At 34.3% G+C, this 57671-nt stretch carries 47 protein-coding genes (2 of these 47 running past the window's edge); 27 read left to right on the top strand and 20 right to left on the bottom strand.

Features of this window, described 5'->3' with window-relative positions; genetic code table 11:
* The 12 genes from sprA to OLM53_RS08150 form a co-directional block, all read left to right on the top strand.
* Positions 1-3843: the 3' portion of a cell surface protein SprA gene (gene sprA / locus OLM53_RS08205; protein ID WP_264519752.1), read on the top strand. Its footprint begins 3495 nt before the window's first position; 3843 of the gene's 7338 nt are visible here — the last part of the coding sequence; its start codon lies off the left edge, out of view; its stop codon occupies positions 3841-3843.
* A gap of 63 nt (positions 3844-3906) precedes the next feature.
* Positions 3907-4287, top strand: coding sequence for a glycine cleavage system protein GcvH (gene gcvH, locus OLM53_RS08200; protein WP_264519751.1), 381 nt, complete (start codon positions 3907-3909; stop codon positions 4285-4287).
* Positions 4259-4660 (top strand): VanZ family protein, encoded by a 402-nt coding sequence (locus tag OLM53_RS08195; protein ID WP_264519750.1) that lies wholly within the window; start codon positions 4259-4261, stop codon positions 4658-4660. Before gcvH ends, OLM53_RS08195 begins: the two co-directional genes overlap by 29 nt.
* A gap of 96 nt (positions 4661-4756) precedes the next feature.
* Positions 4757-6877 carry a capsule assembly Wzi family protein gene (locus OLM53_RS08190; RefSeq protein ID WP_264519749.1) on the top strand — a complete coding sequence of 707 codons (2121 nt, stop codon included), beginning with the start codon at positions 4757-4759 and terminating at the stop codon, positions 6875-6877.
* Between the two features lie 295 nt (positions 6878-7172).
* The gene (gene cyoE, locus OLM53_RS08185; protein ID WP_264519748.1) at positions 7173-8075 is read left to right on the top strand and encodes a heme o synthase; all 903 of its coding nucleotides are present in this window, start codon (positions 7173-7175) and stop codon (positions 8073-8075) included.
* Complete coding sequence (locus OLM53_RS08180) at positions 8076-8663, top strand: heme-copper oxidase subunit III (RefSeq protein WP_264519747.1); 588 nt, start codon at positions 8076-8078, stop codon at positions 8661-8663.
* A gap of 43 nt (positions 8664-8706) precedes the next feature.
* Positions 8707-9738 carry a cytochrome c oxidase subunit 3 gene (locus OLM53_RS08175; RefSeq protein WP_264519746.1) on the top strand — a complete coding sequence of 344 codons (1032 nt, stop codon included), beginning with the start codon at positions 8707-8709 and terminating at the stop codon, positions 9736-9738.
* Positions 9739-9759: 21 nt separating this feature from the next.
* A complete protein-coding gene (locus tag OLM53_RS08170) occupies positions 9760-10122 on the top strand; it encodes a cytochrome C oxidase subunit IV family protein (protein ID WP_264519745.1) in 363 nt (120 codons plus the stop codon).
* Between the two features lie 83 nt (positions 10123-10205).
* Entirely contained in the window at positions 10206-10871 is a 666-nt protein-coding gene (locus OLM53_RS08165; RefSeq protein WP_319799848.1) for a hypothetical protein, read from the top strand.
* A 9-nt stretch (positions 10872-10880) separates the two neighbouring features.
* On the top strand, positions 10881-11564 hold the full coding sequence (locus tag OLM53_RS08160) for an SCO family protein (protein WP_264519744.1): 684 nt from the start codon (positions 10881-10883) through the stop codon (positions 11562-11564).
* Positions 11557-12150: a DUF420 domain-containing protein gene (locus tag OLM53_RS08155; protein WP_264519743.1), complete on the top strand. Its 594-nt coding sequence runs from the start codon at positions 11557-11559 to the stop codon at positions 12148-12150. The genes OLM53_RS08160 and OLM53_RS08155 overlap by 8 nt, the downstream gene beginning before the upstream one ends.
* Entirely contained in the window at positions 12140-12406 is a 267-nt protein-coding gene (locus tag OLM53_RS08150; RefSeq protein ID WP_264519742.1) for a hypothetical protein, read from the top strand. The genes OLM53_RS08155 and OLM53_RS08150 overlap by 11 nt, the downstream gene beginning before the upstream one ends.
* Before the next feature lie 28 nt (positions 12407-12434).
* Here OLM53_RS08150 and OLM53_RS08145 read toward each other — a convergent pair whose 3' ends face one another.
* A complete protein-coding gene (locus tag OLM53_RS08145; protein ID WP_264519741.1) occupies positions 12435-13829 on the bottom strand; it encodes a DUF4403 family protein in 1395 nt (464 codons plus the stop codon).
* Between the two features lie 161 nt (positions 13830-13990).
* On the opposite strand from OLM53_RS08145, the gene OLM53_RS08140 reads away from it, so the two are divergent.
* Genes OLM53_RS08140 through tsaB form a run of 3 tightly spaced genes read left to right on the top strand, consistent with a single transcriptional unit; the run spans position 13991 to position 17412 of the window.
* Positions 13991-15433 (top strand): TolC family protein, encoded by a 1443-nt coding sequence (locus OLM53_RS08140; RefSeq protein WP_264519740.1) that lies wholly within the window; start codon positions 13991-13993, stop codon positions 15431-15433.
* A gap of 3 nt (positions 15434-15436) precedes the next feature.
* Positions 15437-16729, top strand: coding sequence for an efflux RND transporter periplasmic adaptor subunit (locus OLM53_RS08135; protein ID WP_264519739.1), 1293 nt, complete (start codon positions 15437-15439; stop codon positions 16727-16729).
* Between the two features lie 11 nt (positions 16730-16740).
* The gene (gene tsaB, locus OLM53_RS08130; RefSeq protein ID WP_264519738.1) at positions 16741-17412 is read left to right on the top strand and encodes a tRNA (adenosine(37)-N6)-threonylcarbamoyltransferase complex dimerization subunit type 1 TsaB; all 672 of its coding nucleotides are present in this window, start codon (positions 16741-16743) and stop codon (positions 17410-17412) included.
* On the opposite strand, the gene OLM53_RS08125 is transcribed toward tsaB, so the two are convergent.
* The 4 genes from OLM53_RS08125 to OLM53_RS08110 form a co-directional block, all read right to left on the bottom strand.
* Positions 17402-18235 (bottom strand): mechanosensitive ion channel family protein, encoded by an 834-nt coding sequence (locus tag OLM53_RS08125; protein ID WP_264519737.1) that lies wholly within the window; start codon positions 18233-18235, stop codon positions 17402-17404. The two genes, tsaB and OLM53_RS08125, sit on opposite strands and share 11 nt — an antisense overlap.
* A gap of 63 nt (positions 18236-18298) precedes the next feature.
* On the bottom strand, positions 18299-18688 hold the full coding sequence (locus OLM53_RS08120) for a hypothetical protein (RefSeq protein WP_264519736.1): 390 nt from the start codon (positions 18686-18688) through the stop codon (positions 18299-18301).
* Positions 18689-18739: 51 nt separating this feature from the next.
* Positions 18740-20758 carry a thioredoxin domain-containing protein gene (locus tag OLM53_RS08115; protein ID WP_264519735.1) on the bottom strand — a complete coding sequence of 673 codons (2019 nt, stop codon included), beginning with the start codon at positions 20756-20758 and terminating at the stop codon, positions 18740-18742.
* A gap of 64 nt (positions 20759-20822) precedes the next feature.
* Positions 20823-21722: a NifU family protein gene (locus tag OLM53_RS08110; RefSeq protein WP_264522435.1), complete on the bottom strand. Its 900-nt coding sequence runs from the start codon at positions 21720-21722 to the stop codon at positions 20823-20825.
* Between the two features lie 126 nt (positions 21723-21848).
* Between OLM53_RS08110 and OLM53_RS08105 the strand changes: the two genes are divergently transcribed.
* From OLM53_RS08105 to OLM53_RS08095, 3 genes are read left to right on the top strand one after another with little or no spacing between them, the layout of a single operon-like run.
* Positions 21849-28805 carry a choice-of-anchor L domain-containing protein gene (locus OLM53_RS08105; protein ID WP_264519734.1) on the top strand — a complete coding sequence of 2319 codons (6957 nt, stop codon included), beginning with the start codon at positions 21849-21851 and terminating at the stop codon, positions 28803-28805.
* Positions 28806-28810: 5 nt separating this feature from the next.
* On the top strand, positions 28811-29809 hold the full coding sequence (locus tag OLM53_RS08100; protein WP_264519733.1) for a type IX secretion system membrane protein PorP/SprF: 999 nt from the start codon (positions 28811-28813) through the stop codon (positions 29807-29809).
* Positions 29810-29851: 42 nt separating this feature from the next.
* Positions 29852-30367, top strand: coding sequence for a gamma carbonic anhydrase family protein (locus OLM53_RS08095; RefSeq protein ID WP_264519732.1), 516 nt, complete (start codon positions 29852-29854; stop codon positions 30365-30367).
* Positions 30368-30461: 94 nt separating this feature from the next.
* On the opposite strand, the gene murI is transcribed toward OLM53_RS08095, so the two are convergent.
* From murI to OLM53_RS08055, 8 genes are all read right to left on the bottom strand, one after another.
* Positions 30462-31241: a glutamate racemase gene (gene murI, locus OLM53_RS08090; RefSeq protein WP_264519731.1), complete on the bottom strand. Its 780-nt coding sequence runs from the start codon at positions 31239-31241 to the stop codon at positions 30462-30464.
* An 82-nt stretch (positions 31242-31323) separates the two neighbouring features.
* A complete protein-coding gene (locus tag OLM53_RS08085) occupies positions 31324-31824 on the bottom strand; it encodes an OmpH family outer membrane protein (protein WP_264519730.1) in 501 nt (166 codons plus the stop codon).
* Between the two features lie 33 nt (positions 31825-31857).
* Positions 31858-32847 carry an OmpH family outer membrane protein gene (locus OLM53_RS08080; protein ID WP_264519729.1) on the bottom strand — a complete coding sequence of 330 codons (990 nt, stop codon included), beginning with the start codon at positions 32845-32847 and terminating at the stop codon, positions 31858-31860.
* Positions 32848-32883: 36 nt separating this feature from the next.
* Positions 32884-35619, bottom strand: coding sequence for an outer membrane protein assembly factor (locus OLM53_RS08075; protein ID WP_264519728.1), 2736 nt, complete (start codon positions 35617-35619; stop codon positions 32884-32886).
* Entirely contained in the window at positions 35552-36292 is a 741-nt protein-coding gene (locus OLM53_RS08070) for an isoprenyl transferase (protein ID WP_264519727.1), read from the bottom strand. Before OLM53_RS08070 ends, OLM53_RS08075 begins: the two co-directional genes overlap by 68 nt.
* Before the next feature lie 3 nt (positions 36293-36295).
* On the bottom strand, positions 36296-36982 hold the full coding sequence (locus OLM53_RS08065) for a DUF6089 family protein (RefSeq protein WP_264519726.1): 687 nt from the start codon (positions 36980-36982) through the stop codon (positions 36296-36298).
* 162 nt (positions 36983-37144) lie between these two features.
* Complete coding sequence (locus OLM53_RS08060; RefSeq protein WP_264519725.1) at positions 37145-38026, bottom strand: NAD kinase; 882 nt, start codon at positions 38024-38026, stop codon at positions 37145-37147.
* Positions 38027-38029: 3 nt separating this feature from the next.
* Entirely contained in the window at positions 38030-38689 is a 660-nt protein-coding gene (locus tag OLM53_RS08055) for a CBS domain-containing protein (RefSeq protein ID WP_264522434.1), read from the bottom strand.
* Between the two features lie 115 nt (positions 38690-38804).
* Here OLM53_RS08055 and OLM53_RS08050 point away from each other — a divergent pair, with 115 nt between their 5' ends.
* The 6 genes from OLM53_RS08050 (at position 38805) to clpX (ending at position 44315) form a co-directional block, all read left to right on the top strand.
* Positions 38805-39518 (top strand): pyridoxine 5'-phosphate synthase, encoded by a 714-nt coding sequence (locus tag OLM53_RS08050; RefSeq protein ID WP_264519724.1) that lies wholly within the window; start codon positions 38805-38807, stop codon positions 39516-39518.
* Entirely contained in the window at positions 39518-40285 is a 768-nt protein-coding gene (locus tag OLM53_RS08045; RefSeq protein WP_264519723.1) for an alpha/beta fold hydrolase, read from the top strand. Before OLM53_RS08050 ends, OLM53_RS08045 begins: the two co-directional genes overlap by 1 nt.
* 25 nt (positions 40286-40310) lie before the next feature.
* The gene (locus OLM53_RS08040; protein WP_264519722.1) at positions 40311-40655 is read left to right on the top strand and encodes a phage holin family protein; all 345 of its coding nucleotides are present in this window, start codon (positions 40311-40313) and stop codon (positions 40653-40655) included.
* Between the two features lie 91 nt (positions 40656-40746).
* Entirely contained in the window at positions 40747-42081 is a 1335-nt protein-coding gene (tig, locus tag OLM53_RS08035; RefSeq protein WP_264519721.1) for a trigger factor, read from the top strand.
* 263 nt (positions 42082-42344) lie between these two features.
* Complete coding sequence (clpP, locus tag OLM53_RS08030; RefSeq protein WP_264519720.1) at positions 42345-43001, top strand: ATP-dependent Clp endopeptidase proteolytic subunit ClpP; 657 nt, start codon at positions 42345-42347, stop codon at positions 42999-43001.
* 75 nt (positions 43002-43076) lie between these two features.
* A complete protein-coding gene (gene clpX / locus OLM53_RS08025) occupies positions 43077-44315 on the top strand; it encodes an ATP-dependent Clp protease ATP-binding subunit ClpX (RefSeq protein ID WP_264519719.1) in 1239 nt (412 codons plus the stop codon).
* A gap of 40 nt (positions 44316-44355) precedes the next feature.
* Here clpX and OLM53_RS08020 read toward each other — a convergent pair whose 3' ends face one another.
* From OLM53_RS08020 to OLM53_RS08005, 4 genes are all read right to left on the bottom strand, one after another.
* Positions 44356-46572 (bottom strand): TonB-dependent receptor domain-containing protein, encoded by a 2217-nt coding sequence (locus tag OLM53_RS08020; RefSeq protein ID WP_264519718.1) that lies wholly within the window; start codon positions 46570-46572, stop codon positions 44356-44358.
* Positions 46573-46645: 73 nt separating this feature from the next.
* Positions 46646-47527 carry a DMT family transporter gene (locus tag OLM53_RS08015; protein WP_264519717.1) on the bottom strand — a complete coding sequence of 294 codons (882 nt, stop codon included), beginning with the start codon at positions 47525-47527 and terminating at the stop codon, positions 46646-46648.
* Positions 47524-47664 (bottom strand): hypothetical protein, encoded by a 141-nt coding sequence (locus OLM53_RS08010; RefSeq protein WP_264519716.1) that lies wholly within the window; start codon positions 47662-47664, stop codon positions 47524-47526. Before OLM53_RS08010 ends, OLM53_RS08015 begins: the two co-directional genes overlap by 4 nt.
* Positions 47665-47668: 4 nt before the next feature.
* Positions 47669-49195, bottom strand: a complete 1527-nt coding sequence (locus OLM53_RS08005; protein ID WP_264519715.1) for a GH3 auxin-responsive promoter family protein — start codon at positions 49193-49195, stop codon at positions 47669-47671.
* A gap of 80 nt (positions 49196-49275) precedes the next feature.
* Here OLM53_RS08005 and OLM53_RS08000 point away from each other — a divergent pair, with 80 nt between their 5' ends.
* Positions 49276-50070 carry a DUF2797 domain-containing protein gene (locus OLM53_RS08000; protein WP_264519714.1) on the top strand — a complete coding sequence of 265 codons (795 nt, stop codon included), beginning with the start codon at positions 49276-49278 and terminating at the stop codon, positions 50068-50070.
* A 33-nt stretch (positions 50071-50103) separates the two neighbouring features.
* Here the strand turns inward: OLM53_RS08000 and OLM53_RS07995 are convergent, their stop codons facing one another.
* The gene (locus OLM53_RS07995) at positions 50104-52701 is read right to left on the bottom strand and encodes an AsmA family protein (protein ID WP_264519713.1); all 2598 of its coding nucleotides are present in this window, start codon (positions 52699-52701) and stop codon (positions 50104-50106) included.
* 178 nt (positions 52702-52879) lie between these two features.
* Between OLM53_RS07995 and folK the strand changes: the two genes are divergently transcribed.
* A complete protein-coding gene (folK, locus tag OLM53_RS07990; RefSeq protein ID WP_264519712.1) occupies positions 52880-54016 on the top strand; it encodes a 2-amino-4-hydroxy-6-hydroxymethyldihydropteridine diphosphokinase in 1137 nt (378 codons plus the stop codon).
* Here the strand turns inward: folK and OLM53_RS07985 are convergent.
* Both OLM53_RS07985 and OLM53_RS07980 read right to left on the bottom strand, forming a co-directional pair.
* The gene (locus tag OLM53_RS07985) at positions 54013-54543 is read right to left on the bottom strand and encodes an RNA methyltransferase (protein ID WP_264519711.1); all 531 of its coding nucleotides are present in this window, start codon (positions 54541-54543) and stop codon (positions 54013-54015) included. The two genes, folK and OLM53_RS07985, sit on opposite strands and share 4 nt — an antisense overlap.
* A 104-nt stretch (positions 54544-54647) precedes the next feature.
* A complete protein-coding gene (locus tag OLM53_RS07980; RefSeq protein ID WP_264519710.1) occupies positions 54648-55121 on the bottom strand; it encodes a DUF1573 domain-containing protein in 474 nt (157 codons plus the stop codon).
* 153 nt (positions 55122-55274) lie between these two features.
* On the opposite strand from OLM53_RS07980, the gene mutS reads away from it, so the two are divergent.
* On the top strand, positions 55275-57671 hold the 5' portion of the coding sequence (mutS, locus tag OLM53_RS07975; protein ID WP_264519709.1) for a DNA mismatch repair protein MutS. 210 nt of this gene lie beyond the right edge of the window; only the first 2397 of its 2607 coding nucleotides appear in the window; its start codon is at positions 55275-55277; its stop codon lies beyond the right edge, outside the window.

Raw genomic sequence — 57671 nt, 5'->3', positions numbered from 1 at the left:
ATCAATAACGATAACAGAGGCTCTACCACACTACCTGATGTAGAAGATATCAATAGAGATAATACCATGAACGAGGCTAATGCCTATTATGAGTATAAAATAGAAATGGCTCCATATAATTCAACTATTGCTACACCAAATGGACCAGTCACAATGCAAGTTGGAAGTAATTTTATTACGGATATGGTAGAAACAGAAGTTCCTAGTACCAATATTCCAAATCAAAATGCTACTCGTGCTAGATGGATTCAATTTAAAATTCCTGTAACACAACCCACCAATGTTGTTGGTAGTATTTCCGATTTTCGTTCCATTCGTTTTATGAGAATGTTTATGACAGGATTTACAAAACCAATTACGGTTCGTTTTGGTACTTTAGATTTAGTTCGTGGCGAATGGAGAAGATATGACAAACCTTTTGATGCTCTAACCGATACAGATACAAGTGATTTGACCACTACTTTTGATGTGCTTACGGTGAATCTTCAACAAAATGGAGCCCGTTTTCCTATACATTATGTGACCCCGCCAGGAGTTGTTCAAGAACAAGTAGGTACCAATAATCAAATTATAGCTCAAAATGAGCAATCACTTTCTTTACGAGTTTCAGGGGCAGCAGCAGGCGATGGCTTAGAAGTTGGAGATGCAAGAGCCGTGTTTAAAAATGTGGATGTTGATATGCGTCAATACAGCAAGTTAAAAATGTTTTTACACGCTGAAGCTTTGCCTACAGATACTACGCCATTACAAGACAATCAAATGACTGCTTTTATTCGTTTTGGAAATGACTTTACAGATAACTATTATGAAGTAGAGATACCGCTAAAAGTTACAGCGCAAAATGCCACAACAGCGGCAGAAATTTGGCCTGAAATCAATGAAATGGATATACCGTTGGCTCTTTTGACTCAATTAAAAGTGTTGTCATTTAGCGCCACTCCATCTCAATTAGTGAATGGTGTTTTATATAAAAACGATGTTGAATTAGATCCTTCATTGGCTTCTATTGCAAATCGAGGTCCACTACGACTGGGTATAAAAGGAACGCCAAATTTCGGATTGGTTCGAACCTTAATGGTTGGTATTAGAAATAATCATACTCAAAAAGTTAGAGGAGAAGTTTGGTTCAATGAGTTACGTTTGGCAGGATTAGACAATAAAGGAGGTATGGCCGCCATTCTTAATATGGATACTAACTTGGCTGACTTTGCAACATTATCAGCAACCGGTAGAATGAGTACCATTGGTTTTGGAACTTTAGAACAAGGACCACAGGAAAGAAGTAGAGAAGACACGCAGCAATTTAACATCATTACTAATCTTAGTTTGGGTAAATTATTACCTAAGAAATGGGGGGTTAATTTGCCATTCAATTATGCAGTTGGAGAAGAATTAATTACTCCGGAGTATGATCCTTTTAATCAAGATATTCGATTAAAACAATTATTGGACAATACTACTGATGCTACCGAAAGAGACAACGTTAGAAATAGAGCCATTGATTTCACCAAAAGAAAGAGCATTAACTTTATTGGAGTTAAAAAAGAAAGAGCACCAGAGCAAAAACCACATATTTATGACCCTGAGAATTTAACGCTTTCTTATTCTTTTAATCAAGTTGAAAAACACAATTACGAAATAGAAAATTATCTAGATCAGCAAGTAAGTACAACAGTTGATTATACTTTCTCTTTCCAAAACAAACCAGTAGAGCCGTTTAAGAAAACTAAAATGTTTAAGAAAAGCTCGTATTGGAAATTGCTAAGTGATTTTAACTTTAATTATCTTCCGGCAAGTATCTCATTCAGTAGTAATATTATCAGACAATACAACAAACAACAATTCAGACAAGTTGATGTGGCTGGAATTGGTATAGATCCGTTGTTCAGAAGAAATTATATGTTTAATTATCAATACGGATTTAATTATAACATTACTAAAGCCCTAAAAGTAAACTTTACGGCAGCTTCCCATAATATCGTTCGTACTTATATGGACATTAATAATGTTCCAGATAATACTAATACTATTTGGACAGATTTTTGGAATATTGGAACCCCAAATCAACACAACCAACAGATTGTTGTGAATTACGATTTACCAATTAATAAAATTCCATTCTTGTCTTTTGTGAAATCAACCTATACGTATACAGGAGATTATAGTTGGCAAAAGCCATCTTTAGCATTAGCATCAGTTGATGGACAAGATTTAGGGAACACCATTCAAAATGCAGGATCACATCGTTTGAATACAGCATTAAACATGGAGTCTTTTTACAAATATATCGGATTAGGTAAAAAACCAGTTGCTCCAGCACAAAAGCCAGCCGCATTGCCAAAACCTGGTGAAAAAATAACGGCAATTAAAGCACAGCCTGCTAAAAACAGTAACGTTTTTGTAGACGGATTACTTGGTGTTTTGACTAGTATAAAAAATGTACAAATTAATTATACTAAAAATGAAGGAACATTGCTTCCAGGTTACTTACCAGGATTAGGATTCTTTGGTTCCTCAAGACCAACATTAGGTTTCGTTTTTGGTTCCCAAGATGATGTGAGATATGAAGCGGCGAAAAGAGGTTGGTTAACAACCTATCAAGATTTTAATCAAAGTTTTACTCAAGTTTCCACAAAAACGTTAGAAGCTACTGCCAATATTGATTTATTCCCAGATTTTAAAATTGATTTAACAGCCAACAGAACCTATTCTGAAAACTTTTCAGAACAATATGATGTGACGCCAGGGACAGGACAATATAATCCTCGTTCTCCTTATAGTTTTGGTAACTTCTCTATCTCTACGGTCATGCTAAAAACATCCTTTAAGGCAAGTGATGAAAACGGCTCTTCAGCTTTTGATGATTTTAGAGAAAATAGAATTCTTATAGCTGATAGATTAGCTGCTCAATATTATGGTGGTGGTTCAATACCAAGATATGGTGATGCCGCAAACCCAATTCCAACGGATGTAAATGACCCAAAATATAATTTCTACAATTCGAATGCTGGTTTTCCTATTGGTTTTGGAAAAAATAATCAGGCCGTTTTGATTCCAGCTTTCTTGTCAGCCTACACGGGTTTTGGAGTTTTAGACCATAAAGCAGGTGAGGCAGGTCAAGGCGTTTCCTTAGACGCGTTTCGTAATTTCCCAATTCCTAACTGGAATATTAAGTACACTGGTTTGATGCGTTATGCCTTTTTCAAAGAGCATTTTAAACGATTCTCAATTCAACATGCTTACCGAGCGTCATATACTATCAATACTTTCCGTTCTAATCTTGATTATAGTGCAACTTCACCAACTCAAGATAACGGAGGATTTGGAAACTTTTATAATAAAACAATCATTGGAAACATCAATTTAGTGGAACAATTTAATCCGCTAATTCGAATTGATTTTGAAATGAAAAATGCCTTCAAAATTTTAGCCGAAATTAAAAAGGACAGAAGTTTATCTATGAGTTTTGACAATAATTTATTGACCGAAGTTCAAGGAAAAGAATATATCATTGGTATAGGATATCGTTTTAAAGATGTTATTTTCTCATCACAATTGGCTGACAATCCAACTGGAATTATTAAAAGTGATATTAATCTAAAAATCGATTTCTCTTACAGAAACAATAAAACGATAGTTCGTTACTTAGATTATGATAATAACCAAATTGGAGGAGGACAAAATATCTGGTCAGCCAAATTAACAGCAGACTATTCCTTTAGTAAAAACCTAACGGCTATTTTCTTCTATGATCATTCGTTCTCAAAACCAGTGATTTCAACATCATTCCCTTTAACAAATATTAAAGCTGGTTTTACATTGCGATATAATTTTGGAAACTAACCTTTGTTTTAAATAAAATTACAATTTCAAATCTTATCTTTACCGTCTTAAAATTAATATCAAATGAATATACCTAGCAATTTAAAATATACAAAAGACCACGAATGGGTTTTAATTGATGGCGATGTTGCCACTGTTGGCATCACTGATTTTGCTCAAAAAGAATTGGGCGACATTGTTTATGTTGAAGTGGAAACTTTGGACCAAACCCTTGATAAAGACGAAGTATTTGGTACCGTTGAAGCCGTAAAAACAGTTTCAGATTTATTCTTACCACTTTCTGGAGAAATCTTTGAATTTAATGAAGATTTAGAATCAAATCCTGAAGATGTAAATAGCGATCCTTACGGAAAAGGCTGGATGATTAAATTAAAAATAGCCAACGCTTCTGAAATTAACGAATTGCTTTCGAGTGATGCTTACAAAGAGCTTATTGGGGCTTAAAAAAGTCAGTTTGGTTTTTGCCATAGGCTGGACCTTAATAATAGCTTTTTTGTGTTTAGTAAAAGTAAATGATTTTCCATCGATTGGTATTTCTATAACTAGCGTAGATAAATACGTTCATATTACATTTCATTTTGTTTTTACAATGCTTTGGGGATTTTACTCCTGGGAAAAACAAGGTGTAATTGAAATCAAAAATATACGAAACATCTTTTTAATATCTGTCGGGTACGGAATTCTAATTGAGTTTTTGCAGGAAGAATTTACCACCACAAGACATGCTGATATTATGGATGTGGCCGCAAATACTATAGGAGCTTTAATGGCACTAGGCGTATTTCTTTACCTAAATAAAAAGAAACAAAACGAGTAACCATTAGATAATAAACTTTGTCCCGATTTACATCGGGATTTTTTTTACTTTTACCCACTGAAAAGCAATAATATCTTGAATCGATATCTTAATAATATGAAAAAAACAATTCCGTTTTTAGTATTACTTTTTTTAACTAGTGTAGCATCATCACAAGTTATCCAAAATACAGCCGAAAAATTTCCTGTTTTTCCTTCTTGTGAAGGATTAGAATATCTGCCATTGCAAACTTGTTTTTATAACCAAGTTCAGGATTTTGTTTTCAATAATTTCAAAGTGCCCGACAACTTAAAACAAAATAATTTCAAAGGCAGCGTGATTGTCCTTTTTGAAGTAGCCGATACAGGAAGCTTTAGAGTAATTTATGTAGATGCCAATGATGAGTCTTTGGTAGCAGAAAGTAAAAGAGTATTTGGTCAACTTCCTAAAATTAAACCGGCCACTTATAATGGTACTCCAACGTATGCCAAATACACCATTAAAATAGCAATTCCGTTGCAAAGTGCTGCCGAAGTTGAAGCTCAAAAGGAAACAGAAGTTCTAGCTGAAAAAAGTTCTACAAAATTCAAACCCAACAATAAAGAGTTGACAGAATTGAGTGATTTAAAACTTAAAAAGTTTGATAATCCACAACTCAAAAGCCATATCAATATTCCGTTTTCACATAGCTATTACTCGCAATTTGATGATGAAATGAATCAAGTTGGTGCTAACAATCATACTGGTTCAAAACCTTACTCGTATGCTGAAGTTTCAAAATATTATGATCTTGATGCTGAGAATAAAAAATTAGCAAAGAAATCGCAAGACTGGTTGAGCAGAAAGTTGTTCAATGAAAATTTAGTCGAAGTGCAAGGCGAGGATTATTGGTTTACCTTAAACCCAATTGTTGATTTGCAGTTTGGAAAAAGTAGTCCAAGTGTAGCCAAAAGTACTTTTATTAATACTAGAGGAATTCAGTTTAATGGTGGTTTAGGAAAAGAATTAAATTTTACTACTACCATTTATGAAAGTCAAGGTAGATTTGCCGATTATTTTAATCGATATGCAGAATCTATTAAACCAGACGGAGGTGACCCAGCAATTATTCCAGGAATTGGAATTGCCAAACCCTTCAAAACAGATGCCTATGATTTTCCTATGGCAGAAGCTAATTTGTCCTTTACGCCTAGTAAGTTTATTAATTTGAATTTGGGTTACGGAAAGAACTTTATTGGCGATGGTTATCGTTCGTTAATTTTAAGTGATGGTGCTAGTCCGTATCCTTATTTAAAACTGAATACTACTTTTTGGAAAATAAAATATACCAATATTTATACTTGGCTGAAAGATGTTCGACCTGATGTAACTGTAGATAGAACCTATGCTACGAAGTTTGCAGCAAGTCATTATTTGAGTTTGAATGTTACCAATCGTTGGAATTTAGGTCTTTTTGAATCTGTAATTTGGACTAATAATAACAACCGTGGTTTTGATATGAGTTTTGTCAATCCGATTATTTTTTATCGTACGGTTGAGTTTACTTCATCGGCACGAAGTGGTAATGCATTATTGGCTTTAACTTCTAAATTTAAATGGAGTAATCAAGTTAATTTTTACGGACAGTTTTTGTTAGATGAGTTTTCATTGCAAGATGTTAAGGCTGGAAACAATAGCTGGAAAAATAAATTTGGTTACCAGATTGGTGCGAAATACTACAATGCCTTCCATATCAAAAATTTATTGTTGCAAGTTGAGTATAACCAAGTTCGCCCTTATGTGTATTCCCATAGCGAAGCGATTACCAATTATGGTCACAACAATCAAAGTTTGGGACACCAATGGGGAGGGAATTTCAAAGAATTTATCGCTATTGCTCGTTATCATAATGGGAGATACTTTGCAGATGCTAAATTTACTGTTGGAAAACGCGGATTGGATTTCAACAATGGAACAGATAACTACAACTACGGAAGTAATATTTATTTAAGTTATAATGATAACAGACCTTATGATACTGGCGTGGTTATTGGACAAGGAAATACCACCAGCATTTTTATTGCAGATATGCAAGCAGGTTATTTGATTAATCCTGCCACCAATTTGAAACTGTATGGTAGTCTCATTTACCGCAACTTTAATCCAGCTACCGAGACTGCAACGGCTATTAAAGAGAGTACTACTTGGGTTTCTATTGGATTACGTTGTGATATTTTCAATTGGTATTTTGATTATTAGAATTTTGTCAATTTTAGACAACTGACAGCATCAAAAATTATCTTGGTAATATATAAATACGCTCCCAACATTAGAATTTTATGGTGTTGGGAGTTGTTATTTGATAGATAATATATTTGTGATTATAGCCCCGATAGGAGCTAGCTACCGTGTAGCGCGGATAGCGGGAGGATGCGTGATAGAAAGACAAAACAGCTGCTTCTAAAAATAATGATAATTCCCCAAATATATCCTCAATATTTTTTTGTCAAATCGTTTTCTATAAAGTACCTTTGCGGCAGTCTTAAAACTACTGATGAACGCAATCGCTGCTCCATTTTCTTTCAAAAAAATTGCCCTTGATTTTAAAGAAATCACCAAAGCGGGTTTGGCGATTAGTGTGGTGTTTTCTTCAATAGCAGGGTATCTTCTTGGAGTACTTGATTTTCATGATTTAAAAGTGACGACTTTATTGATGTTGGCTGTCGGCGGATATTGTATGGTAGGGGCTTCTAATGCGTTTAATCAAGTGATAGAAAAAGACTTAGATGCTTTGATGGACAGAACTAAAAATCGTCCGGTAGCTTCTGGGAGAATGTCACCGAATCATGCTTTGTTTATTGCGAGTTTGTTGACTATTGTTGGTTTGATACTATTGTATTTAATCAATCCAAAGTCGGCGATGTTTGGCGCGATTTCGATTTTTCTTTACACTAGTATATACACACCGTTAAAACAATATACGCCACTTTCAGTTTTTGTGGGAGCTTTTCCAGGCGCGATTCCGTTTATGTTGGGTTGGGTTGCGGCGACTAATAATTTTGGTATTGAAGCGGGAACGCTTTTTTTGATACAATTCTTTTGGCAATTTCCTCATTTTTGGGCCATTGGTTGGTTCTTATATGATGATTATGAAAAGGCAGGTTTCTTTATGTTGCCTACTGGAAAAAAAGACAACTCTACAGCGTTGCAGATTATACTTTATTCGGTTTGGTTGTTAGTGGCTTCGTTGTTGCCTTGCATAGGATATACTGGAAGATTGTTCCTTTCGCCAATTGCGGCAGGGATAGTGTTTTTGCTTGGTATTTGGATGATTTTTTACGCCATAAAATTATATCAGTTACGAACTGCAAAAGCAGCCAGAACATTGATGTTAGTTAGTGTTTCTTATATATCTTTGCTGCAATTAGTATATATTATAGATAAATTTTTAAGATAGATGGGTATGACAATGACCGCTCAAGAACATAAAGAAAGAACTGCAAGATCGTACAAACTACTTTTGTTGTTCGCCATGGGAAGCATGACGATGATGTTTGCAGGAATTGTGAGTGCTTTTGTAGTAAGTAAATCAAGAGAAGATTGGTTGAAGGATTTTCATTTGCCAACGGCATTTTATTTCAGTACGGCTACTATTATTTTGTGTAGTATTACGTTTCATTTGGCCAAAAAAGCAATTCAAAAAGACAATCGTCAAGGAACAACATTATTTCTTTTACTTACTTTAGCGCTAGGAATTGGCTTTGTACTTTGTCAGTTTACAGGTTTTAGACAATTGATGGAAAGTGGCTATTTTTTCACAGGTCCAGAGAGTAATATTGCTACGACTTTTCTTTATGTAATTGCCACAGTTCACTTGGCTCACCTTGCTGGAGGATTAATTTCGCTTTTAATCATAATTTATAATCATTTTAAACAAAAATACAATTCAACTCAAACGCTTGGAATTGAACTAGGTGCGATGTATTGGCACTTTCTTGATTTCTTGTGGATTTGTTTGTTTTTGTTTTTATATTTCTTTAAATAAGAAAAAAAATCTAAATTTGGGAACTTTTTAACTTTTAACTTTTATGGGAGCTACAGTTACTACTGGAAATAATACTGAGAATACTTGGGGTGGCGGAAATGAGCCAATGGGAGCTAGTTATGGCAAATTGATGATGTGGTTTTTTATCGTATCGGATGCTTTAACTTTCTCTGGATTCCTTGCTGCGTATGGTTTTTCGAGATTTAAATTTATTGATAATTGGCCTTTAGCCGATGAAGTGTTTACGCACTTTCCGTTTATGCATGGGGTGGAAGCACCAATGTATTATGTGGCGTTGATGACTTTTATCCTGATTTTTTCTTCCGTAACAATGGTATTAGCCGTTGATGCTGGACACCAAATGAAACAAAGTAAAGTAGCATTCTATATGTTATTGACTATTGTTGGAGGTTTAATCTTCGTTGGGTCTCAAGCTTGGGAATGGAAAAACTTCATACACGGTGAATATGGTGCCGTTGAAACTAAAGGAGGAAGTATTGTCCAATTCGTAGATACTGCAGGTAAAAGAGTAGCTTTAGATAAATTTGTAACGCATTTGCCTGACCAAAGAGAACCGCTAACAAGAAGTAAAGGAAAATGGTTTATGCAAGATGAAGATGCACTTCCTACTTATTCTGTTGCTGAAGTTCAAGCTGCATACAAAGCACATCCTGAGTTATTAGTTAGAACTGAAAAAATATACAGAGATACTGAAGAAGATAGAAAAAACACTAAACTTCAACCAGGTTTAAATCATAACAAACACAGAGAAATCTTAACTAGAGCTGAGTCAGATATTTTAGTTGGAAATGCTGCTAATGTAGTTGAAGGAGCTAATTTAAAACATAACGAATACGGAAGTAAACTATTTGCTGACTTCTTCTTCTTTATTACTGGATTCCACGGATTCCACGTATTTTCTGGAGTTATTATCAATTTTATTATTTTCTTGAATGTTGTTTTAGGAACATACGAGAAAAGAAGAACATACGAAATGGTAGAGAAAGTGGGATTATATTGGCACTTTGTCGATTTAGTTTGGGTATTCGTATTTACTTTCTTCTACCTAGTTTAATTTTTTACAAAAATTTATATTATGTCACACGATCACGCACACGAGCACGTATCTAATACAAAAAGAATTTGGTTGGTTTTTGCCCTTTTGTCTGTTGTAACTACAGTAGAGGTAACCTTAGGGATTATTAGACCAGAAGCTTTGTTCATGAACAATTTTTTAAGCATGAATTTATTAAACTGGATATTCATCATACTAACGTTATACAAAGCTTATTATATTGTTTGGGCTTTCATGCACATGGAAGGTGAAAAAAGCACTTTACGATGGGCCGTAGTTGGAACGGTAATCTTCCTAGTATTGTATTTATTATTTATCCTTTTAGTAGAAGCTAATTACGTTTTTGAGGTTTTTAAAAATTCTACCATTAAATGGAATTTTTAACACTATATTAATTCAAAAAAAAGTCCCGTCTAGTTTATAATACAAGGCGGGATTTTTTTATTTTTGTACAACTGTTTTTCACTATGAAAATGAAAAAAAATATTGTCCTTTTTGTACTGTTTGTTCTACCTATTGTTGCGTATCTTTTTTTTGCTTCGGGTGTCAATAGTTTTATTTCTTTGCCTACCATCACCAAAGATATTCCTGAAATAACTTCTTGGAAAACCTTAGACAATAAACAAGTTAAGTTAACCAATAAAATCACTATACTTGGATTTATTGGAAGTGATGTAATGAAACACAAAGGCAATTTTTTTAACCTTTATGAAATCATCTATGATAAGTATAAAGATTTTAAAGATTTTCAAGTGATAATGGTTCTTCCTGATGGCACACAAAATCAGGTTCAGGAATTATTAAAATTAGACATTAAAAAATTAGGAACCCATAAAGGATGGAATTTTGTATTTGCTTCGCCAAATGAAATAACAGCGTTCTATGACAAACTTCACTTGGTAGGTAAACTTGATAATACCCTAGCTACTCCAAATGTATTTATTGTTGATAAGAAAAGAAATTTGAGAGGAAGAAAAGGGCAAGACCAAAAAGGGACACCTGAATACAAAGAAGGGTATAGCACCATTTATGTATCGGATTTGTATAATAAGATGATGGATGACATGAAAATCATCATTTATGAATATAGAGCCGCACTTAAAAAAAATCATAACGCCACAAGAGAAATTTAGATTATTGTCATGAAAAGCAAATCCTATATAGGCTTATCCTTTATCGTATTAGTTTTTGGAATCATTTTCATTCCAAAAATTATTGAAAGAATAAAAAACAATACTGTAGTACAAGGCGATCGAATAGATGCCATTTCTAATCACAAAAATCCAGAAACAGGTCTTAGAAAAATTGGCCCAGCTCCTAAATGGGAATTAACAGATCAAAATGGAATAAAAATCACTAATGAAACTTATAAAGGGAAAGTTTATTTGGTTGAATTTTTCTTCACAACTTGTCCTTCTATTTGTCCTATAATGAATAGAAATATGGTAGATATTCAAAATGTTTTTTTTGGCAATCCTAACTTTGGTATCGCCTCTATTTCCATAAACCCAGAACATGATACTTCAGCTATTTTGAAAGAACATGCTCAGAAATTGGGAGTAAAATCTTCTAACTGGCATTTATTAACGGGAGACAAAGATTATATTTTCAATATTGCCAACAAAGGATTTAATTTGTATGCTGGCGAAAATAAAAATGTAAATGGTGGTTTTGAACATTCAGGGCTTTTTGCTTTGATTGATAAAAACGGAAATATAAGATGCAGAGAAGATGATTTTGGGAACCCTATTTTATATTACGACGGTTTAGAAAAAAAAGGAGTTAAAGCAATTACAGAAGACATTAAAAAATTACTAAATGAATAATTCAGATACAACAACCTTAGAAAAGAGACTTAGAACACCCATAATTTTTGTATCCATACTAATTCCAGTGGCAGTTGCTATTTTGTTCTCTGTGAAACTAAAAGATTTTGGGGTCATAGTAGAACCTCTATCTTTTTTACCCCCTATTTATGCTTCTATCAATGGTCTTACGGCATTACTTTTAATCATGGCTGTATTGGCTATTAAAAATGGGAATCAAAAAGTGCATGAAAGATTGATGACGATGGCAATTGCCTGTTCTGTAGTTTTTCTTGTAATGTATGTGGCTTATCACATGACGACAGATTCTACTATTTATGGTGATGTTGATGGTAATGGATTTTTAGATGCAATAGAGAAAGTAAACGCAGGCTCTACTCGTAATGTCTATTTATTTATTTTGCTTACCCATATTTTGTTATCGGTTGCAATTATTCCTTTGGTCTTAATTACCTATGTAAGAGCTCTAGCTAAAACATTTGATAAACATAAAATATTAGCCAAATTTACTTTTCCACTTTGGTTATATGTGGCTGTTACGGGAGTTGTGGTATACTTAATGATTTCTCCGTATTATGCCAATTAAAGAAGCAAGAAGTAAGAGACAACCGATAAGACCATTTAGTTTGAAAAACATTTTTTTCTTGCTTCTTATTTCTTGCTTCTTTTCTCTAAACTCTTTCTCCCAATGTGCTATGTGTCGTGCTTCCTTAGAAAGTGAAGGCAACAAGACTAAAGTAGAAGCCGTAAATGATGGTATCGTTTTCCTTATGGCGATTCCTTATATTTTGGTGGCTGTGATTGGGTTTGTGATTTATAAAATGTATTACAAGAAGAAATAAACGGTATTTCTAAATCGGCATTCTGAATTTAATCCATACCATCAATTCTCACACTCATTTTTCCAGTTGTCGTAATAAAAGCAATGATGGCTTTGTTGGTCACTTCTACTTTTTCAAATTCAAAATCACTCATAGTTCCGTTGACATATACGCCTTTCATTGGAGAGAAATTATTCAAATAAGGAAGTAAACTTTTCTTGCCTTCGTCTAAATTTTGCTTAATAGAATAACGACAGGTTTCCTGAATTTTTCTTAAAATCACACCTTGTAATAGCCAGTTAGCGGTGCGGGTTAGAAGCCCTTTGGTGTCTAAAACGTAATCCATTTGATCAAAATAGATTTCTTTCGTTACGGCATTATAATTAGGAATCCCAGATAAATAGATGGTTCCATTGATGCTTCCGGTCATGTCTAACGCAATAATGATTTTACCATCTCTTTGCCACAAACCTACTTTTTGCACTACAATTTTTCGACTACCAGAGACAAATTCTTTTCCTTGAAAATTAGAAGAGATAAGTTGTGAAGCACTTTCATAAGTAGAGATAGCTGCTACGTTTGCAGTTAGTTTTTCTGGAATTTTAGATACTGCTTTAAACTGAACTGCATTTTTATCAAAGCTATTTTTTGGTTTTAAACCCACCATCGTTTGCATACTGCATTTCAATCCTAAATCCATATTGATTTGGGTTTTATCCAAGACAGCATCGGTAACATACACTTCTATCGGAATTAGCTTAAACCAAGTTTGGTATTGTTCGCTAGTTAAAAAAGGCGTACTCATTTTTTCCAAAACATCCAAAACATAAGGTTTGAAATCACAGGAATTTACAATGGCTTCATCTATTTTTTTGGCAATTTTCGATTTGAAAATTGAAAGTGTTGGATTGATGATATAAGTAATAGGAACATTTCTTCCGGCTACTAGTATTGATGGACTTTCGACCCAATAGAAATCTTCAATTTTTGAAGTGGTTGACATCTTCCAATTCGATAACTTCACATCGCTAAGTAAAGTAAAGGTTCCGTTTAAGTTGACTTCACGAGTATCATTTAATCCCATGAAATCGGTGCCGTATTTAAATTTTGACCAAATTTTCAAAGGTAAAATAGTTTCTATCTTTCCATTTTTTTCTACCAATCGGATTGGTCCTGTTTTGGTGATTTTCATTTCGGTTTTATCGTCTTCTAAATCAGAATCGTTATAAATTTCTCCACTCAACGTTTTATTCAATTGGTTTTCAATTTCCTTCAATGTAATTTGCAAAGGCATGTTCACGAATGATGTTTTGGTGTTATAAACCATGGGTGCATCATCAGAAGGCAAAGGCTTTAAGGCTTCTATTTTTTGAGTGGTAGAACAACTTGTGTACAAGATAGAAATCACAACAAGAGGGAACGTAGATTTCAGGAAAGACTTCATTTGAAATATATTTTCGGCAAAAATAAAAGTAAAAAATGTAAAATGGTGTAACATTATCAAAAAAGGTAGGACTAAAGTTGTATGTCTTTCAATAGGCAATTGAAACGCAAAAATCATATCTTTGTTTCTTAGAAAAAGTAAGGTTAGCAAACCTGATTATTATGAAAAATATAATACAAAAAATTCTTTTCTTTTCTATACTTATTTCAGGCTTCATTAGTCAGGCACAAGTTAAAAATTGGACCTTGCAGGAATGTGTAGAATATGCTTTAAAAAACAATATTTCCATCAAACAGTCAGAACTCGATTTAAAAGCAGCGGCTATCGATAAAAAAATGGCGGTTGGTAGTTTTCTGCCTACTCTTAACGGAGGTGCTTCTCATTCCTGGAATATTGGTTTAAACCAAAACATCACCACGGGTCTTTTAGAAAATCAAACGATTCAGTATACTTCTGCTAGTTTAAATTCTAGTATTGACATTTATAAAGGGTTGCAAAATCAAAACCGTTTAAGAAAAGCAAAGCTTTCCCAATTAGCAGGACAATATCAGTTGACCAAAATGCAGGAAGATATTTCGCTCTATGTGGCAAATGCTTACTTAGATATTCTATTCAACAGAGAAAATCTAAAAGTGCAACAAGCGCAGTTGGCGTATGCTGAAAAACAATTAGTTCGTTCACAGGAATTAGTAGATGCTGGCTCTGTGCCGAAAGGCGATTTGTTAGACATGAAAGCAACACTAGCAGCGGATAAACAAAAAGTAGTAGCTGCCGAGAATAGTTTGCTAATCTCCCGATTAAGTTTAGCGCAACTGTTGGTTTTAGATGATTTTGAAAATTTTGATATAGCCGATGTTGATTTGGAAGCAAAACCAAGTCCAGTGATGTTAGAAACACCTCAGGCTATTGTTGAGAAAGCCAATCAGGTTAGAGTTGAAATCAAAATCGCTCAGGCGAACATTGATATAGCAGAACGAAATGTAAAAATAGCAAGAGGGGCATTGTTACCCACTTTGACAGGTTTTTATAGCTTCAGTACCAGAGCGAGTTATTCCGACAGAGTTACTGGTTTTACTCCTAATTTAGCCAATCCAACGTCAATAATTGGTCAGGTTGAAGGAACAGGACAAAACGTTATCGAACCTAATTTTTTACCTGTTTTCAGTAAAGCCGCTCCCGTTTTTGATCAGTTTAGCAACAACAAAGGACATAATTTTGGATTGGAGTTAAGAATTCCGATTTTCAATGGATTCTCTGCCAGAGGTAATTTAGAAAGAAGCAAAGTGAGTTACGAAAAATCTAAAAATGCCTTTGAACAAGCCAAAATTGATTTGAAAACCAATGTGTATAAAGCCATTTCAGATGCTAAAGGCGCTTTGAAAACTTATGAATCCTCAACAGCAACGTTAGAAGCAAGACAAGAAGCTTTTAATTATGCTAAAGAAAAGTATGCTGTGGGAATGATGAATGCCTTCGATTTTAATCAATCACAAACCCTATATTCAACAGCACAATCGGATGCTATTCGTGCCAAATACGATTACATCTTTAAAATGAAAGTAGTAGAACTTTATTTTGGAATCCCAATCATTCAAAAACAATAAATCATGTCAAAAAAGAGAATTTATATACTAGTTGGAGTTGTTATCGTACTAATTATAACACTTGTTGCATTAAAATCAAAAGGGATTATTGGAAGTAATGATAATTCTGTACAAGTTGAAACAGCTAAAGCAGATGAAATTACCATAGTAGAAACCGTTTCTGCAACAGGAAAAATCCAACCTGAAATAGAAGTTAAAATATCCTCTCAAGTATCGGGAGAAATTATTGATCTGCCTGTAAAAGAAGGACAAGTAGTCAAAAAAGGACAACTTTTGGTAAAAATTAATCCCGATTTATATACTTCAGGATTGAAACGTTCTATCTCGAATTTATCTGGAACTAAAGCTGGTTTAAGTCAAGCCGATGCCTCTTTTAAAGAAGCTAAAGCCAACTTCGAAAGAAACAAAACGTTGTTTGACAAAGGTATCATCTCTAAATCTGATTGGGACAAAGCTACTGCTTCTTTTGAAGTAGCTAAAGCCAGCAAAGAATCGGCGTATTACAATGTGCAAAGTGCTTCAGCAACGGTAAAAGAATCTACAGATAATTTAGGAAGAACCACTATTTATGCGCCAGCCGATGGAACTATTTCTAAGTTGAGCGTTGAACTAGGAGAAAGAATTTTAGGAACGCAACAAATGACGGGAACCGAGTTAATGCGAGTGGCCAACTTGAACAATATGGAAGTGGAAGTGGACGTGAATGAAAATGACATTGTAAAAATTAATATCGGAGACAGCACTAAAATTCAAGTTGATGCCTATTTGAAAAAAGAGTTTAAAGGAATTGTAACCAGCATTTCTAACTCGGCAAGTACGGCAACTACAGCGGATCAGGTGACTAATTTTAAAGTAAAAGTTAGAATTTTAAAAGAATCCTACCAAGATTTATTAGCAGGAAAACCAGAAACCTATTCGCCTTTCAGACCAGGAATGACCGCAACGGTTGACATCATTACAAAACGCAAAGAGAAAGTGATTGGTGTGCCAATAAGTTCTGTAGTTATCAAAGCAGATACAGCAGCCACTAAAAAATACGAAGTAAAAGACGAAAGCGAAGACAAAAAAGTAGCTTCTAAAAGCGATAAAAAATTTGAATGTGTTTTTGTAAAAGAGGGAAATAAAGCCAAAATCAGAGTGGTGAAAACTGGAATTCAAGATGATACTAATATTGAAATAATTTCCGGCCTAAAGAAAGGGGATGTCATCATTACAGGACCTTATACCACTGTTACCAAAGACCTCAATTCGGGCGACAAGGTCACTTTGCAAAAATCGGATAAAGAGAAAAAATAAATCACTTCCCTTTGACTTATATCCTTAACATAGAAACGGCCACTAAGAACTGTTCGGTGGCTTTGGCCAAGAATGGCGACACTATTTTGTGTAAAGAAATCGCAGAAGCAGGATATTCTCACGCCGAAAAACTACATGTTTTTATTGAAGAAATTTTAAAAGAAACAGGAGTTGCCGTTCATGAGTTGAAAGCTATTGCGGTAAGTAAAGGGCCAGGTTCTTATACGGGTTTACGAATTGGCGTTTCTACCGCAAAAGGTTTGTGCTACGCCTTGGGAATTCCTCTGATTTCTGTGGATACTTTGCAGGCGTTGGCGAAACAAGTTATAATTGAAACCGGATTAATTGTCCCAATGATTGACGCAAGAAGAATGGAAGTGTACAGCGCTGTTTTTGATGCCAATCACACCAAAATCATGGAAGTCCAAGCAGAAGTGCTCACCGAGGAAAGTTATAGCGATATAACAGAACCTATTTACTTTATTGGGGATTGTCAAGAGAAATGCCAAACGGTTTTGCTAAAAGATAATTTCCATTTCCTTCCCGAAATCATTTTTCCTTCAGCCCAAGAAATGAGTGCCTTGAGCTATGAAAAGTTTACCAAAAATGACTTTGAGGATGTGGCGTATTTTGAGCCTTTTTATTTAAAGGATTTTATGGTGGCAAAGAAAATTACTTCTTAGAAGCCTCTTTCACAAAAGGCTGAATCACTATACCGGCTTTATCAAACGCTTCTTTAAATTCCTCTAAAACATCGGAACACATATCGCTAAAATCAATATTTTTTGACCAAGGGCGAATCGCTAATTGTATGGCAGAGTCGGTTAAAAGATTGACTACTACTGTTGGTGCTGGTGTTTTTAAAACCTTTGGGTGGTTTTCTAATACCTGCATCACAATTTCCTTAGCCGTTTTTATATTCGTTTCATAGGAAATATTGAAAAGTAAGTTGGCTCTTCTATTTTTTCCTATAGAAAAGTTGGTGATGACGCCATTAGACAAAATACCGTTTGGAACAAAAATAGTTTGATTGTTTCCGGTGACTAATTTGGTAACAAAAATCTGAATCTCACTTACGGTTCCTGCTACGTTTTGCGCTTCTATCGAATCTCCAACTTTAAATGGCTTGAATAAAATAATCAACACACCACCCGCGAAATTGGATAACGAACCTTGTAAAGACAAACCTACCGCTAAACCAACCGCTCCAAGAATAGCTACGAAAGAAGAAGTTTCAATTCCTAATTTAGAAATAAAGGTTATGAATAGTAAAAAGCGCATAGCCCAAAGCAAACTATCAGCTAAAAAGGTAGATAAGGTTGGGTCTAATTCTCGCTTCACCATGATTCGTCTTACCAAACGATTAATGATACGAATAGCATACAATCCAATAAAAAGAATGATTAATGCCGAAATTAATTTGGGAGAATAATCAATCAATAATTTTATAAATTGGTCTACATATTCTGCTGATGAATGAATATAGTGCAGTTCTTTCTTTTCCATAACGAGATAAAAAAATCCCGACGTATCGGGATAATTAGAGTACAAAAATAATAATTTTAAAAATTAATCCGCATTTTCATCTGCTGGTTTTACAATATCTTCTGCTTTTGTTCTTACTTCGTCAGCTTCTTCAGAGGCATCATTAGCAAAAGCACTTGCTTTTTCTTTAACGGTTTCCACAGTATCATGTGCTATTTTCTCGGCTTTGTCTGCTAAATCAGCTGCTTTTTCTTTAACCGTTTCTACAGCATTTTCAACTGCTTCTTTTGCAGCGGGAATGTGTTCGCTAACTTTTTCTTTAGCCGTATCTATAAAATCTTCTACTTTATCCACTAAGGGAGCAGCGGCTACTTTAGCTTTTTCAAATGTTTCTTCGGCAAATGTTTCTGCTTTATCTGCCATTTCTTTGGTAGAAGAACCAAATAGTTTTTTAAAAAAATCTCCTAATGCCATGACGTTATATTTTAAATGGTTAATAATAACAATATTACGAATTTTCGTTGATTATAGTCCCATTTCCTTGATGATTTCATCAAAATTATCAGTTGGTTTTTGACACGTTTTGTTCTGGCACAAATAAAATAAAGTTTCCTTTTCAGAAAATCGATTTTCCAAGAAAGGAAGTTTGGAATTCTCTTGACTTCCAGCAATGATGATATTCGGGATATAAGTCTGATTTATCTTTTGCAAATAATCCAAAGCATTATTACCGCAAATAGCCAATTCTTTATTTTGTTCTGAAAAATGCAATAACACAGTCATCCAATTAGAAAACGCAGAGGGATATTCAACGGTTGAGATGATATTTTGAACCATTTGTTGTGCTATTTTCTCATAATACGCATTGCCAAAATAAATACTTAATCGGAATAGAACATCCGCCATAACCGAATTGGAAGCTGGAATCACATTGTCTTCTACTTCAAAATAAGGAGTTATTAAATCATCATCATAATGAGAAGTAAACGAAAAGAACTGTGCTTTTTCATCATAAAAATAATCAAAAGTATAATCAGTCAATTGCTTGGCATTTTGCAACCATGCTTCATCAAATGTTACTTCATATATTGCAATAAAAGCGGAAATGACATGAGCATAATCTTCTAGAAAACCATTAATGGTCGCTTTTCCGTCTTTGTAACTGTGATTCAAATTGCCTTCTGGACTCCATATGTTTTTGATGATAAAATTAGCGTTTTGCAAAGCAATGGTCAAATAGTTTGGGTTGCCCAATGCCTTGTAAGCTTCTACAAAACCTTTTAGCATAAGGGCATTCCATGAAGTTAGGCTTTTGTCATCTAATCTGGGTTTGCTTCTTTTTTCTCTTTCCACATAAAGCAGTTGTTCCCAAGATTTTTTCTTTTGTTCCAATTTTTCTATGGGAATGGAATACTCTTTTGCAATGGTTTCCAAGGATTGACTTTGAATTAAAACATAGTGTTCTTGCTCCCAAAATCCAAATTCATTGATATTGAAAACGGCTGAAAACAACTCAAAATCCTCTTCAAGTAAGGCTTGCAATTCGTCTTTGGTCCAAACATAAAAAGCGCCTTCTTCTAGATGGTTTTCAGCATTTAAACTATCGGCATCAAGCGCAGAATAGAAACTTCCTTCTTGGGTCAACCATTCTTTTTCGACGAAAGTCAAGGTTTTTTCAATGACTTCTTTGTACAGTTTGTTTTGGGTCAATTTATAAGCATTCGCGTAAAGCGAAATCAATTGTCCATTGTCATAAAGCATTTTTTCAAAATGAGGGACATGCCATTTCATATCGACAGAATAGCGAGAAAATCCGCCATCAACAGTGTCGAATAAGCCACCATAAGCCATTTTGGTTAAGGTGAGATTTACAAAATCCAAAACAGTCTGGTTTTTAGTTTGATAGCCATAGCGTAATAAAAACTCATAATTATTAGGCATCATAAACTTAGGAGCTCTAGCCATGCCTCCAAAATCCCAATCAAAACTTCGTTCCCATTTGGTTACCAATGTTGAAAGTAATTCAAAATCAAAATTAGTATCCGAATCATTTGTTGCAATAACACTTATAGATTGTAATCCGTCGTGTAATTTTTGAGCATAGTCTAAAATGGTTTCAGGTTGTTGTGTATAAATTTCCTGAAGTCTTTCGAGAGTATTAATCCAATCGTTTTTTCTAAAATACGTGCCGCCCCAAACGGGTCTTCCATCAGGTAAAGTCACTACATTCATGGGCCAACCCCCTTGACCGGTCATTAGTTGAACCGCTTTCATATACACAGCATCAATATCGGGGCGTTCTTCTCGATCAATTTTGATGTTGATAAAATGAGCGTTCATCACGGCTGCGACTTCTTCGTTTTCAAAACTTTCGTGTTCCATCACATGACACCAATGACAAGCGGAGTAGCCAATACTAACGATGATTAGTTTGTTTTCATCTTTGGCTTTTGCCAATGATTTTGGATTCCAAGCGTTCCAATGAACAGGATTGTTGGCGTGTTGGAGTAGGTAAGGACTGGTTTCGTGTTGTAGTTCGTTCATGTTTTGACAAAAAAAGCGTCTCATTTCAGACGCTTAAAAGTACTTTTTTATTTTGGAAAAATTGTTATCCGTTTAACGCTTCCACTATAATATCTTTATCGTTGAGCATATCTTTTAGCATGTTTTCGATGCCGCTTTTCAAAGTAAAAGTGGAAGATGGGCAACCATTACATGCTCCTTGAAGTACTACTTTTACTCGTTTTTCATTTTCATCATACGAATCGAAAAGAATATTACCCCCATCGGCAGCAACGGCAGGCTTTACATATTCTTCCAAGATATTGATGATTTGTTGTGAAGTAGTATCAAGCGTATCAAAGTTTTTAATTTGTTGTTTTTCCTGTTTTTCACTGTTTACAATTTGACTTTCGTCAATAACAGTTCCCCCATTTTCAATGAATTGTTTGATGAATGTGCGTAACTCCAGAGTAATTTCATCCCAAGAAATACTATCGTACTTAGTAATGGAAATATAATTTTCGGCTATAAAAATCTCTTTTACAAAATGAAATTTGAATAGTTCTTGTGCCAATGGCGAGGCTTTGGCTTCATCAATATTTTTGAATTCGGCAGCTGTTTTTGTTAGTGCTTTGTTGACTACAAATTTAAGTGAAGCTGGATTTGGCGTGGTTTCTCCATAAACACTAATAGGTTGTTTTTTAACTGGATTTTCATTTGGTAATACAATGATTCCTCCGTTATTGACATAATTTTCAATTTGTTCAGCAACATCTTCTTCAACATCAGTCCATTCAACGATACTGTATCTTTCAATGGCAATAAAATTCCCTGAAATGTATACTGTTTTTACAAAAGGCAAGTAGAACAGTTGTTGTGCTAAAGGGGAATTTTTGGCTTCATCTATGTTTTTATATTCAAAGCTTTGATTGTCAGTTATAAAATTTGGGAATACAAATTTTACTATGGTCGGATTTTGTGTTTCTTTTATCGAAATTTTCATCAGAAAGGTATATTTTTCTGCAAATTTAACAAAGTTATTTTCTGTGAATACTTATATTTGGCAATTAAACAATTAATTAACATTTACAGTGATTTTTAAAATTAGAAACACTCATACCATTTTGTATTAATGAAACGTATTTTATTTTTATTTTTCACTCTTCTTGCAGGATTCAATTCCTTTTCTCAGTCCATTACTGTAGATACTTCAACCTATACTGTTCCGCAACTTGTTCAAGATGTTTTATTTGCTCCTTCATCAGGGGGAAGTTCTTCTTGTGTTGGAACCATTAGCAATATAACTTGGAGTACAGGAACTGATTTTGGTTCCTCAAATGGTATTGGCTATTTTACCAATACGAATCCTAGTTTTCCATTAACTTCTGGTGTTATTTTGAGCTCAGGTGATGTAACAGGAACACCAGGTCCAAATACTTCCGATCTTGGTACTTTTTTGGATTTAGGATGGCCTGGGGATCAAGAATTGTTAGATTATATGCAAGCGGCGGGAATTACTGTAACAGATTATAATGATGCTACAATTTTAGAGTTTGATTTTACTCCTTTTACTGCTAATATGAGTTTTGATTTTCTCTTTGCTTCTGAAGAATACGGAGATTATCAATGTGGTTATTCTGATGCTTTCGCTTTTTTCTTAACCAATGTAACGGCAGGGACACCTACTACCAATTTGGCATTAGTGCCCAATACTACTATTCCAATTTCTGTTGTAACCATTAGAGATGGTCAGTATTATACAGGATTTGGCACCAATTGTGGTTCCTTAAATGCAAACTATTTTGGTAATTTTAACGGCGGAACTAATGCAGGGACTTCTGCGACAAATTTTAATGGAGAGACGGTTTTGATGACGGCTTCATCGCCTGTAATTCCAAATAATTTATACCATATTAAACTTATCGTTGCCGATAGAGATGATAGTTTATATGATTCAGCTGTTTTTTTAGCAGGAGGAAGTTTTGATATTGGATCGCCCGACATCAGTGGAACAGGATCAGAATTTCAAGGACAAACAGATTTTTCAGGACCAAGAGCAATTTGTGGTTCAAAGACGGTAGTTGTACAAGCAGGTTCAGCGTCAGTTCCTGGTGCAACATATTCTTGGACATTAAACGGGAATCCAATAGGAGGCAACACCTATAATTATACTATAACTCAACCGGGTAATTATGGTATTACAATTACCTATCCAGGAGGATGTCAACAGTCTGATTCAATGGTGGTTGAATATCTTGCTACACATGCAATTGGTACTCCAAACGATATAACTCAGTGCAGTGCTCCTTTTGATTTTACAAATAATACTACCACTATTTTAAATGGATCCTCTGACACTGTTAAGTATTACCATACTTTATTAGAAGCAGAGCAATTTGCATTATCTTCAATAGTAAATGTTACAAACTATAATGGTGTTGATGGAGAAATAATCTATGTAGGTATTGAAGATTTTGACACAGGATGTTTCTTTACAAAGCAATTTACTTTACATATTAATCCAGCTTTATGTACTAACCTACCTATTCCTGGAACTCCTCCCGATTTGTATAGCTATGAAACAACTGGTAATACGGGAGTTTCAACATTTAATTTTAATCCGCAAACTTCAATAATTTATGGGGCCAATGCTCCAGCTAATTATACCGTTACTTATTATCCCACATTAACAGATGCAAATGCAGGAACAAATCCAATTGTAAATATTGGTTCATTTGTAAACACATCAAATCCGCAGAGAATTTATGCTGTTTTATCGGAGAATGCTACTCCAACAAATTTTGCAGTTACTAGTTTTCAGTTGATTGTTGTTGCATTGCCTTTTGTATCCATTTCAGGTACAACTACCATTTGTAGTGGAAGTCCAGCTAACATTACCTTTACAGGAACACCAAATGCAACGGTTAATTTTACAGTTGGAGGAAATCCAAGACAAATTACTTTAGATGCAACAGGAAATTATACCGATGTTATTGCATCTGTTAATGCAACCACCGTTTATAATTTAGTAAGTGTTACTATAACAACTCCAGCTGGAACAAACACTCAGCCAGAAGTCGGTTCAGCAACTGTAACGGTTAATCCTATACCAAATGGTACGATTTCTTCAAATATTCTTACATGCCAATATACCCCCAATCTTGCCATAACCTTTACCGGGTCTAATGGAGTTGCGCCATATACATTCACTTATTTAGATCCTAGTGGAGTATCCCAGACAATTTCAACCACCATTGGTAATAATAGCATTGCACTTCCCATATCCACTGCAGTAGCCGGTATGTTTACCTATCAACTAGTAAGTGTCTCAAGTTCTACTACACCAGCTTGTTCACAACCACAGACTGGTTCTTCTACAATTACTGTAAATCCAATGCCAACAGCTACAATTTCTGGCACAACTACCGTATGTCAAAATTCACCAAGCCCTTCTATCACCTTTACAGGGTCAAACGGAATTATTCCTTATACTTTTACTTTTTTAGATCCAAATGGATTGTCAACCACACTTATTGATGTTACTGGTAGTGGTGTTTCAATTCCATATTCTACCTCAGTTATAGGCTCCTTTACTTATCAATTAGTAAGTGTAGCAGGCTCTGGAGGATTTCCTACTTGTGTGCAAAATCAAACTGGCTCTGCTACAATCACAGTAACACCACCACCAGTTATTACCACCCCTACAGATTATGTAGTTTGTGATGACAGTTTAAATAATGATGGTATTTATTGTTTTACTTTAACAACAAAAGACATAGAGATAAGTACTAATCCTAATGTTGTTATTACCTATCACGAGACCCCAACCAATGCTCAAACAGGAGCCAATCCACTAACAAGTCCGTATTGTAATATTAATAATGCTGGATTTCAAACAATTTATGTTAGAGCATATAATTTAGGTTCACCGAGTTGTTATTCGACGACCTCTTTTAATCTAATAGTTAATCCTATTCCACTACCTAATCCAAACATCACAGATTATCTACTTTGTGATATCAACAATCCGGGTGATGGAGTAGAGGTTTTTGATTTAGGAACCAAAAGTTTGGAAGTTGCCAATGGACAATTAGGAGTAACAGTAAGTTATTATGAAACCTTAGCCGATGCTCAAGCTCAAACTAATGCTTTGCCTAATTTTTATTCCAACATTAGTAATCCACAAAAGATTTGGATAAACATTAGTGACAATATTACAGGTTGTAATACGACAGGTTTCTTTAACTTGATTGTTAATCCATTACCAGTGGCGGTTTTACCACAGCCTATCTTTCAATGTAGTAATGGAATATCTCCAACAGCAGTATTTAATTTGACTGTAAATGAAGGAACAGTAACAGGTGGCGTTACAGGAGTAACGGTAACCTATTACCATTCACTTGCTGATGCACAAACTCTTACCAATCCTATACCAACCCCACAGACTTATTTAGGATTTGATACAGAGATTGTATACATACGAGTAGAGAATAATGCTACAGGATGTTATGCTACCACGACACAATTATTACGCGTAACTCAAGGGCCAGTGGCCATTACTCCGACACCACTGCAAATATGTGATCCGAATAATGATGGTTTTGGCACCTTCAATTTAACAGATGCTACCAATGAAATAACAGGAACACCTCCGGGTGCGCCTCTACCTCTTGGAGTGTCCGTTACTTATCATGAAACACCTGATGATGCTTTAATAGGAGCTAACCCTTTACCAAGCTCCTACACCAATATTCAACCTAATACTCAAACAATATATGTTCGTGTATTTTATACCCTAACAGGTTGTGCTAATTATGTTCAACTCCAATTAATAGTCAACAAGACTCCAGTTGCGACCCAACCAACGCCTTATGCTTTATGTGATTACACAGGAGCAGTTGGATTTGAGACTTTTGATTTAACCACAAAAATTAATGAGATATTGGGCAGTATCAACCCAGCATTAACCACAGTAACTTTTTACACAAGTCAATCAGATGCTGATGCAGGAACCAATGCTATCACTAGTATTTCTAGTTATGTGAATGCTAGTCCAAACACCCAAACGCTTTATGTTCGAGTGGAGACAATCGCTACGGGATGCTATGATGTAGTAACCTTGCAATTAGTAGTGAATCCGATACCGAATTCACTTCAGCCGAACTACCCACAGTATTCTCTTTGTGATGTTGACCAAAGTAATATCGGCTTTGAGACCTTTGATTTAGGTAGTAAGATCAATGATATTTTATTGGGACAAACGGGAATGACGGTTAGGTTTTATATCAGTTTAGGGGATGCTCAGAATGGGACTAATGAAATCACTAATTTATTATACCAAAACCAGATACAATATGTTCAAACCTTAGGGATAAGCATTACCAATAATGCCACAGGATGTTCTGTTATCTCTACGATGGATATTAGAGTAGAGCCTTTACCAAGTTTAATTCCACTTACACAACCTTACACACTTTGTGATGATGATCAAGATGGGTTTACTACTTTTGATTTAACGAGTTTGTTACCAGGATTATTAAACTCGATTACCACTTATACGGTAAGTTTCCATGAAACGCCACAAGATGCTGCTAGTCATGGTACTACGATTCCTAATCCGGCGCAGTATATTAATATCAATCCGTTTGTACAGATTATTTATGTAAGAGCGGAAGATAATTTAACCCACTGCGTTAGTGTTATTCCCATAGAGTTGGATGTTAATCCGAGTCCAAAAACGCCAGTATCTTTAGTTGATATTACGGTATGTGATACAGATAACAATCCACAAGATGCAAGTACAAGAGTTGATTTAACACAGTTAACCGCTAGTGTTCTATCACAACAACCTTTGCCAGCTACAGCCTATAGTGTAACGTATTACACCAGCTTAGCTTTAGCCCAAGTAGGAACCGCACCGATTATACCAGACACGAACTATGTTGGCAGTAATGGTCAGACAATATGGGTTAGAGTAGAGAACAATGTGACCCATTGTTATAATATAGGCACCTTCTTGTTGCATATTAACACTCCACTGTTGCTTACTACACCCACTCCGCTTAGTTTGTGTGATGATGATGCGAATCCAAACAATCAATACCATACTTTTGATTTAACGGTAAAAAATGCGCAAATCACCCAAGGATTATTAGGATATACCGTAACGTATTATCCAAGTTTACTAGAAGCACAAACCCATACTAATCCAATTACTACACCAACAGCGTATCAAAACGACCTATTACATCCAGCGGTACAAACCTTGGGAGTAGTAGTGAGTAGTCCAGCACCGGCGAATTGTGAAAGTATCACGACCTTGGATATTAGAGTCTTACCAATTCCAACTCCAAATACCAATCCACCAGCTTTGGCACCAAAATGTGATGATAACAATCCAGGAGATATGTTGGAGTATTTTGATTTAACGGTTAATGAAAGCTACATTAGAAATAATGACCCGAACTTAAGTTTCCATTACTTCCCAACACAAGCAGATGCAGAAAATAATATTGTAGCCAACGAAATACTAACCCCAACCAACGCTTTAGTGGGGACTAATGTTTGGATACGAGTAGAGAACACCAGAGTGGACTATCAAGGGAATCACTGTTATGTACTGGTTGAACAAGCTTTGAAAGTGAATCCACTGCCAACGGTAGTACAACCATTAGCTCCTTATAGAGTATGTGATAATGATACCGATGGATTAGCCCCATTTGATTTGACTAACCCATTGTTAGCCCCACAGATACTAGGAGCAGCACAAGCTACTACAGACTTTACGATAAGCTACTACTTAACAGCAGCAGGCGCTAATCCACTGACTAATACAGGACAACTACCGCTAGTATCTCCGTATACTAATGTTACTGCCAATTCACAAAACATCTACATTAGAGTAGTAAACAATACCACAGGATGTACTAATACAGGAGTACTTACTTTAGCCGTAGAACAATATGCTACCGCTACAGGGGCACAAACTTTTGCAGAATGTGATAATTATAATGACCCTTATGATGGTATCCACCAAATTGACTTGACTCAATATGCTACGGCTATCCTTAATGGACAAAGCCCAACGGTATTCTTAGTAAGTTATTATACTAGTTTGGCAGACGCTACAGCAGGGACAAATGCCTTAACACTAGCCCAAGCTCAAGCCTATCAAACCGACCCAGATACCGATACAATATGGGTTAAGGTAGAGAACAGCAGTAATACCATTACACCGTTATGTTATGCTATTACCACTATTGATATCACCGTGGAGCGTTATCCTAATCCTATTATCGTAACGGATAATGGTGTGAATACGATTTGTGTTAACTTTGATACCAACGCAGTAGTAAGACCATTAACACTAGATAGTGGTATTGCTAATCCCGGGAATTATACTTTTGAATGGTTTGAGGATGCAGCCACTACTCCGATAGCAGGGGCAACAGGACCAACGTATACGGTGAACACTTCATCGGCAACGGGAGCTACTAGAAATTATACGGTGCATGTTACTAGTAATAGTGCACTGGCTTGTGATACTACCTCGGCCTCGTTTGCGGTGATACAATCAGGGCAAGCTTCTATTCCGACTGGAACTATTGGGTATACAGTAACTAATGCCTTTACTGAACAACAAATTATTACGGTACTTATTCAAGGATATGGAACGTATGAATACAGTTTGGATGATGGACCAAGACAGGCGAGCACTATTTTTGACAGTGTTTCGTTAGGAACCCATGTAATTCATGTTTGGGACACAGAAGACGGCATAGCTTATAGTTGTGAGGAGCTTGTTATACCAAACGTAGAAATCATTGATTACCCACATTACTTCACCCCGAATGGCGATGGAATACACGATACTTGGAATATTGTTGGATTAGGTGGACAACCTAACGCAAAAATTTATATATTTGACCGCTATGGCAAACTGTTGAAACAAATCAGTTCTACAGGCGATGGTTGGGATGGAACGTTTAACGGACATCTCTTACCTTCAGATGATTACTGGTTTAGTGTAGATTATATAGAAAACGCCACAGCTAAACAATTTAAAGCCCATTTCTCATTAAAAAGATAGTTATAATGAATTTTAGAAAGATTTATTTATTAGCACTGCTTATTGTAGCACAATTTTCACATTCGCAGGAATCATTGCCGGTTTATTCGGATTACTTATCGGATAATTATTATTTGCTTCACCCTTCAATGGCTGGTGCAGCTAATTGTGCAAAACTTAGATTAACCGCAAGACAACAATGGTTAGGTCAAAAAGATGCGCCTGCATTACAAACTTTGAGCTTTAATGGAGCTTTAGGTGAAAGATCTGGTGGTGGGGTTATTATTTATAATGATAGAAATGGTTATCATTCTCAAACAGGAATGAAGTTAACTTATGCACATCATATTATGTTTTCTCGTGATAATGTTGATTTAAATCAACTTTCTTTTGGAATGAGTGCAGGATTTGTTCAAAGTAATTTAGATGAAACTACTTTTTATGATAATAATCCTGGTTTTGATCCTGTAGTTTTTGGTTCTATTCAAAAGTCAACTTATTTTAATGTTGATATTGGAGCATCTTATAATTTCCTTGATTTCTATGTTCATTTTACAGTAAAAAATGCATTAGCAAGTGAAAGAAAATTATATACAGGGAGTGAGCCTGTGAATCTTAAAAGAGCCATTTTTAATGCTGGATATACTTTTGGAGATGTTGATAGAATTCAATGGGAACCTTCGTTTATGTTTCAATTAGTTACTTTAACACAAGAAAAGACTATAGATTTAAATTTGAAAGCATACAAAGAGTTGGATTTTGGAAAATTATGGGGTGGTATATCATACAGAAGAAGTCTTGATGGAGCTCAATATGTTCAAGGAAATGGAGTTGCCGATCAGAAGTTGCAATATATAACGCCTATAGTAGGAATAAATTTTAAAAATTACGTTTTCTCCTATACTTATTCTCATTTATTAGGAACAGTTAAATTTGATTCTGGAGGATTTCATCAAATAACGTTAGGTTTAAATCTATTCTGTAAACCAGAAAAATATCACTGTAATTGTCCTGCTATTAATTAATTCACATAACTGTCCCGATTTATCGGGACAATTTTTTTAATTATGATACTCAAAGCTGTAAACGGTAAAAGTCCAAAAATTCCTGATGATTGTTTTATTGCTGAAAACGCTACTATTGTTGGTGATGTAGTATTGGGGAAATTATGTAGTGTATGGTTTAACGCTGTTATTCGTGGAGATGTGCATTATATTAAAATAGGAGAAAAGGTTAATATACAAGATGGAGCCATTATTCATTGCACTTATCAAAAACACCCAACAGAAATAGGGAATAATGTGTCTATCGGTCACAATGCTATTGTTCATGGTTGTAAAGTGCACGATAACGTCCTAATTGGAATGGGAGCTATTGTTATGGATAATTGTGTTATTGAAAGCAATTCTATTATTGCTGCAGGTGCTGTAGTTACTCAGAATACGATTGTTGAGTCGGGTACAATATATGCGGGTATTCCTGCTAAGAAAGTTAAAGACATAGATAAATCAGATTTCGCTGGGGAAATTGAGCGTATTTCTAATAATTACGTTATGTACTCTAGTTGGTTTAAAGAAGAATAAAAAGCCAAGAGTTTGAGATTAACCCTGATGGGAGCTTATACCTTGTATTGCGGACAGTAGGAAAATGGACTAAAAGATGCCTTATGTTGGGTTTCTAAAAGTCTTTTGCTATTACTTTAAATTTATCATTCAAAATAGTAGAAAGTACTAATGGATTTCCATTGGTATAAAAAATATTTCTCCCTTTTTCAGTTTGGGTGTTGAACCCGACTTTTTCATTTAACACATTTTTTGTCTGACGAGCTACGGCTTCCCCAGAATCAATGATTCCAATGCTTCTAGGGAGAATTTTTTTTATTTGTGGTACAAGATAGGGATAATGACTGCAACCAAGTACTAAATAGTCTATATTGGCGTCTATCATTGGTTTTAAATAACGATGAAGTAGTGAGTCCATCTCGGGAGAATTAATATCTCCATTTTCAATTAATGGAACTAAACCATGTCCTATTTGTTCTATAATTTTTGTGTCTTGAAATTTCTCAGCTGTTTTATGAAATAATTCGCTGTTCAGAGTTCCTTGGGTTGCTAAAATGCCTATGACATGATTTTGTGAATTAAGAGCTGCTGGTTTTATCGCAGGCTCGATACCAATAAAAGGAATATCGTATTTTGCTCTTAATTCTTTTATTGCGTTTGTAGTAGCCGTGTTACAAGCCACTACTATAATTTTGCAATTTTGATTCAAAAGGAACTCGGTATTTTTAATACTAAGTTGGATAATTTCTTCTTTCGATTTTTGACCATATGGAGCATTCTTACTGTCTGCAAGATAGATTGTGTCTTCATAGGGGAGTAAATCGTGAATTTCTTTCCAAATTGATGTTCCTCCAATTCCTGAGTCAAAAAGCCCTATAGGATTATTATTAATCATAATAACAAAAGTAAAAAAAAACTGCTCAACTAATTGAGCAGTTTTTTTTAATTATTTAGAAATTTTGAAATCTAAGTTTTGACTAAAAACCTAAATCTTTTTTAACATCAGCTGTTAAATCTGGACCATCAGCCAAAAGTAAATCAGCAACATTTAAAACATATTGATATCCTTTAGCTTTACCAACTTTAGCAATAGAAGCTTTGATTTTGTCCATTAATGGTTTTACCATGTCAGCTTCTTTCTTTTGCAATTCTTTTTGAGCGTTGTCTCTGTAATCAGTAATACGTTTTACTAAATCTTGAACTTCTGTTTGACGTGTTGCGTTAACTGCATCTGTTACAGTTGATGCTTCTTGATCATATTTTTTAATTTTGTTTTGATATTCTTCAGCCATTGTTTTGTATTCGGCATCATAAGTTCCGCTCAGTTTTTCTAATTGTTTTTGAGCATCAATCATTGCTGGCATTTTAGAAATTAGTTCATTTACATCTACATGTGCAGTTTTAGCTTGTGCATTTATTGTATAGCTTGTTCCTAAACATAACACTGTAGCTAGTAGTAATGATTTCAATCGTTTCATTTTAAAAAGTATTAATTATTATTATTTTATAGTTTACTCTGTTTTAGTTTTATTTTTCTCTTCTTTTGCTTTTTTAGCTGCTTCTCTATCTTCAAGTACTTTTCTCTTTTTTTCTTCTAAAGCTTTCTTTCTGTCTTCAAGAAGTTTTGCTCTTGCAGCAGCTTTTGCTTCTTTGCTATTTGTTATAGCTGTTGTATCGCTGGTTGTTTTCGTGTCAACAGGGTTGATTTTATCATTTGTTGTTTTATCACTAGCAGGAACCGTGCCATTTTTTTTCGCATTCTTTGCTTCTAGCAATTCTTTCCTTTTAGCTTCTTGTTCTGCTTTCTTAACTTCGGCCGCGGCTTTTCTTTCTGCCATAGCTTGTTCTCTAGCTTGTTTTTTTTCTTCTAGTGCTTTTTTACGAGCCACTAAAGTAGGATTTTCATCTGCAACATCTTCTTGATATTCTTTTTTTGCCTGTTCTTTTAATTGCTTATTACTTAGTTGTTCTCTTTTTTCAGCTCTAGTAATCGTTCTTATAACCTGATCGCTAATATCATGTCTTTTAGCAGCGAAAAGCATTGTTAAGTCAGAAGATTTATCAAAAACATAATCATATTTTTTTACTTCGGCAATATCTTGAACAGCAGTAAAGACTTGATCCTGAATAGGTTTAACTAAAACAGCTTTTTGGGTAATTAAATCACCGTTTGGTCCAAATTTTTTCTGTTGAAAGTCTAAAAGTTCATCTTCTTGAAATTTTATTTCTTCTTCACGCTCATCTATTAACTCTTTGGTTAATAAAGCTCTTTCTGTTTTTAAAGCATCTTTTAATTTTGCAATTTCTACTTTTTTAGCTTCAATGTCTTGTTTCCATTTTTGAGCTTTTTGCTCTAATTGACTCTTGGCTTCACTATAATCTGGAACATTTTGTAGAATATATTCCATGTCAATGTAACCAATTTTAATGCCTCTTGATTGCGCATTCATTTGAAACACTGAGGATAGAACCAGAATTGTTATTGCAAAATATTTTTTCATTCGATATATGATTTAGAAATATTGTACCAAATATAATTAAAATTGTTGACCAATTATAAAATGTGTTTCCCAACCATTTGGATTTGTATAACCAGGAATTGCATCAAAACCTTTAGCAAAGTCGATACCCAATAATCCAAAGGCAGGCATAAATATTCTCAATCCAAAGCCAGCAGAACGTTGTAAGACAAAAGGGTTGTAATCTTTAAAGGTATTATAAGATGATCCAGCTTCAAGAAATGACAATACATAAATGGATGCTGCCGCTTTTAATGTTATTGGATATCTTAGTTCTAATGAGAACTTATTATAAACTGTTGCACCATCTTGCGATGACAAAGATTGATTTGGATATCCTCTTAGCTGAACAACTTCTCTACCATCTAAGGCATAGTTGGCTAATCCGTCACCACCAAGGAAGAATCTTTCAAAAGGCACTAAACCTCTACCACTATTATAAGCTCCTAGATAACCAAATTCACCAAGTGTTCTTAATACTAATTTTCCAGCTAATTTGGAATACCAATCAGCCTTAAACTTCACTTTGTAATATTCAAGCCATTTGAATTTTTCTTGGTCAACTTTTGCTCTATCAGCAGTTGCTTGAGTATAATCTGAGCCCACTGTTTGATAAACACCAGATGTTGTTGTTTGAACTAAATAATCACCGATGGCTGCTTGTTGTCCAGTAGATGTTGGAATAATAGTTAAACCATCATTTTCTGTATGAGTAAGTTTATAATCTTTTTGGTTTTCTAAATCACCATAATTAATATTATTAAATAAAGAATAAGGTAAAGTAAATTTAGCGGTAAGACTAAACTCTGAACCAGATGTTGGAAAAATAGGGTTAACGCCTTTATTGTTACGAGTCAATCCAAGAGTATACGCTAAATTTCTTGATGACCCATTACCGAATGTAAATAAACCAGTGTTGTAATTATTCAAATTGTAATATTGAAAACTTACAGAGCTTGAGAATACAAAATAATCATCGGGAATAGTTAATCTTTTAGCAATTCCTAAAGACAGAGAAGTAATATTAAAACTTCTGCTTTTGTCTACATTGGCTGAACTTCCTGAATAAAGATATTGTTTACTTTGTGATATTGAACTCGAAAATTGTATTGGTTTTTTTCCGCCAAGCCATGGTTCAGAAAACGACAAACTATAGGTTTGGAAAAAGGAACTAGCTTGTAAACGAAGGGATACTTTTTGTCCATCCCCCATTGGTAGAGGTCTGTAGGCTTCTTTTTTAAACATATTTCTGGCCGAAAAATTATTAAAAGACAATCCTAATGTCCCAATAAATCCACCACCACCATAACCTCCTTGAAGCTCAATCTGACTAGATCCTTTTTCTACAACATTGTATTCAATATCAACAGTTCCAGCTGAAGGATCAACATTTTTAAATTTAGGATCTATCGCTTCTGGGTCAAAGAAACCTAGTTGTCCTATTTCTCTAATAGTTCTAACTAAATCTTCCTTGCTATACTTTTGTCCTGGTTTAGTTCTTAATTCTCTATAAATTACTCTGTCATTGGTTTTGTCATTCCCAACAACGGTTATATTATTAAAATAAGCAATTGGACCTTCGGTAACTCTTATTTCAAAATCGATCGTGTCATTCGCTGTTTTTACTTCCACCGCGTTAACATTTGAAAACAAATAACCGTTATTTTGGTATAAATTGGTAAGATCTTCCCCGTCAGGTTTTTTCTTATCAGAAATTCTTTTTTCTAATAATACACCATTATAAGTATCTCCTTTTTTGATGCCTAAAACTCTACTTAATAATTGATCAGAATAAACAGAATTTCCAAGGAATTTTATATTCCCAAAATGATATTTTCTTCCTTCTTCTACTTTAATATTGATAGCAAGTTTTGTTTTCTTTTTGTTTAGAAATACGGAGTCTGTTATGATACGGGCATCTCTATATCCTTTTTCTTTATATTTATCAAGAACAGAAGTTAAGTCTTCTTGATATTTTTCTTTAATATATTTTGAAGCTTTAAATATTCGAATAGGGTTGATTTGTTTGGTGTTTTTCATCGCGCTTCTCAGACTTTTATCTGAGAATTTTTCGTTGCCTTCGAAATTAATTTTCGAAACTTTCAACTTATCGCCTTTATCTATATTAACAATCATTTTTACTTGATTGCCTTCTGTGGTATCAGGAATGGTTTGGATGAAAACTTTAGTACTGTAGTACCCATCTTTTTTATATTTGTTTTCGATATAGTTTTTTGTGGTAGTTATTAAATTTTCATTTACAATTTTTCCTTTTGTTAATGAGTTGTCCTTAATAAGACCTTCTATCTTTGATTTTTTTACGCCACGTATTTTCGCTTCACTCAGTTTTGGTAGCTCTACTATGTTTAAATCCAACCAAATACTATCGCCTTCTGTTTTATTGATATAAAAATCAATGTCACTAAAAAGACCAAGTTTCCCTAGTTTTTTAATAGCATTACTAATTTCTTCTCCAGGAACTGAAATTTGTTGTCCTTTTTCTAAACTAGCAAAAGTTACAACAGTTTGTTGGTTGTAACTAATTTTACCATTTACTTTTACATCAGCTAAAATATATTTTTTACCTTGATCAAACGGAATTCTTTCTTGGGCTTGTAATTGAAAAACACTTCCAAACAATAGTATAGTTAGAAATGTTTTTAAAGATTTAATCTGCACTGAATTTTTATTTAATTTGTTCACTTGTCTTTCCAAAACGGCGTTCTCTTTTTTGATAACTAACGATAGCTTCATATAAATCATCTTCTTTAAAATCGGGCCACAATACCTCAGTAAAATAAAATTCCGCATAAGCTATTTGCCATAACAAAAAATTACTAATCCGGTGTTCACCACTGGTTCTAATCACTAAATCTACATCGGGTAAATTTCGCGTGTAAAGATGCTCATTTATAATTGATTCATCAATAGTGTCTATAGAAATTATATTATTTTTAACTTTCTCACTAATAATTTTAACAGCATTTAACAATTCTTCTCTTGAACCATAGCTTAAAGCTAAAGTTAAGGTCATTCTGCTGTTATTTTTTGTTTTTTCGATAACGGATAAAAGCTCTTTTTTTGCTTTTTCAGGAAGCAAGTCAATGTTTCCAATACAGTTTAATCGAATGTTGTTTTTTTCTAAAGTTGCTAATTCATTTTTTAATGAATTGACTAATAACTTCATTAAAGTATCTACTTCTAATTTGGGTCTGTTCCAGTTTTCAGTAGAAAAGGCATACAGTGTAAGGTTTTCGATGCCTAATTTAGCACAGGTTTCAACAGTAACTCTAACCGATTTTGTGCCATTTTCATGTCCAAATGCTCTAAGTAACCCTTTTTGTTTAGCCCAACGGCCATTGCCATCCATGATAATGGCTAGGTGTTTTGGTAAATTGTTTTTGTCTATGGTTTCTAGTAAGCTCATTATTTAATCAGAACAATAGCAAGGTTTTTCTCCAAAGGTGTACGTTATTGTAAATCCTGTGAATACATACCAATCTTTACTATGTATATTCCCAAATTTTAAGGGTTCTAAATTATTATTTTTAGGTAAACTACCATCCAAATTGTCAGTGAAAGTATATCTTGCTCCCACTTCAACGCCAAGCACGATATTTTCAAAAACATTACTTTTAACTCCCACAATCATAGGAATGGCAAATGTACTTGACCTGTAATCAAACTTAGTTTCTCCATTTAAAACAAATAATTCATTGTAAATGAAATACGTAAGTCCAGAATACACATAGGGCGTTACCTTTTTCTTCAATTCTTCATGAAGATTAAAATCAAAAAAATTAAATTCTAATCCCGCAGAAAACTCTTTTATATCATTTTCAAATCGATATCCTCTTTGAACTCTTGCTGGCACATCTGAATCTAAATCATTTGCCGCAATGGTTGACTGCATATAAGAAAACCTATAGGAGTGTCTAGGACTTTTATTCCATTTATATAAAACGCCAAAGGCTAATTTATTTGGATCAACATAGGTGGTTTTACCCACATCTCCAATATAATTGCTTCCGCCTAAGAAAACACCAATTTCGTGAATTTGTGCATTCGAAATATTATGGAAAATCAAACAAAAAAATAATACTAAAATCTTTTTCATTAAATTGAAAATAGCGTGCAAATATAATAATTCTCAGTACTTATCTAACATGATTTTTGTATTTCTGTTAAATAAAATAAAGCACTGATTATTATTGGTGTTACAATGGTTTGTATTCTAAACGGAAATTTTAGAATTGTAGTATAAAAACGGGTAAATTTTTTAGTTTCTTTTATCCTCTCCCCAAAGTAATTTGTTGCGAAGTGTTTTCAAAAAAGTCTCTTCAAGAATTTCTACCATATTAATTTTGAATGGTGTTTTCTTGATGATTAATTCAGCATTGTTATTTACTGAAGTTATGCGGGAGTCTAAAGAAACCAAGTATTGCTCCTCTCTCCCCGAAACTTTAAGTTTTATTTCAGTATCATCCGGAATGACAAGTGGTCTGGCATTAAGATTGTGAGGCGCAATTGGAGTGATAACTATTCCTTTTACATCAGGAGTTAGAATTGGTCCACCACAACTTAGGGAATACCCAGTGGAACCCGTTGGCGTAGAAATAATTAAACCATCAGCCCAATAAGAATTTAAATATTCTCCGTTTAAATACGTTTCAATAGTAATCATCGAAGTGGTTTCTTTTCGACTTACGGAAACTTCATTCATCGCAAAATTGATGTCAATATCTGTATTAGCTGGATTAGTTTCTAGGCTTAATAAAGTTCTTTCGGAGATGGTATATTTTTTTTCTAAAACTATTTGAAGAAATGCCGCAATATTTTCTTTTTGAACTTTGGCTAAGAAACCAAGTCTTCCTGCGTTTACCCCAAGAATAGGAATGCCGGAATCGCGAACAAAAGTAGCCGCTCTTAGAATAGTTCCATCACCACCAATGCTAATCAGAATGTCAAAACTACTGTCTAAATCTTTATAGCTAGCGAATGTATTGTATTTTTTACCTACAATCTCTTCTTCATATAATATCTTCAAAAATTTTTCTTCAATCACCAACTCGACATTGTTTCTGTTGAAAAAAACAAAAATATCCTTGATAATGGGTCGAGTGTCGTTTTGATAATATTGTCCGAAGATGGCAACTTTCATAGTTTACATGTTTAAATACTTATCCAAATACTCAGAACGTTCTTTTAAGGTATTTAAGTAGTCGTCTTCTTGATGCTCCGAAATAATTTCATAATTATAACGACGAAACGATTGGATAATTTCATTCGTGCTGCCCGGAGTTGTTTTAACGGTTACTTGAACTTTGTCATTATTGGCTTCTGAAACAAAAACCCCCAATAATTTACCATTATTACTTTCTACAATTTGGGTAATCTGACTCATCGAATAATCAGCGGTTGGTTTTTCAACCACAATAATCTCTCCTGTTTCTTTAAGAAATGGAGTCTCATTTAAAAATTTGATGATGTCAGTTACTTCATAATAACCAATGTATTTATTGTCTTCATCTAAAATAGGGACAATGTTGGCATTATTTCTGGCAATAACTTCTAAAACATCTAACCAAATCATAGAGCTTCTCACAAAAAAACCTTCTAAAGCATAGCGGTAATCAGCAATGGTTTTCTGTGTTTCGAATGTTTCGGCATCTACTGCAGAAATACATCCTAAATACACCCCATTATCCATAACAGGGAAATGAGAATAAGTACAGTCAGCAAAGAAATCTTGAATCTCTGCCACAAACTCTGAAGATGGGAAAGGTTTAAAATCGTTATTGATATACTCGGAAAGGTGTCTCATGTATTCTTTATCTTTTAGCGACTGCAAAATAATCAAATTTTGGGACATGATGACTTGCTTAACTTTGTATTTTTGTAATCAAATTTTCAAAGTAGAATTGACAACCCAAAAGTTCATGACAAAATTAAGCGTAAACATTAATAAAATAGCCACTTTGCGAAATGCAAGAGGAGGCAATGTCCCCGATTTATTGCAAGTGGCCAAAGACATTCAAAAATTTGGAGCACAAGGCATCACCATTCATCCAAGACCTGATGAAAGGCATATCCGCTACCAAGATGCTCGTGATTTAAGACCCATTGTGTATACCGAATTTAATATTGAAGGGAATCCACAACATAATTTTATCGATTTGGTTTTGGAATGTAAACCAGAACAAGTGACTTTAGTGCCTGATGCTATTGGAGCGATTACTTCCTCTGCAGGCTGGGATACCATTAAAAACCAATCGTATTTAACCGAAGTAATTCAAGAATTTCAGCGCAACGGAATAAGAACTTCCATTTTTGTTGACCCAATTTTGGAAATGATTGAAGGAGCCCAAAAAACTGGGACAGACCGAATCGAGTTATATACGGAAGCTTTTGCACATCAATACGGTTTAGGAAATCATAGCGCTATTGAACCTTATACCAAAGCATCAGTTTTGGCCAACGATTTAGGACTAGGAATTAACGCCGGGCACGATTTAAGTTTGGATAACATAAAGTTCTTCAAAGAAAATATTCCTGGTTTATTAGAAGTTTCCATCGGACATGCCTTGATTTCAGAAGCTTTGTACCTTGGTTTGGATAATGTAGTGAATATGTATCTTCAAAAATTGAAATAATGCTATTACACTCCAGAATCGAAGGCGAAGGCAAGCCCCTTATTATCATACACGGTTTTATCGGAATGTCAGATAACTGGAAATCCTTCGGGTCACTTTATGCAGCAGAAGGGTTTCAAGTGCATATGATTGACTTAAGAAATCACGGAAAAAGTTTTCATTCGGATGATTTCAATTATAAGGTGATGTCCGATGATTTATTGGAATATTGTCATAGCCATAATTTGAATAACATCAATATCATTGGACATTCTATGGGAGGGAAAGTAGCCATGCTTTTTGCCACAACTTATCCTGAAATGGTCGACAAATTAATCGTTGCCGATATAGGTCCGAAATATTACGCTCCCCATCATCAAGATATTCTAGCCGGATTGAATGTCGTGGATTTTGCTACAAAACCAGACAGAGCTTCAGTAGAAGAAACGCTTTATCCTTTTATTCCTGATTTTGGTACCCGCCAATTTTTAATGAAAAACTTATATTGGATAGAACCAGGACAATTGGCTTTTCGATTTAATTTACCCGTTTTTAATGCTAAAATTGAATCCATCGGAGAAGCTTTGCCAGAAGAAAATCAATTTGACAAACCAACGCTCTTCATCCGTGGAGGCAATTCCAGATATGTTTTGGATACAGACTTGCCTGAAATCAAAAAGCATTTTCCTAACTTTGAATTAGCAACCATTCCTAATGTGGGACATTGGCTGCACGCCGAAAACCCAAAATTGTTTTTTGAAGCAACGGCAAGGTTTTTGACAAAGTAAAAAAATTAAAATAAAATACCTCTTTATGAAACTACTCATTAGAATATTCATTACCGCACTTTTAGTTATGGCTATTGCCTATATTATGAAAGGAGTTGTAGTTGACGAATTTACAACAGCCCTTACCGTGGCTATCGTTTTAGCACTACTTAACTTTTTTGTAAAACCTATTTTAGTACTTTTTACATTACCAGTAACTTTCTTTACTTTAGGCTTGTTTTTGCTGGTCATCAATGCCGTAATTATATTGCTTTGCGATCATTTTGTGGATGGCTTTAGTGTCAATTCCTTTTGGACGGCCATGTTGTTTAGTATCATCTTATCGCTTTCGCAATCACTGGTTTATCAAATCACGGGCGAAGCAAAATAAAAGGCTAAAAATCAATAAAATAAAAACTTGGTTGGGTTGTAGAAATGTTATAATTTTGCAACCCAATTTTAGTATGTAAAAAACACAAGAAATGAACATCACAAGAAATAATGTAGACGCGTTAAATGCTGTAGTTACTGTAGAAGTATCTAAATCGGATTACGCAGAAAAAGTAGAGAAAGTATTAGCAGACTATAGAAAAAATGCTGCTATTCCTGGTTTCAGAAAAGGAGCAGTGCCGATGAGTTTAATCCACAAACAATATGGAAAAGCTGTATTGTTAGATGAAGTAAACAAATTGCTACAAGACAATTTAAACAAGTATTTAGTAGAAGAAAAATTAGATATCCTTGGAAATCCATTACCTAAAGTAACGGAAGATTTCAATTGGGATGTAGAAGATTATAAATTTGAATTCGAATTAGGATTAGCTCCTGAGTTCAAAGTAGATTTAACTGCAAAAAATGATTTGGTACAATACAAAATTGTAGCCGATGACAAAATGTTGAACGATCAAGTAGCTCGTATCCAAAAACAATACGGAAAACTAATAGCTAAAGACACCGTTGAAGAAGGAAACGATGTTTCTGGAATTTTTGCTAATGAAGAAAAAGGCATCAACAACAGAACGACTTTATCATTAGATACTTTCGCTGACAAGAAAACGGCAAAAGCATTCATCGGTAAAAAAGTAGGTGATGTAGTGACTTTAAAAACTAAAGGGTTATTTGATGACGATCACAAACTAATGGACGTTTTGGCCATCGGTCATGATGACGTTCACGGTTTAGATGTTGAAGTAACATTTACAATTGATGAAGTAGTAGGTCACGAACTAGCCAATTTAGACCAAGAATTATTCGATAAATTATTCGGGCCAAAAGTAATTACTTCGGTTGCCGAATTAAAAGCCAAAATTAAAGAAGACGCTGAGAAACAATTCGAACAACAAGCGGATCAAAAATTCTTAAACGATGTGACCGAGTTCTTAATTGCTAACACTAAGTTTGATTTGCCAGCTGAATTCTTGAAAAAATGGATTCAAACAGCAGGTGAAAACCCATTAAACGCAGAAGAAGCGGAAGCAGAATATAACAAATCAGAAAACGGGTTACGTTACCAATTAATCGAAGGAAAAATTATTGCTGACAACAGTTTGCAAATTACTTTCGAAGACTTGAAAGCCTATACTTCTGAGGTAATCAAAAAACAAATGGCGCAATTCGGGCAAATGAATCCAACCGATGAAGATGTGCAAGGAATTGTAGCTCGAGTAATGTCAAACCAAGATGAAGTACGTCGTTTGTCAGAGCAAGTAATGAACGAAAAAATGCTAAACTTATTCAAGGATAAAGTAAAAGCTAAATCAAAAGAAGTAAGCTATGATGAATTCATCAAAGCCATGTATGGTGAATTAAAACACTAAGATTATCTAATAATTATTATATTTGAGCGTCAAAGTAATTTGGCGCTTTTTATTTGAAGCTAATCCGGCTATCCGCTATATCTTTTTATTGTTTGTCACCCTGAGTGCAGTCGAAGGGCTTTTCCTTAAACAATAAAAAGGATGCCGCTCCTATCCGGGCTAGGGTTTCGGTTTTACCGACACTATGTCACCTTATAAAACAAGGCACGAACTTTGACTAAAACAAAACAGATTTAATAAACTTAAAATACATAACTAATACAATGGACTACGGAAAAGAATTTAAAAAATTTGCTACCAAAAAACACGGTGTAAACAGTTTATATTACGATAAAATCGTGGGTAGTATGACACCTTATATTATTGAAGAACGCCAAATGAATGTGTCGCAACTAGACGTTTTCTCTCGTTTGATGATGGATAGAATCATCTTCATGGGAACAGGAGTTGACGATTATATGGCCAACATTATCCAAGCACAATTGTTGTTTTTGGAAAGTGTTGATGCTTCCAAAGACATCCAAATCTACATCAACTCTCCTGGAGGAAGTGTTTACGCTGGATTAGGAATTTACGACACCATGCAATACATCAGACCTGATGTAGCTACAATTTGTACCGGTATGGCAGCCTCTATGGGAGCTGTGTTACTTTGTGCTGGTGCTGCTGGAAAACGTTCGGCTTTACCGCATTCAAGAGTTATGATTCACCAACCATCAGGAGGAGCTTCAGGTGTGGCGACTGATATGGAAATCAACTTGAAAGAAATGTTGAAATTAAAAGACGAATTGTACCAAATCATTTCACACCATTCCGGTCAAACTTTTGATAAAGTACACAAAGATTCAGAACGCGATTATTGGATGATTGCCGATGAAGCGAAGGAATACGGAATGATTGATGAAGTGTTAAGAAGATAAATTCAGTTCACAGTTTACAGTCTCAGTTTACCGAAAAGTGACTGAGACTGCAACTGCAACTGCTAACTAAAAATAATGGCAAAACAAGTTTTAGAATGTTCCTTTTGTGGACGAAAAAAACCAGAAACTAATTTATTAATTGCTGGGGTAAATGCGCATGTTTGTGATCGATGTATTGAGCAGGCACACGGAATTGTGATGGAAGAATTAAAGTCGAACTCGGCTTTAGCTATGAAATCAACAACGGATTTAGTTTTAAAAAAGCCAAAAGAAATTAGAGCTTTCTTAGATCAATATGTGATTGGTCAAGACCAAACTAAAAAAGTGATGTCGGTTGCCGTGTACAATCATTACAAAAGATTGATGCAATTGCAACACGAAGAAGATGTTGAAATCGAAAAAAGCAACATTATCATGGTAGGACAAACCGGAACTGGAAAAACATTGGTGGCTAAAACCATTGCTCGAATGCTTGAAGTTCCTTTAGCTATTGTAGATGCCACGGTTTTGACAGAAGCTGGTTATGTAGGTGAAGATGTGGAAAGTATCTTAACTCGTTTGTTACAAGCCGCGGATTATGATGTAGCCAAAGCCGAAAGAGGAATTGTATTCATTGACGAAATTGATAAAATTGCTCGCAAAAGCGATAATCCATCCATAACTCGTGATGTTTCTGGAGAAGGAGTGCAACAAGCCCTTTTGAAATTGCTTGAAGGAACAGTGGTTAATGTGCCGCCAAAAGGAGGAAGAAAACATCCAGATCAAAAATTCATCGAAGTCAATACCAAAGACATTTTGTTTATCGCTGGGGGTGCTTTTGATGGAATAGAAAGAATTATTTCTAAAAGATTGAATCGTCAAGCCATCGGGTATTCTACTTCTAAAAATGCGGAAGGCATTGATAAAAACAATTTACTGCAATACATTATCCCGAAAGACATCAAAGATTTTGGCTTAATTCCAGAAATCATAGGACGTCTTCCTGTATTAACCCACATGGATCCTTTAGATAAAGAGACCCTTCGTGCGATTTTAACCGAGCCAAAGAATGCCTTAATCAAACAATACGAAAAGCTGTTTGATATGGATGATGTTAAATTCACTATTTCTAACGAAGCCTTAGATTATATTGTAGAGAAAGCTTTGGAATACAAATTAGGAGCAAGAGGTTTACGTTCATTGTGTGAAGCGATACTCACAGACGCGATGTATGATTTGCCAAGTTCCGATGAAAAAACACTGCACATCGATTTAGATTATACGCACGATGCGTTGACTAAAAACTTATTAAAACGATTGGAAATAGCATCATAAAAAAATCCCTCAATTGAGGGATTTTTTTATGATTATTTGTCTATTTCAAGAAGCCTCCACCTGAGTTTTTCTTATCAACATCAATATCGGTATTTTCTTTTTTCAAAGCTAAGTTTCCAAAGTTATACACTAACGAAATTCTAAAAGTTCTGGAATCCGGCTTTTGATAAAACTTACTTTGAAGATTAGTGGAAGAAACGATAGCATTAATTTCATTAGTATTAAACACATCAAAACAATGCAAGCCTATTTTAAGATTTTTGTTTAAGAAATCTCTATTAAACGAAATATCAAATTCCTGAATGGTCTTAGTTATATTATAAATTTCCCAAGTGCCAGGAGGAGTGTAATTATAAGACAGTGTGTTTTTTATTTCCCAAGGCAGCATAATTTGCGCTTGAGCTGTGTAACTCCAAATAGGTTTAGTGTCAAAAGAAAAATTATACCCTTGAGTATCAAATTTAATATAATTGATATTGAAGAAGATGTAGTTCATCTTGTCCATATTAGCCATTCGCTTTTGGAACTCTTCTTTTCCTTTGAAGAAATAATCTAAAGGAATAGGGAAGGAAGCATAAAGACTCATAGTATTGATTTTGTCAAACTGTTTAAAGGTTTGATTACTTACCAATTCTCCCGGATTGGCATCAAAAATGAATTTGTTTACATCCTTAGCAATAGTATAATTACCACCCAATTGTACAAACTGAAAAGCCGTCAATTTTAACTCGAAGTTGTCAAAAAACGTTGGGTCCAAGAATGGATTTCCATTAGAAGAATTGTATTGGTCAAAGTTGGCAAAATTGTTAGGGTCTAAAGTATTATAATCGGCTTGCTGAATTTTTTTCGAATAGGAAGCTGATAGGTTTATGTTGTCATTGAACTCATACAAAGCACTAACATTTGGGAAGAAGTTACTGTTTTTGAAATTCACATTAGTTGTTGTGTTATTCTGAAGTGCAGCTCTATCTACTTTAAAATCCTCAAAACGGATTCCAGCTGTAAAGTTGAACTTCTTGATTTTTTTTCTAGCTTCAACATAAAAGGCTAGGTTGGTTTCTTTGAAATCAAAATCGGTAACCGAGTTAGCAGGGCTATTCAAATTATAAATTCCTTTATCATTTACTTTAATCAAATTGAATTTTCCTCCAGTATTCACTGAGAAATTGATCTTATTAAACGGAATCGCAAAGTCATATTTCAAATAATGATTAGCTAATTTGAAGTTTACATCGCCATTGTAGTAAGTAGGATTGCCATTGCTTAAACCGTTTGATTCTGTTTGTGGTTTTTTATCAAAAAAGTTGCTGAAAGCAGTGACATCTAATGTTCTTCCAATAGTGTCAAGTTTAGTCTTGAATTGCAAACTTATTTCGTGATTGTTGTTTTTGTTTTTGGACAAACTATTATTGGTATAATCAATTCCAGTTCCAGTAGTGCTTGACGTATTTACAAATCGGTCATTGGCTACGTTTACATTATAATTAAACAACAAATTTGATTTTTCACTCAACTTATAATTAGTACCAGTTCTGAAATAGAAATTACGATTGGTAATTACTGACAAATTATCTTGAATAAGATGCTCGTTAGGGGTAAAAGTAGTAAAGACTTGGTCGTTTTGAGTTTTGTTTTCTCCATCAATATAATTGTAGCCAATCATCGTTTGCCAACTCAAGTTTTTAACTTTCCCGTTCAATAAGATTTGTGGACTTGGCTTTTGATATTTATTAAAATTATAATTGATATTAAAACTAGCGTTGATGCCTTTCTTTCTTTTGGTACTGGTAATTATATTGATAATAGAACCACTAGCACTCGCATCAAAAGAAGCGCCAGGATTATAAATTAATTCCACCTTTTCAATAGAATTTGCAGGAAGCGTAGCGAGATAATTTTGCAAATCAGTTCCGCTTAATGTGCTCGGAGAACCATCAATATAAATGGTAACGCCTTTACTGTTTAAGGTTATACTTCCTGTTGGAGAGGTGATAACACCCGGGATTTTCTTTACGGCTTCTAAACTGCTTCCACTGTTAAGCATCGCGTTGTCTCGGACATTAATAGTAGTTTTGTCTGATTCTACTTTGAGATACTGTTTCTTGTTGCCGTAAACGGTAACTTCTGAAAGTTCGTTTGCTTTTTCTTTTGGGGGATTGGATTCTGTCTTTGGGGTTTCTTGACTTTTAGTCGGTGCTTCTTGTGCGAATATAAAACTCGTGGCAAGTAAACATAAGGTAATGCCTAGTGATTTCATTTGTGATTATTTTGATTGATGATTGTCGATAAGACTTTGCATCAAACAAATTGTTACAAGTCACAATAAAAAATTATTTGGTTTTTTTATAATTCACTATAATAACGCCACTTATGATTAGTGTTGCCGCCAAAATAATTCGGCCTGTAATTATTTCATCAAGAATTAACCAGCCTAAAAATAAAGCCACCACAACATTGACATAAGAGAGCACCGTAACTTTAGTAGAAGGTAATTGAGTCAACAGATAACTAAAGGCAACATACCCAGCAACGGAACCAAAAAGAGCTAAGTAAATCACAGCAAGAATACTTTTTGTACTCCAGGCTATCATAGAGATAGTGGGTGTTAAACTAAACTGAATGGCGGTTAAAATAACACCAGCAATCAGCATTTGGACACAAACATTCATCAGCATGGTTAAGGCATTTTCACGACCTCTTTTCATAATTATGGTTCCAAAGGCCCAAGCTAATATAGCTAGAAGAATAGCAAAAATACCTTGTCGGTATTCTGGAATTAACAAATCGGATAAACTACTTTGATAGATTAAGAAAATACCAAACATCCCTAATAGAATACCAATAACTGTTTTGAAAGATAGTTTCTCATAGCCTAAGATTAAATTCAAAACCAATACACAAAAAGGACAAAGCGTTGAGATTAAGGAAGCCAATCCGCTAGTAATATATTTTTCGGAATAGGTTGTCAAACCATTGGCCAAGACAATCATCAACAGTGAAAGAACAAAAGCGTGTAAAAACTGTCTCGGATTAACTCGTTCTAATTTTTTTTGGAATAACAAATAAAGAAATATAATAGATCCCGATATCAAATTCCGAATACCTGCTATAAGAAAAGGAGGCATAGTTTCAACAGCAACTCGAATGGCCAAGAAAGTAGTTCCCCAAAAGAAAGCTACACAAAATAAGGAGAGATAGAGTTTTGTTTTCAAGTAGTTGATTTGTTGATCATCGGTTTTTCTTTTTTTACATCAACCAAACATCTTCTTCCTGGTCCGCATCGCATTCGATGAGGTCCGCAAGAGTTTAGAATAGCTAAAAGAATACAATATAAAACAATTTTCTTCATACAATTATTTGACAACATCAAGCTGCATATTCTTTAATTGTTCCAAATAATCTCTTTGGTTTGAAAGACGTGGGATTTTATGTTGGCCGCCCAGTTTGTCGTTTTCTTTGAGCCAATCATAAAACAGATTTTCTCTTGCTACATTAACAGCCAAAGGATTTAGCGTCATATTGTTGTACCGTTTGGCTTCATAATCTGAGTTTAAAGACTGTAAATTTTCGTCTAACGTTTTTTGAAATAAAACGATGTCTTCGGGTTTTTTCTTAAACTCTATCATCCATTCATGGGATCCTTTTTCTTTACCTTTCATAAAAACGGGAGCCACGGTATAATCTTTTACTTCGCAATGTAAAGCAGAACAAGTTTTGGCCAATGCCATATCGGTATTTTCCACCATCAATTCTTCACCAAAAACGTTGATATAATGTTTGGTTCTTCCCGAAACACGAATTCTGTAAGGAGATAATGAAGTAAATCGAACGGTGTCTCCAATCAAATAACGCCAAAGACCCGCATTGGTAGTAATGACCACTGCATAATTTTTGAACAACTCAACATCGGAAAGTCGAATAACTTTTTGATTTTCGGTACCAAAAGTATCCATCGGAATGAATTCGTAGAAAATGCCATAGTCTAACATCAACAACAAATCATTGGAATAATTCAAATCTTGAATGGCGAAAAAACCTTCAGAAGCATTGTAAATCTCATAATACTTGAAATTATTTCTTGGTAAAATCTTTTGATATTGTTCACGATAAGGTTCAAAACTAACTCCTCCATGAAAATAAACTTCCAAATTAGGCCACAAATCAAACAAATTCTCTTTTCCCGTTTCCGACATGATGCGATTGAGTAAGACCAACATCCAAGAAGGAACACCAGCAAAACTGGTTACGTTTTCATTTTTGGTTTCGTTGATAATAGCTGTGAGTTTGGATTCCCATTCGCTCATTAACGATATTTTACTGCTCGGTGTACTGCTGAATTCTGCCCAAATAGGCATGTTTTCTATTAATATCGCAGACAAATCTCCAAAGTAAGTATTGTTGTTTTCGTATATCTGAGAACTGCCTCCTAAGCGTAAACTTTTTCCCAAGAACATATCTGAGTTTTCATTATTGTTCAAATACATGCATAACAAATCCTTGCTCCCTTTGTAATGACAATCCTCTAAAGCTTCGTTGCTTACGGGAATAAATTTACTTTTCGCATTGGTAGTTCCGCTTGATTTAGCAAACCATTTAATAGGGGTGTTCCAAAAAACATTTTGAGCTCCTTTTCGAGTAAGTTCAATCATTGGTTCTAAATCTTCATAGGAAGAGACAGGCACTCTCTCGGAAAAAGTTTGATACGATTTGATACTACTAAAATCATATTTCTGCCCAACAACCGTTTCTTCCGAAGAACGGATGAGATTCATCATCAACTCTTCTTGCACTTCATGAGGATATTTTAAAAACAACTCAATCTGATGAATGCGTTGTTTCAAAACCCAAGAAGCGATAGAATTGATTAAAGGAATCGGCATTTTTTGGAATTGGGAATTATGAATTACGAATTAGGAGTTATAACTTTACCAAATATAGGAAATAATCTTAAGAATAAAATATGACCTACGAAGGAGTGTTAACCAAAATGCAAACGGAATTCTTAAATCCGATTCAGTATTATTTGGTGTTTGAAAATAGTTTTTTGAGTTTAAATCAGTTGCTTGATAAATCTTTAGAAATCAATTTTATTGGTTATCAATGTTTGAATTGCGGCAAAAAGAAAAAAATATTCCGTCAAGGATTTTGTTATGATTGCTTTATGAGTTCAGCTGCAGCGGGAGATTGGATTATGAAGCCCGAATTAAGCACTGCGCATTTAGACATAGAAGACCGCGATTTAGAATATGAGAAGAAAGTGCAATTGCAACCTCACATTGTATATTTAGCCTTATCAAGTGAAGTGAAAGTGGGAGTTACAAGACAAACTCAAGTGCCCACACGATGGATTGATCAAGGGGCGGTGCAAGCCATTCCTATTGTAGAAGTTCCTAACAGGTATTTGGCTGGAATAACAGAGGTAGCTTTGAAAGACCATTATGCGGATAAAACGAATTGGCAAAAAATGCTAAAAAATGATATTCCTCAAGTCGATTTGCTCAAAGAAAAAGCTTCTTTACAATATATAATTCCAAAAGAAGTTCAAGAGTTTTATCATATTGATAAAGAAGATTTATATGAATTGCATTATCCTGTATTGCGTTATCCCACTAAAGTCAATAGCTTGAATTTGGATAAGTCACCTAATTTTTCAGGAAGATTAATGGGTATAAAAGGACAGTACCTAATTTTCGAAGACGGAACCGTTTTCAATGTTCGAACTTTTGAAGGCTATGTTGTAAAAATCAATATCTAAATAAAAACCCTTTCTATTGAAAGGGTTTCTTTTTTATTTTGTTGTAGTTGCTGGTTTTGGATCCTCTGGTTTTTTCTTGCCAAATAAACCATTGATTAAATCGGTTGCTTTCGTTTTTATATCTGTTTTTACATCCGTTTTAGTGCTGTCTGTTTTTGATTTTGTGGCATTTGAAATGATACTGTTTAGGGCATCTTTGCTACCGCTGACTAATTTATCTCTTTGTTGTTTTACCAAGTTTGTAACCAAATTGGTTGTCGCTTGTTTAATATCTGTTGATACTTTTGGGTTTTTAAAATTCCCAGTAAGGATGGCATTGATTGGCACATTGTCAAGTTTTTTAGCATCAGAAGGGGATAATTTTGCTATCAAATTATTAGCTTCAGTTCCTAAATATTTAGCAGGGACATCTAATTTCAAATTGTAGTTCATATTTTGATCAAAACCATGAGTTCCGCCAACAGTTACTTTGATGTCTTGGTATTTTAAGTCAAAAGGTTTTACGTTTACTTTTCCGTCTTTAAAAGTTAGTGCCGCTTTTAAATCATTTAAATTTAATTTCTTTAAATCTACAAAACTTAATTTATCATCAAGAACGGTCAATAAAGCGGAGTTGCTTGAATTTACAGTGGTTGAAAGTAATTGTCCTAATAAATCACCAGAAATACTATTCAAATCAGGAGTCATTTCTTTGTCTTTTAGATTTCCAGAAAGTTTGATTTTCGAATTCAGTTTTCCATTAATAACTCCGGCTATTGGCGCGATTTTTTTCATCATATCTAATTGCGTAAAGGTTTGCGCAATGTCAACACCATTTAAGCCTAAGTCCATATTGAACTTGGAAATTTTTTCTTTAGTCGAAACATCACCATTGAAAGCAATAGAACCTCCGAAGATATTTGTTTTACCGTTTTCAATAGTTACTTTTTGGTCCTTAATACTAATTTTTCCAGAAACATCTTTTAAAATCAGATTGTCATACAAAACCGTATTGGCTTTGGCGGTTAAAGTGCAATTAAGAAATGCTGGTATTTTCATGGGCTCGCTGGCTTTCTTGTCTTTTGCTGCGGTTTCTGTAGTCATAAAATCGTTAACGGCCAATTGATTGGAATTCAAATTGAAGTTTCCTTTTAGTTCCTGATTTTTAAAAGCAAAACCGTAGAAGTTTTCTAAAACTCCATTCACAGCTAAATCGGTTTTTCCTGTGGTAGCATTGAATTGTTTCAGATTCACTCGACTAGGATCAAATGAAACTAAAGCTTTGCTAATTTTCATTGTTTTGCCGTTTTCATCCGTATAGTTAAACCCAGTTAAATCTAGGGTTCCAGCGTTTTTAATTCGGGCATAATCGCTTTTTTCTACGGATTGCATATCGAATTCTGTGGTGACATCCGCTTTCAGAATTCCAGTTAACGGTTTGTCTAGTTTTATTGGATAGGCTTTTGTAAGATTGCCAAGGTTAATGGTTCCTTTTAAGGCGGCATTGACCAAAGCATTTTCGGAGATATTCTTAATATTGGCTTTTGCATTAAAAACATCTTGATCAATTTGGAATGACAATTTATCTAGATTCACATACGTATCATTCATCACACCAGTTTCGTTGATAATCTTGGTGTCAATGATAATTTTTTGTACTGATTTTGGCAAGTTTGGATATTGAAAGGAAGCATTATTTGAGGCGATTCCGATATTGAATTTGGGCACAGAAGTTTTAGAATACAAGCCTTTGGCAAAACCTACAACAGTGAAATCACCAGTCGTTTTAACCTCTTTTAGATTACTTGAATATTTAGCGGGAATCAATCCTAAAAAGTTTTTAAAGGATGAGGTTGGGGTTTTAAATTTCAAATCATATTGTTGACCTGTTTCTACTAATTGAATGAAGCCGTCAAATTCTAAAGGCAATTCATTGATTTTAGCTTTGTTTTCTTTGAAAGTGTATTTGCTTTGGTCTAAATCAATCCCGAGTAAAGCATCTAAGGAAATGGCAACATGATTCATGTAATTTACTTTGTCCATGTCAAGCGAAACCTTAGCAGTAGTTTTAGTATCCAAATCTAATTTTGAAGCAGCAAAATCTCCTGTTCCTTGATGATTAATGCTGTCTATAAGCATTTTGATTTTAGATTTTTCATCAGTGAATTTAAACTTGAAATTTTCAACCGAGTATTCTTTTATTTTTAAAGATAGTGGTTTGCTTTTGCTGTTATCTCCCGTTTTATCTTTTATAGCAATGTCATAATTACCAATACCATCTTTGTTGAAAATAATATTAATCAAACCATTTTTTGAGGAGATTCCATCAATCTTCATAGGTTCATTTTCACCATTGAATAATTCTTTGATAGACATTTTTAGATTCAATTCGTCAAATGCTACTAAAGTGTCTCCAGCAAAAGGTGCTTTGTTGATAATGGATAATTTTTCAATCGAAACGCTTGCATTGGGAAAGTTTCTAAATAAACTCAAATCGGCATCGGCGAAAGCCACTTTAGCATCTACTTTTTCATTGATAGAAGTTAGAATTCGGGCTTTGATTTGATCTTTGAAAAAATACGGAATGGCAAAAGCTGAAATGACTAACAGCAATAAAATGATTCCAACTATTTTTAAGATTTTCTTTAACATGATAAGATAGATTTAGTTACGCGTTTCTTCAACAAAAATAATGCCTTTTAGTCATAAAGCAATTACTATTTATAGAAGTTTTATGATTTTATCGAATGCCAATTGTTGAGAAATTGTTATTAACAGTCTACTCCTTTTTGCGGTTATTCTAAAATAGTTTTAGTTAATTTGTGCTTCCATGAAAAAGCAGCATCAAGTCATTTTATCTTTAGGAACTAATCAGGGCAATCGTCTTGAAAATATTGAGCGTTGTATTGATCATTTGCATAAAGAAATTGGAACAATTATCAGAGTTTCCAAGCTTTATGAAACTCCTTCTTGGGGCTTTGAAAGTGAAAAATTCTGCAATTGTGCGGTGATCATGAATACGCATAAATCAGCCCATCAGATTTTGGAAGAATGTTTGTTGCTCGAAGAAGCTTTAGGTAGAGTTCGTCAAAATGTGGAAGGCTATCAAGCTCGAATTATTGATATTGATGTCATTGCTTTTGATGAAGAAATTATTGCTTCAGAAAGACTTCAAATCCCACATCCGGAAATGCAAAACCGCCTTTTTGTTTTGTTGCCGATGAAAGATTTAAACTTAGATTGGCGTCATCCAATTTTACAAAAATATTTGCATGAACTGTTATTGCTTTCTGAAGACAAGAGCAATTGCAAAGTGATTCAAAATTTAGAATTGCCAATAGCAAGTTTGAAACTTGATCATTTTAATTATATCGCCATTGAAGGGAATATTGGAGCAGGAAAAACAACGCTTACCAATAAATTGGCTGAAGATTTTAATGCTAAATCGGTTTTAGAACGTTTTGCTGATAATCCATTTTTGCCAAAATTTTACGAAGATCAGAGTCGGTATGCTTTTCCGTTAGAAATGTCTTTTTTGGCCGACCGATACCAACAGCTTTCCGATGATTTAGCGCAGTTTGATTTGTTTAAAGACTTTATTGTTGCTGATTATCATATTTTCAAGTCTTTGATTTTTGCCAAAGTTACGCTTGCAGAAGATGAATATCGTTTGTATAAAACCATGTTTGACATCATCTATAAAGAGATGCCAAAGCCTGATTTATATATTTACTTGTATCAAAGTACTGAGCGTCTATTAGAGAACATCAGAGAAAGAGGCAGAAGCTACGAACAAGAAATCCCGGCCGAATATCTCGAAAAAATCAATAGCGGTTACTTAGATTATATCAAATCACAAAAAAATTTAAACGTTTTAATAATTGATGTGACCAATAGAGATTTTCAGAATAACCAAGAAGATTATGTTTTTGTTTTGAATGAAATTCAGAATAAAATTACCAATTAGTAGTTTATTTTTTGGAATAAATCCCAAACTACAATTCCAGCACTTACCGATATATTTAAGGAATGTTTTGTTCCTAATTGTGGAATTTCAATAGAACCGTCACAAATTTCAATGGCTTTTTGAGCAACACCAAAGACTTCATTGCCGAAAACTAGAGCATATTTTTTATCATTTTCGGGTTTAAAATCTTGGAGAAAAACAGCATTTTCAACTTGTTCAATTGCAAAAACAGCAACATTTTCTGCTTTCAAATTTTCAATCACACTTAAAACATCATTTTGATATTCCCAGCTCACCGTCTCTGTGGCTCCGAGTGCTGTTTTGTGGATTTCTTTATGGGGTGGTATGGCCGTGATGCCACACAAATAAATCTTTTCAATTAAAAAAGCATCAGCAGTCCTGAAAACAGAACCAATATTGTGAAGACTTCTAATGTCATCTAGAACAATAATTATTGGAGTTTTAGTAGCGTCTTTAAAATCTTCAACCGATTTTCTTTCTAATTCTTTATTTTCGAGCTTACGCATGTTTTTTTGTTTTATAAAATTTGACCTTTGGTCATGAGGGGCAAAGATATTCAAAAAAAAAGTCCCGATAAATCGAGACTTTCATGAATTATAATTAACTAAAATTAGCTTTTTACTGGAGTTGCACCTTCAGCTGGAGCATCTGGTAAAACAGTTCCTTTAATAGTAAGAACTTTAGTTTCTTGTCCTGTAGCATTTGATTTTACAGTAACCGTTTTTGTAAATGCACCAACTCTGTCAGTAGCATATTTTACACCAATAACACCTTTTTCTCCTGGTTGGATTGGTTTTTCTGGTTTAGTAGGAACTGTACATCCACATGAACCTTGAGTACTTTCGATAGTTAAAGGTTTGTTTCCGTTGTTTACAAAAACAAATTCTCTTTTTCCATCAGCATTGTGTTGGATTGTTCCGTAATCGATAGTTTCGTTTTCGAAAACCATACCAGCGCCGTCCACTTTTGGAGTTTCAACTTTAGCTGGAGCATCTGCTTTTTTAGCAGTTTTTTTAGCAGTTTGTGCGTTGCTAGTTGCAACACCAAAAACAGTAATTGCAGCTAATAAAATAAATTTTTTCATTTTTAATAGTATTTAAGTTTCTGAGACAAATCTATTCAAAAAATATATTCACTTGCATTTTTTTGTCTTAAGGTTAAATTAATTTTTTAATAAGATGTCTAATCGTTCTAAAATATTTAAATTCGCTTTCACTATAATTAAATTCAAAAACCATTGTCAGCCAAAGAAAATCAAGTAAAGGAAACCCCTTTAATGAAACAATACAACGAGATAAAAAGAAAATATCCCGATGCGTGTTTATTATTTAGAGTTGGAGATTTTTATGAAACTTTTGGCGAAGATGCCATTCGCGCTTCTAAAATTCTAGGAATTGTTTTAACTAAACGAGGTGCTGGCTCTGAAACCGAAACAGCATTAGCAGGTTTTCCACATCATTCCTTAAATACTTATTTACCAAAATTAGTAAAAGCGGGTCTTCGAGTTGCTATTTGTGATCAATTAGAGGATCCAAAAATGACGAAAACCATTGTTAAACGTGGAGTGACGGAATTAGTAACTCCTGGGGTTGCTATGAATGATGAGGTGTTACATTCAAAATCCAATAATTTTTTAGCATCAGTTTATTTTGGCAAGAAGCAATTAGGGGTGTCTTTTCTTGATGTTTCTACTGGCGAGTTTCTTACGGCTCAAGGCAATGAAGAGTATATTGATAAGCTATTGCAGAATTTTAGTCCGAGTGAAATTTTGATTCAAAAGAATAATAAAGCACAATTTAAAGAGACTTTTGGAGAAGATTTTAATGTTTTTTTTCTTGAGGACTGGGTTTATAAAGAAGACTATGCTCATGAGATTTTGAATTCTCATTTTCAAACCAATTCCTTAAAAGGTTTCGGCATTGAAGAATTGCCTGATGGTATTATTGCATCTGGAGCCATTTTATATTATTTATCAGAAACACAACATAATAAAGTTCAGCACATCACCAATATTCAACGTATTGCTGAAGATGCTTATGTTTGGATGGATCGTTTTACAATCCGTAATTTAGAATTATACCACAGTCATTCTCATAATGCTGTAACTCTTTTGGATGTTATTGATAGAACGCTTTCGCCAATGGGGTCAAGACTTCTGAAACGTTGGTTGGCTTTGCCTTTGAAGGATATCAATAAGATTAGAAGCCGTCATGAGGTGGTTACTTATTTAAAAGATAATCAGGAGATTCTTCAAAAGATTCAATATCAAATCAAACAGATTTCTGATTTAGAGCGATTAATTTCAAAGGTTGCCACTTGTAAAATTTCTCCTCGTGAGGTTATTTATCTAAAAGAATCATTAGACGCTATTATTCCAATTAAAAATATCGCTTTAGAGAGCAAGCAAGAGGCTGTTCGTATCATTGGCGACAGTTTGCATGCATGTGATTTGCTTCGAGAAAAAATAAAAACTACATTAAATCAAGATGCACCTGTAGCAATAGCAAAAGGGAATGCTATAGCCACTGGAGTTCATGCTGAATTAGATGAATTGCGAAATATAGCTTTTTCAGGAAAAGAATTTCTAGAAGGTATTGAAGCTAGAGAATCAGAACGAACGGGAATTACATCTTTAAAAATCTCTTTCAATAATGTTTTTGGTTACTATATAGAAGTTAGAAATACACACAAAGATAAAGTTCCTGTTGAATGGATTCGTAAGCAAACTTTAGTCAATGCTGAACGTTATATTACGGAAGAATTAAAAGAATACGAAACCAAGATTCTCGGGGCAGAAGAAAAAATACATCAAATAGAAGGCCATTTGTTCGAACAATTGGTTATTTGGATAGGAACTTACATTAAGCCAGTTCAGTTAAATGCAAATCTTGTAGCGCAATTAGATTGTTTATTGTCTTTTGCACAATTAGCAATTGAAAATGATTACGTGTGTCCAATATTAGACGATACATTTGAACTGGAAATCACCAACGGACGTCATCCGGTAATTGAAAAACAATTGCCTGTTGGAATTCCATATGTAGCTAACGATGTTTTTCTAGATAGAGAAACACAACAACTAATCATGATTACGGGGCCTAATATGTCTGGTAAATCGGCTATATTAAGACAAACTGCTTTAATTGTGCTCTTGGCTCAAATGGGAAGTTTTGTCCCAGCAGAAAAAGTAAGAATGGGTATTGTGGATAAAATATTCACAAGAGTTGGAGCTAGCGATAATATTTCGATGGGAGAATCTACTTTTATGGTGGAAATGAACGAAACCGCATCTATTTTGAATAATATTTCAAATAGAAGTCTCGTTTTGTTGGATGAAATTGGTAGAGGAACTAGTACTTATGACGGAATTTCTATAGCTTGGGCTATTGCAGAGTTTTTGCATGAGAATCCAGCGAGACCAAAAACATTGTTTGCTACACATTATCATGAATTGAATGAAATGAGTGAATTACTACCAAGGATACAGAATTATAATGTTTCGGTTAAAGAGTTGAAGGATACTGTTCTTTTTATTAGAAAGTTAGTAAAAGGAGGAAGCGCTCATAGTTTTGGTATTCATGTAGCTAAAATGGCCGGAATGCCACAAATGGTAATACAAAAAGCTCAAAAACTT

The sequence above is a fragment of the Flavobacterium sp. N1994 genome, assembly GCF_025947145.1.
Taxonomy (GTDB): Bacteria; Bacteroidota; Bacteroidia; order Flavobacteriales; family Flavobacteriaceae; genus Flavobacterium.
The sequence above is the reverse complement of the archived record's forward strand: the minus strand, read 5'-3'. Positions and strand labels throughout refer to the sequence as shown.

Coding starts and splice junctions, on each gene's coding strand:
- OLM53_RS08165 (WP_319799848.1), top strand. CDS start 10,206: ATGAAAATGAAAAAAAATATTGTCCTTTTTGTACTGTTTGTTCTACCT.
- cyoE (WP_264519748.1), top strand. CDS start 7,173: ATGAACGCAATCGCTGCTCCATTTTCTTTCAAAAAAATTGCCCTTGAT.
- clpX (WP_264519719.1), top strand. CDS start 43,077: ATGGCAAAACAAGTTTTAGAATGTTCCTTTTGTGGACGAAAAAAACCA.
- murI (WP_264519731.1), bottom strand. CDS start 31,241: ATGATTAATAATAATCCTATAGGGCTTTTTGACTCAGGAATTGGAGGA.
- OLM53_RS08140 (WP_264519740.1), top strand. CDS start 13,991: ATGAAAAATATAATACAAAAAATTCTTTTCTTTTCTATACTTATTTCA.
- tig (WP_264519721.1), top strand. CDS start 40,747: ATGAACATCACAAGAAATAATGTAGACGCGTTAAATGCTGTAGTTACT.
- OLM53_RS08145 (WP_264519741.1), bottom strand. CDS start 13,829: ATGAAGTCTTTCCTGAAATCTACGTTCCCTCTTGTTGTGATTTCTATC.
- folK (WP_264519712.1), top strand. CDS start 52,880: ATGAAAAAGCAGCATCAAGTCATTTTATCTTTAGGAACTAATCAGGGC.
- OLM53_RS08125 (WP_264519737.1), bottom strand. CDS start 18,235: ATGGAAAAGAAAGAACTGCACTATATTCATTCATCAGCAGAATATGTA.
- OLM53_RS08060 (WP_264519725.1), bottom strand. CDS start 38,026: ATGAAAGTTGCCATCTTCGGACAATATTATCAAAACGACACTCGACCC.
- OLM53_RS08045 (WP_264519723.1), top strand. CDS start 39,518: ATGCTATTACACTCCAGAATCGAAGGCGAAGGCAAGCCCCTTATTATC.
- OLM53_RS07985 (WP_264519711.1), bottom strand. CDS start 54,543: ATGCGTAAGCTCGAAAATAAAGAATTAGAAAGAAAATCGGTTGAAGAT.
- OLM53_RS08065 (WP_264519726.1), bottom strand. CDS start 36,982: ATGAAAAAGATTTTAGTATTATTTTTTTGTTTGATTTTCCATAATATT.
- OLM53_RS08055 (WP_264522434.1), bottom strand. CDS start 38,689: ATGAGACACCTTTCCGAGTATATCAATAACGATTTTAAACCTTTCCCA.
- OLM53_RS08080 (WP_264519729.1), bottom strand. CDS start 32,847: ATGAAAAAATATTTTGCAATAACAATTCTGGTTCTATCCTCAGTGTTT.
- OLM53_RS08070 (WP_264519727.1), bottom strand. CDS start 36,292: ATGAGCTTACTAGAAACCATAGACAAAAACAATTTACCAAAACACCTA.
- OLM53_RS08115 (WP_264519735.1), bottom strand. CDS start 20,758: ATGAACGAACTACAACACGAAACCAGTCCTTACCTACTCCAACACGCC.
- OLM53_RS08160 (WP_264519744.1), top strand. CDS start 10,881: ATGAAAAGCAAATCCTATATAGGCTTATCCTTTATCGTATTAGTTTTT.
- OLM53_RS08135 (WP_264519739.1), top strand. CDS start 15,437: ATGTCAAAAAAGAGAATTTATATACTAGTTGGAGTTGTTATCGTACTA.
- clpP (WP_264519720.1), top strand. CDS start 42,345: ATGGACTACGGAAAAGAATTTAAAAAATTTGCTACCAAAAAACACGGT.
- OLM53_RS08195 (WP_264519750.1), top strand. CDS start 4,259: ATGCTTACAAAGAGCTTATTGGGGCTTAAAAAAGTCAGTTTGGTTTTT.
- OLM53_RS07980 (WP_264519710.1), bottom strand. CDS start 55,121: ATGAAAAAATTTATTTTATTAGCTGCAATTACTGTTTTTGGTGTTGCA.
- OLM53_RS08100 (WP_264519733.1), top strand. CDS start 28,811: ATGAATTTTAGAAAGATTTATTTATTAGCACTGCTTATTGTAGCACAA.
- OLM53_RS08120 (WP_264519736.1), bottom strand. CDS start 18,688: ATGGCATTAGGAGATTTTTTTAAAAAACTATTTGGTTCTTCTACCAAA.
- OLM53_RS08175 (WP_264519746.1), top strand. CDS start 8,707: ATGGGAGCTACAGTTACTACTGGAAATAATACTGAGAATACTTGGGGT.
- OLM53_RS08150 (WP_264519742.1), top strand. CDS start 12,140: ATGCCAATTAAAGAAGCAAGAAGTAAGAGACAACCGATAAGACCATTT.
- OLM53_RS08050 (WP_264519724.1), top strand. CDS start 38,805: ATGACAAAATTAAGCGTAAACATTAATAAAATAGCCACTTTGCGAAAT.
- OLM53_RS08075 (WP_264519728.1), bottom strand. CDS start 35,619: ATGAAGCTATCGTTAGTTATCAAAAAAGAGAACGCCGTTTTGGAAAGA.
- gcvH (WP_264519751.1), top strand. CDS start 3,907: ATGAATATACCTAGCAATTTAAAATATACAAAAGACCACGAATGGGTT.
- OLM53_RS08190 (WP_264519749.1), top strand. CDS start 4,757: ATGAAAAAAACAATTCCGTTTTTAGTATTACTTTTTTTAACTAGTGTA.
- OLM53_RS08010 (WP_264519716.1), bottom strand. CDS start 47,664: ATGAAGAAAATTGTTTTATATTGTATTCTTTTAGCTATTCTAAACTCT.
- OLM53_RS08105 (WP_264519734.1), top strand. CDS start 21,849: ATGAAACGTATTTTATTTTTATTTTTCACTCTTCTTGCAGGATTCAAT.
- OLM53_RS07995 (WP_264519713.1), bottom strand. CDS start 52,701: ATGTTAAAGAAAATCTTAAAAATAGTTGGAATCATTTTATTGCTGTTA.
- OLM53_RS08040 (WP_264519722.1), top strand. CDS start 40,311: ATGAAACTACTCATTAGAATATTCATTACCGCACTTTTAGTTATGGCT.
- OLM53_RS08000 (WP_264519714.1), top strand. CDS start 49,276: ATGACCTACGAAGGAGTGTTAACCAAAATGCAAACGGAATTCTTAAAT.
- OLM53_RS08095 (WP_264519732.1), top strand. CDS start 29,852: ATGATACTCAAAGCTGTAAACGGTAAAAGTCCAAAAATTCCTGATGAT.
- OLM53_RS08180 (WP_264519747.1), top strand. CDS start 8,076: ATGGGTATGACAATGACCGCTCAAGAACATAAAGAAAGAACTGCAAGA.
- OLM53_RS08020 (WP_264519718.1), bottom strand. CDS start 46,572: ATGAAATCACTAGGCATTACCTTATGTTTACTTGCCACGAGTTTTATA.
- OLM53_RS08085 (WP_264519730.1), bottom strand. CDS start 31,824: ATGAAACGATTGAAATCATTACTACTAGCTACAGTGTTATGTTTAGGA.
- OLM53_RS08005 (WP_264519715.1), bottom strand. CDS start 49,195: ATGCCGATTCCTTTAATCAATTCTATCGCTTCTTGGGTTTTGAAACAA.
- OLM53_RS08155 (WP_264519743.1), top strand. CDS start 11,557: ATGAATAATTCAGATACAACAACCTTAGAAAAGAGACTTAGAACACCC.
- OLM53_RS08170 (WP_264519745.1), top strand. CDS start 9,760: ATGTCACACGATCACGCACACGAGCACGTATCTAATACAAAAAGAATT.